Origin of the sequence: Ensifer oleiphilus (assembly GCF_013371465.1) — a bacterium.
GTDB classification, from domain to species: Bacteria; Pseudomonadota; Alphaproteobacteria; order Rhizobiales; family Rhizobiaceae; genus Ensifer; species Ensifer oleiphilus.
Genome location: NZ_JABWDU010000014.1, coordinates 1 through 57,671, shown reverse-complemented (window position 1 = coordinate 57,671; position 57,671 = coordinate 1). Strand labels below are relative to the sequence as shown.

General features: G+C 60.3%; 41 protein-coding genes and 4 pseudogenes (1 of these 45 running past the window's edge). 28 read left to right on the top strand and 17 right to left on the bottom strand.

Features of this window, described 5'->3' with window-relative positions:
• The 3 genes in view from HT585_RS30505 to HT585_RS30495 are tightly spaced (each overlapping or abutting the next) and all read right to left on the bottom strand, a layout consistent with a single transcriptional unit that may run on beyond the window.
• On the bottom strand, positions 1 to 264 hold the start of the coding sequence (locus HT585_RS30505; protein WP_176356526.1) for a hypothetical protein. Its footprint begins 318 nt before the window's first position; only the first 264 of its 582 coding nucleotides appear in the window; its start codon is at positions 262 to 264; its stop codon lies beyond the left edge, outside the window.
• Positions 255 to 554, bottom strand: a complete 300-nt coding sequence (locus HT585_RS30500; protein ID WP_176356525.1) for a hypothetical protein — start codon at positions 552 to 554, stop codon at positions 255 to 257. Before HT585_RS30500 ends, HT585_RS30505 begins: the two co-directional genes overlap by 10 nt.
• A complete protein-coding gene (locus HT585_RS30495) occupies positions 554 to 925 on the bottom strand; it encodes a dsDNA nuclease domain-containing protein (RefSeq protein WP_176356524.1) in 372 nt (123 codons plus the stop codon). The genes HT585_RS30500 and HT585_RS30495 overlap by 1 nt, the downstream gene beginning before the upstream one ends.
• A gap of 164 nt (positions 926 to 1,089) precedes the next feature.
• Here HT585_RS30495 and HT585_RS30490 point away from each other — a divergent pair, with 164 nt between their 5' ends.
• Entirely contained in the window at positions 1,090 to 2,025 is a 936-nt protein-coding gene (locus HT585_RS30490; RefSeq protein ID WP_176356523.1) for a PIN domain-containing protein, read from the top strand.
• Between the two features lie 957 nt (positions 2,026 to 2,982).
• Here the strand turns inward: HT585_RS30490 and HT585_RS30485 are convergent.
• Entirely contained in the window at positions 2,983 to 3,894 is a 912-nt protein-coding gene (locus HT585_RS30485; RefSeq protein ID WP_176356522.1) for an HNH endonuclease, read from the bottom strand.
• A gap of 143 nt (positions 3,895 to 4,037) precedes the next feature.
• Here HT585_RS30485 and HT585_RS30480 point away from each other — a divergent pair, with 143 nt between their 5' ends.
• The 5 genes and pseudogenes from HT585_RS30480 (at position 4,038) to HT585_RS30460 (ending at position 11,799) form a co-directional block, all read left to right on the top strand.
• Positions 4,038 to 6,389 carry a hypothetical protein gene (locus HT585_RS30480; RefSeq protein WP_176356521.1) on the top strand — a complete coding sequence of 784 codons (2,352 nt, stop codon included), beginning with the start codon at positions 4,038 to 4,040 and terminating at the stop codon, positions 6,387 to 6,389.
• Between the two features lie 59 nt (positions 6,390 to 6,448).
• Positions 6,449 to 6,809 (top strand): annotated as a pseudogene (locus HT585_RS30475) (type II toxin-antitoxin system RelE/ParE family toxin).
• The gene (locus HT585_RS30470) at positions 6,799 to 7,122 is read left to right on the top strand and encodes a helix-turn-helix domain-containing protein (RefSeq protein WP_176356519.1); all 324 of its coding nucleotides are present in this window, start codon (positions 6,799 to 6,801) and stop codon (positions 7,120 to 7,122) included. The pseudogene HT585_RS30475 and the gene HT585_RS30470 overlap by 11 nt, the downstream one beginning before the upstream one ends.
• A 323-nt stretch (positions 7,123 to 7,445) precedes the next feature.
• Positions 7,446 to 9,257 (top strand): hypothetical protein, encoded by a 1,812-nt coding sequence (locus HT585_RS30465; RefSeq protein WP_176356518.1) that lies wholly within the window; start codon positions 7,446 to 7,448, stop codon positions 9,255 to 9,257.
• A 523-nt stretch (positions 9,258 to 9,780) separates the two neighbouring features.
• The gene (locus HT585_RS30460) at positions 9,781 to 11,799 is read left to right on the top strand and encodes a phosphorylase family protein (RefSeq protein ID WP_176356517.1); all 2,019 of its coding nucleotides are present in this window, start codon (positions 9,781 to 9,783) and stop codon (positions 11,797 to 11,799) included.
• A gap of 280 nt (positions 11,800 to 12,079) precedes the next feature.
• Here HT585_RS30460 and HT585_RS32335 read toward each other — a convergent pair.
• Positions 12,080 to 12,409: pseudogene (locus HT585_RS32335) on the bottom strand (hypothetical protein); the annotation flags it as partial.
• A 272-nt stretch (positions 12,410 to 12,681) separates the two neighbouring features.
• Here HT585_RS32335 and HT585_RS30455 point away from each other — a divergent pair.
• Positions 12,682 to 13,503: a hypothetical protein gene (locus HT585_RS30455; protein ID WP_176356516.1), complete on the top strand. Its 822-nt coding sequence runs from the start codon at positions 12,682 to 12,684 to the stop codon at positions 13,501 to 13,503.
• A gap of 178 nt (positions 13,504 to 13,681) precedes the next feature.
• On the opposite strand, the gene HT585_RS30450 is transcribed toward HT585_RS30455, so the two are convergent.
• Both HT585_RS30450 and HT585_RS30445 read right to left on the bottom strand, forming a co-directional pair.
• Positions 13,682 to 15,124, bottom strand: coding sequence for a hypothetical protein (locus HT585_RS30450; protein WP_176356515.1), 1,443 nt, complete (start codon positions 15,122 to 15,124; stop codon positions 13,682 to 13,684).
• A complete protein-coding gene (locus tag HT585_RS30445) occupies positions 15,090 to 17,642 on the bottom strand; it encodes a hypothetical protein (protein ID WP_176356514.1) in 2,553 nt (850 codons plus the stop codon). The genes HT585_RS30450 and HT585_RS30445 overlap by 35 nt, the downstream gene beginning before the upstream one ends.
• A 561-nt stretch (positions 17,643 to 18,203) precedes the next feature.
• On the opposite strand from HT585_RS30445, the gene HT585_RS30440 reads away from it, so the two are divergent.
• Positions 18,204 to 20,339, top strand: coding sequence for an ATP-dependent nuclease (locus HT585_RS30440; RefSeq protein WP_176356513.1), 2,136 nt, complete (start codon positions 18,204 to 18,206; stop codon positions 20,337 to 20,339).
• The gene (locus tag HT585_RS30435) at positions 20,339 to 22,144 is read left to right on the top strand and encodes a UvrD-helicase domain-containing protein (protein WP_210270630.1); all 1,806 of its coding nucleotides are present in this window, start codon (positions 20,339 to 20,341) and stop codon (positions 22,142 to 22,144) included. The genes HT585_RS30440 and HT585_RS30435 overlap by 1 nt, the downstream gene beginning before the upstream one ends.
• Positions 22,145 to 22,180: 36 nt before the next feature.
• Here HT585_RS30435 and HT585_RS30430 read toward each other — a convergent pair whose 3' ends face one another.
• Complete coding sequence (locus HT585_RS30430; RefSeq protein ID WP_176356512.1) at positions 22,181 to 23,326, bottom strand: RHE_PE00001 family protein; 1,146 nt, start codon at positions 23,324 to 23,326, stop codon at positions 22,181 to 22,183.
• Positions 23,327 to 23,507: 181 nt separating this feature from the next.
• Between HT585_RS30430 and HT585_RS30425 the strand changes: the two genes are divergently transcribed.
• The 5 genes from HT585_RS30425 to HT585_RS30405 all read left to right on the top strand — a co-directional run bounded on the left by HT585_RS30425 (position 23,508) and on the right by HT585_RS30405 (position 25,985).
• The gene (locus HT585_RS30425) at positions 23,508 to 23,798 is read left to right on the top strand and encodes a type II toxin-antitoxin system Phd/YefM family antitoxin (RefSeq protein ID WP_176356511.1); all 291 of its coding nucleotides are present in this window, start codon (positions 23,508 to 23,510) and stop codon (positions 23,796 to 23,798) included.
• Positions 23,795 to 24,172 (top strand): type II toxin-antitoxin system VapC family toxin, encoded by a 378-nt coding sequence (locus HT585_RS30420; RefSeq protein ID WP_176356510.1) that lies wholly within the window; start codon positions 23,795 to 23,797, stop codon positions 24,170 to 24,172. Before HT585_RS30425 ends, HT585_RS30420 begins: the two co-directional genes overlap by 4 nt.
• 8 nt (positions 24,173 to 24,180) lie before the next feature.
• Positions 24,181 to 24,396 (top strand): hypothetical protein, encoded by a 216-nt coding sequence (locus HT585_RS30415; protein WP_246708015.1) that lies wholly within the window; start codon positions 24,181 to 24,183, stop codon positions 24,394 to 24,396.
• The gene (locus HT585_RS30410) at positions 24,393 to 25,550 is read left to right on the top strand and encodes a site-specific integrase (protein WP_176356509.1); all 1,158 of its coding nucleotides are present in this window, start codon (positions 24,393 to 24,395) and stop codon (positions 25,548 to 25,550) included. Before HT585_RS30415 ends, HT585_RS30410 begins: the two co-directional genes overlap by 4 nt.
• Positions 25,551 to 25,715: 165 nt before the next feature.
• The gene (locus tag HT585_RS30405; RefSeq protein ID WP_176356508.1) at positions 25,716 to 25,985 is read left to right on the top strand and encodes a hypothetical protein; all 270 of its coding nucleotides are present in this window, start codon (positions 25,716 to 25,718) and stop codon (positions 25,983 to 25,985) included.
• A gap of 87 nt (positions 25,986 to 26,072) precedes the next feature.
• On the opposite strand, the pseudogene mobQ reads toward HT585_RS30405, so the two are convergent.
• Positions 26,073 to 27,121: pseudogene (gene mobQ, locus HT585_RS30400) on the bottom strand (MobQ family relaxase); the annotation flags it as partial.
• 21 nt (positions 27,122 to 27,142) lie between these two features.
• On the opposite strand from mobQ, the pseudogene HT585_RS30395 reads away from it, so the two are divergent.
• A pseudogene (locus HT585_RS30395) lies at positions 27,143 to 27,247 on the top strand (1-aminocyclopropane-1-carboxylate deaminase); the annotation flags it as partial.
• A gap of 107 nt (positions 27,248 to 27,354) precedes the next feature.
• Here the strand turns inward: HT585_RS30395 and HT585_RS30390 are convergent.
• Both HT585_RS30390 and HT585_RS30385 read right to left on the bottom strand, forming a co-directional pair.
• Positions 27,355 to 28,047, bottom strand: coding sequence for an aspartate/glutamate racemase family protein (locus HT585_RS30390; RefSeq protein WP_210270629.1), 693 nt, complete (start codon positions 28,045 to 28,047; stop codon positions 27,355 to 27,357).
• An 82-nt stretch (positions 28,048 to 28,129) separates the two neighbouring features.
• Entirely contained in the window at positions 28,130 to 28,837 is a 708-nt protein-coding gene (locus tag HT585_RS30385; protein ID WP_176356506.1) for a YetF domain-containing protein, read from the bottom strand.
• A 206-nt stretch (positions 28,838 to 29,043) separates the two neighbouring features.
• Between HT585_RS30385 and HT585_RS30380 the strand changes: the two genes are divergently transcribed.
• The 5 genes from HT585_RS30380 (at position 29,044) to HT585_RS30360 (ending at position 34,470) form a co-directional block, all read left to right on the top strand.
• A complete protein-coding gene (locus HT585_RS30380) occupies positions 29,044 to 29,244 on the top strand; it encodes a CsbD family protein (protein WP_176356505.1) in 201 nt (66 codons plus the stop codon).
• A gap of 143 nt (positions 29,245 to 29,387) precedes the next feature.
• Positions 29,388 to 29,585 carry a hypothetical protein gene (locus HT585_RS30375; RefSeq protein ID WP_176356491.1) on the top strand — a complete coding sequence of 66 codons (198 nt, stop codon included), beginning with the start codon at positions 29,388 to 29,390 and terminating at the stop codon, positions 29,583 to 29,585.
• Between the two features lie 42 nt (positions 29,586 to 29,627).
• On the top strand, positions 29,628 to 30,695 hold the full coding sequence (locus tag HT585_RS30370) for a zinc-binding metallopeptidase family protein (protein ID WP_176356504.1): 1,068 nt from the start codon (positions 29,628 to 29,630) through the stop codon (positions 30,693 to 30,695).
• 119 nt (positions 30,696 to 30,814) lie between these two features.
• Complete coding sequence (locus HT585_RS30365) at positions 30,815 to 34,108, top strand: PAS domain S-box protein (RefSeq protein ID WP_176356503.1); 3,294 nt, start codon at positions 30,815 to 30,817, stop codon at positions 34,106 to 34,108.
• The gene (locus HT585_RS30360; RefSeq protein WP_176356502.1) at positions 34,105 to 34,470 is read left to right on the top strand and encodes a response regulator; all 366 of its coding nucleotides are present in this window, start codon (positions 34,105 to 34,107) and stop codon (positions 34,468 to 34,470) included. Before HT585_RS30365 ends, HT585_RS30360 begins: the two co-directional genes overlap by 4 nt.
• A gap of 8 nt (positions 34,471 to 34,478) precedes the next feature.
• Here HT585_RS30360 and HT585_RS30355 read toward each other — a convergent pair whose 3' ends face one another.
• Together HT585_RS30355 and HT585_RS30350 are read right to left on the bottom strand one after the other, a co-directional pair.
• The gene (locus tag HT585_RS30355; protein WP_176356545.1) at positions 34,479 to 35,513 is read right to left on the bottom strand and encodes a DNA topoisomerase IB; all 1,035 of its coding nucleotides are present in this window, start codon (positions 35,511 to 35,513) and stop codon (positions 34,479 to 34,481) included.
• 11 nt (positions 35,514 to 35,524) lie between these two features.
• A complete protein-coding gene (locus HT585_RS30350) occupies positions 35,525 to 35,680 on the bottom strand; it encodes a DUF3309 family protein (RefSeq protein WP_176356501.1) in 156 nt (51 codons plus the stop codon).
• Between the two features lie 242 nt (positions 35,681 to 35,922).
• Between HT585_RS30350 and HT585_RS30345 the strand changes: the two genes are divergently transcribed.
• Genes HT585_RS30345 through HT585_RS30335 form a run of 3 tightly spaced genes read left to right on the top strand, consistent with a single transcriptional unit; the run spans position 35,923 to position 39,718 of the window.
• Positions 35,923 to 36,747 (top strand): N-formylglutamate amidohydrolase, encoded by an 825-nt coding sequence (locus HT585_RS30345; RefSeq protein ID WP_246708014.1) that lies wholly within the window; start codon positions 35,923 to 35,925, stop codon positions 36,745 to 36,747.
• Positions 36,744 to 38,663, top strand: a complete 1,920-nt coding sequence (locus HT585_RS30340) for a flavohemoglobin expression-modulating QEGLA motif protein (RefSeq protein ID WP_176356499.1) — start codon at positions 36,744 to 36,746, stop codon at positions 38,661 to 38,663. The genes HT585_RS30345 and HT585_RS30340 overlap by 4 nt, the downstream gene beginning before the upstream one ends.
• 8 nt (positions 38,664 to 38,671) lie before the next feature.
• Positions 38,672 to 39,718, top strand: coding sequence for a glutathione synthase (locus tag HT585_RS30335; protein WP_176356498.1), 1,047 nt, complete (start codon positions 38,672 to 38,674; stop codon positions 39,716 to 39,718).
• Positions 39,719 to 39,769: 51 nt separating this feature from the next.
• Here the strand turns inward: HT585_RS30335 and HT585_RS30330 are convergent, their stop codons facing one another.
• Positions 39,770 to 41,086: a hemolysin family protein gene (locus tag HT585_RS30330; protein ID WP_176356497.1), complete on the bottom strand. Its 1,317-nt coding sequence runs from the start codon at positions 41,084 to 41,086 to the stop codon at positions 39,770 to 39,772.
• A gap of 234 nt (positions 41,087 to 41,320) precedes the next feature.
• Positions 41,321 to 41,812 carry a hypothetical protein gene (locus tag HT585_RS30325; RefSeq protein WP_246708016.1) on the bottom strand — a complete coding sequence of 164 codons (492 nt, stop codon included), beginning with the start codon at positions 41,810 to 41,812 and terminating at the stop codon, positions 41,321 to 41,323.
• A gap of 474 nt (positions 41,813 to 42,286) precedes the next feature.
• On the opposite strand from HT585_RS30325, the gene HT585_RS30320 reads away from it, so the two are divergent.
• The 4 genes from HT585_RS30320 (at position 42,287) to HT585_RS30305 (ending at position 48,015) form a co-directional block, all read left to right on the top strand.
• Positions 42,287 to 44,605, top strand: a complete 2,319-nt coding sequence (locus HT585_RS30320) for a TonB-dependent hemoglobin/transferrin/lactoferrin family receptor (protein WP_176356496.1) — start codon at positions 42,287 to 42,289, stop codon at positions 44,603 to 44,605.
• A 64-nt stretch (positions 44,606 to 44,669) separates the two neighbouring features.
• Positions 44,670 to 46,370, top strand: a complete 1,701-nt coding sequence (locus tag HT585_RS30315) for an ABC transporter ATP-binding protein/permease (RefSeq protein ID WP_176356495.1) — start codon at positions 44,670 to 44,672, stop codon at positions 46,368 to 46,370.
• Between the two features lie 44 nt (positions 46,371 to 46,414).
• Positions 46,415 to 47,149, top strand: a complete 735-nt coding sequence (locus HT585_RS30310) for a hypothetical protein (RefSeq protein ID WP_176356494.1) — start codon at positions 46,415 to 46,417, stop codon at positions 47,147 to 47,149.
• Between the two features lie 14 nt (positions 47,150 to 47,163).
• A complete protein-coding gene (locus tag HT585_RS30305) occupies positions 47,164 to 48,015 on the top strand; it encodes a ChaN family lipoprotein (RefSeq protein WP_246708013.1) in 852 nt (283 codons plus the stop codon).
• 224 nt (positions 48,016 to 48,239) lie between these two features.
• On the opposite strand, the gene HT585_RS30300 is transcribed toward HT585_RS30305, so the two are convergent.
• The gene (locus HT585_RS30300; protein ID WP_176356493.1) at positions 48,240 to 48,899 is read right to left on the bottom strand and encodes a response regulator; all 660 of its coding nucleotides are present in this window, start codon (positions 48,897 to 48,899) and stop codon (positions 48,240 to 48,242) included.
• The gene (locus HT585_RS30295; protein WP_176356492.1) at positions 48,892 to 50,364 is read right to left on the bottom strand and encodes a sensor histidine kinase; all 1,473 of its coding nucleotides are present in this window, start codon (positions 50,362 to 50,364) and stop codon (positions 48,892 to 48,894) included. Before HT585_RS30295 ends, HT585_RS30300 begins: the two co-directional genes overlap by 8 nt.
• A gap of 428 nt (positions 50,365 to 50,792) precedes the next feature.
• On the opposite strand from HT585_RS30295, the gene HT585_RS30290 reads away from it, so the two are divergent.
• A partial coding sequence (locus HT585_RS30290; RefSeq protein ID WP_281410712.1) for a peroxidase family protein occupies positions 50,793 to 57,671 on the top strand: 6,879 nt, incomplete at its 3' end.

Sequence of the window (57,671 nt, the reverse complement as noted above, 5' to 3'; positions counted from 1 at the left end):
CGCTCGCACCATAACTATGGTGCCGAGCCCATGATTGGAGCGACGAAGGCTTTCGGCGGAATCGACTAGATCGAGGCACCGCCAGAGCTGGCTCTGGCAATAGGCGCGTACCTTGTTCGCAAGCCGGAAACCTTTTGGCGGTTCGGGCATCTTGATCGTCTCGACACGCCGCGCACGAAGCGTGTCGATCACCGTATTCAAGCCGGCCACGCCCTCGGGCGAGGTAACATCCTCCGGCACCTCGGCTGGGTCAATCAGCGGCATCTCGCGGACTCCTTCCCCGTGAAACGGATCGAATCACGATTGTCATTTGCCGGCGCTCGCAGGAGACCGGGCGAAAATCGGACAATCGTATTCATGAACTCCTCATAGCGGCCGAGTCCCAGACGGCATTGCTCGTAGTGGAAGAACCCGAGGTGATCGGCCTCCTTGACCCCTTTGCACTCGAGCTTCATTGCCGTGACGAACTTCGTGACGTCGGCCGCCTCCAACGCTGCCAAGGGGACTTCCTCGTATCTTGGGCCAAGCTCGGAAAGCGGCTGGTTGCTGACCATCACGAGGCTGCCGACAACGGCGCCGAACCGCTTGTGTTGTCAAACACCTTTCCTGCGATCGACGACTTCAGCGTCTGCTTCTTCTTGTTCTTCCCGGCGACCGGCCGATCAAGGATTCGAGAAAGGGTCCAGTGTCCCGAGTCCAAGGATTTCATCTGGTAGAAGACGGCGGTCGTAGGCGCATCCGCGTCATCGAGCTCGACGAGGTCGACATGGAACTCGAAACCAACAGCGTAGTTCGCCCCGCCCTTGTGCAGATCGATGACTTTGGAGATACCCCACGCGGTTTGAAAATCGAATCTGTCGTAGGCCGTTCGGCCCCCGTTCTCTCGTTCGGGTACGTTCAACAGATCGTCGATGACTTCTGTCAAGGCTCCTCCCAGCCCGAAACGGAATCGAGCCCACATATTGCGGTTTCACTTTATTGGTGCGTTTCCTTCTTGAAAAGATTTACTGTCGCGTGATTCACAAACTTTAGGTCGACTTCATTGACGTCGCCCGCACTCGTCGTCTGCGAAAAACTAGCGAGCCAGCAATGCCATCCATATTCATCGATGCAAACATTTTCCTTGGTTTTTGGTGTCTTCGAGATGGGCGCCTCCCATCGGAGCTTCTCCTTCCCCTGGTGGAGCTTGGAGATCATCTGCTGGTTACGCAACAGGTCGCGAACGAAGTCGAACGGAACAAGCTTACGGTGTTCCTAAAGAATGTGGGTGAGATGACTTCTCGTATGCCTCCTAGCATTCCGGATCACCTCGTGAAGCACCGTCGATATGGCGAATTGAATACTGACCTTAAACAGATTGATGAGCGGGCCAAAGCCGCACGTAAGGAATGGGACTCAGTCACCGCGGAGCTTGCGTCAGCCATAAGTGAAGGCTCGGATTTAGCCTCTGGAATGCTCGCGCCGCTTTTCAAGAAGGCGGTGGCACCGACCGAAGATCAACTGGTGGCGGCGAGGCTGCGGCGAGAGCTAGGGAATCCTCCCGGCAAGAAAGGTGATCCGCTTGGCGATCAGCTTTCGTGGCAGCAATTTTTGGATGCTGTAGGCAAGCAAAAGACTGTCTGGGTTATCACCAAGGACAGCGATCTGGCGACAATGGTGGGCGGCACCCGTATTTTAGATCCCTTCCTATATCGAGAGCTGAAAGAGAGAGGTGTGGAAAAGATCCATGTCTTCGACAAACTGGCCGCCGCGATGAAATCCCTCAAAGAGGCGGGTGTCGGAGCTCAGAAACTTGAGGACAAAGAGCTTGCCGAACTGGAGAAGCAGGAGGCACAGGACGCTCGAATTCCGTTCCATGGATCGCTCTTTCCCTCTGAAGGTCCATGGACATGCCCTGCATGCCTCCAGCGAAACGCCAACACAAGGATGACCGCACACCCGTCGAGTTACGGCGGCTGGAGTTATTGGATTACCTGCTCTCAGTGCGGCGCCAGGTTCGACACCGGCGAGCCCTACGATGACTAACGCAGAGGTCGCTCGCAAAGATCTCAATGTCCGCTTTCGCGCCAGTTGCCTTGACAGCAGACGGTCGGCCGTCGGCCCCAGAGCCGACTTTCATCTTTCGCCTTGAAGGGATTTGAACCGGACGTCCACTGAACCCGATTGGTTCTTACGGGTGCTCATCCCACGCAACGAAAGAAAGGAACGCAGCCACAAGTCGCACTAGACTCTCCTCTAAGTTGAGGCCAAACTACCTCCGGGATGGGGGAATATTGAATGCGTACTAGGGTTATCTGTGCTGCGGCAGCCCTGCTGTTGACGTCGTGCGGCTCCATTACGCTGCCAGCAGCGGTAAGAATGAATAGCGGCGAAGTGCTAATGGGAACCACGACCGCAGCGCTGTCTGGGGGGACATTCAGCGTCAGCACGCCGACCGGGCACGTTGTCTGTACTGGCAACTACGATGCGTTGGACACAAGCCCCACCATTTCGGCTCCGGTACGGTGCAACGACGGCAGGTATGGTACAATTACCGTGACACGCGCGCCCAGTGGTCGCGCCGGAGCGGGCACTGTTTCTCTCGCCGACGGAACGAGTGGCACGGTTGCCTTTGGCACAGACTCCACAAGTGTCGTCGCCAACAATTCTCAGCCAGAACAAGGCGCCTACGCTGGCGCTTCGCCGTCGTATCTGGCTGGATCCTACCCTCCAGCTCCCTCGTACAGCTCCTATTCTTCATCGCAGGTCTATACTGGGAATTGTCCAACGCCAGAGAGCCTCGATGCAGCCGGCCGGCGCTGTGGAGGCAGAAGCGCAGCCTCGAGACCCGGTGGCTACGACGGCTATGGGACTTGGTCCGCGAGCAGCTATCGTCCCTCGGGAGGATCCACCTTTGTCGGCGGGTACTATCGCAAGAACGGCACGTATGTCCGCTCGCATTACCGAAGAAGGTAAATGTCCCGGAGAAAATAAACCTTCCAGTCAGTACTTGAAACAATTCTCGCGATGCCACCGAAGGAAATGTGGATGCGGCCTCTCGAATGCCCGCGTCGGCACGATCGCCCGCCCGGTCTTGTTGATCAGCCCTTGAATGCTGTCTGGATCGTTGGCGTGCCTGGAAACCAGGATGTCGAGGTCATCGGACAGACTGATCAGGCCACGATCGAACATCCAGTGCGCCGTGCCTGACAGCGCGATACCATTGGTCAGGATGTCGGGTCCATTCGCCTCGACGGGTCTTATGTGCGCGGCATCGACTTCGGCGCGTCCCCCGCCGTTGATGAGCTTCAGGCCTGTGATAGCGCAGCGCTTGTCATAGGCGTGGACGACAAGACGGCGGAACAGACGGTCGCGAACTATTCGTGACGATAGCTGCATGACGCGATTGCGCTCATGCTCGAACACGAACGGCGTTTGAGCGCCTTCCCCCAGTCCTTCAACCGAGCTCCTAGTTTCCAATGCCCCGGTCCGCGGCAACTCTGGCTCTTGCTCGTCAAGACCAATGCCCACTATCCGGTTGAAGTCCGCGTTCGAAATAGGCCTCACCGCAGACTGTGCCCTGCCAGATATCTTGCCCTTTTCGTTTAGAACGCCGCGCTCAATCACACCTTCTGTCCCGCTGAAAGGAACCGGATTGATGAAGTCGAGATAAGTGCCCGGTTCGATGAGCGCGAGATACATGCCCGGCGCCTTCGGGTCCGGGATGACCTCGGCCACCTTGGCGACAGCGAAATAGCCTCGCGTCGCCGCAACCTTCCGCGGCTCGTAGTAGATAATCCAATCGCCAAGGCAGGCCCGCACCCGTCCAAGATATTGGCTTGGAAACTGGTACTGTTCTGCCGGGCTGTCGTCGTAGATCGAATCTGAGCGATGAATGAAGACCCCGAATCCCATCATTGACGCTTAGCACAGCCTGAGCGTTTGCCGATACGATTTCACACGCATCTCTGGGTCGAATTTAGAGTTCGTTTACCACATGGCCTTAGCAGGCCACGCCCCGGCACCCGTGCCGATCAGCGATACGAATTCTGGATCTCATGAAAACCCAATCTGCTTCATCACTTCATTTTCAGCGCAAGATTTCCGACTTCTGCGATGTCCGCGTAGCGCCACTTGTTTCCGGGCAGACCCTTGAGAACATCAAGCCCTATCTCTCCAGCTTGATCCTTTACCGCAAGTATCCGCCGATGCGGATGGGCCGTATAGATTGGCGATCCGTTTCTGATGCCTGCGGCTTGGAAGACGAGATGACCCCCGCGCTCAAGAAGGGCCTGCAATCCGGGCTCGAAGCGATCATCCGCTGGATCGATCAGGAACGACCTGTCGAGCACGACCGGCCGACGCCCACGCCGCCGATCGAGAGCCCCCGCCGCGCGACCCGCGAACCTATTGTGAAGCAAAGCAATACGTCGAGCGCAGCACGACCAACACCGTCGACGCGGCCGAGGGCAGAGCCAGGTGTTCCACCAAGGGCGATCGAGGAGCATCCGGCGCCTCTCTTCGATTGGACTGAAAATCCGTCAGATTTCCAAGAAGCGCTGAACTACCACATGCGCCGACACGGTGACACGTACTGGCATCTTCACCGCGCAGTCGCCGGCGACCACTCGACCTTCGACAATAAGACGCTGCTCAGTTGGACGAACGGCACACGCGTCCCAAGATCGACGGACAGTTTCGAGATCCTCGCCCTCATTGAGAAACGCTACCGGCTCCCTGTGGGATACTTCAAAGAACGGCTGCCGCATCAGTCACGATCAGTGTCCGGGCTTGAGTTGGAGAGTGACGTCAGCCCTGCAGAGCGGCGGCGGCTCGCCTGGCACCTGCCGGATGACTTCAATAGCCTGCCTTTCAGCAAGCGCGAAGAGATCATCGATTGGGTACGCCGCGTGATCATCTCCGGCACCACCGACTATCGGCGCTTCCAGGCGGCAGCGATCCGGCAGCGATATGCCATTCGCTTTCCTGGTATCTCTTATGGAAGCACGCTTTCGCCGCGGCTTGCATCGAGCGATCTTGTATGGGGTGGAGAATCCGATCATGCGGCGATCGAAGATCCGGATCTGCTTGCTGGCGTTGTTGATGCCCCTCCCCGGCTCGCGATGGAGATGGCAAACCTCGTACGCTTCAAGACCGCGACCCTGACGACGCTCGGGTTCCAGCGTAATGGAGTCTGGGGAGAGGAGACGGCTGCCCAGAAGATCGAGCACCTTGGCCTCATGTTCGGTGCCTTGGCAGCTTCACCAAAGAGCGCTGTCAAAGGCTATGGTGTGCCGCTCAGCCAACTGACCTTCGGCCTTCTTGTCTTCCCCGGGATCTGGGATTGGTATTTGCAGTGGCGCGAGAAGCGCCGTGGCTTCTACACCAAATGGGAAGAAGACATGTTGAGCGTGCTTCTCGGCATGGTTCGGCCCGAGACGGGTTGGATGTGGCAACATCCGGAGCTCGTCCAGAATACGAGACCAATCCCCGGCCTGGTGACATCTGCGGAGATCGCTGTGGCTCAAAAGGATTGGCATGCGTCGTGTGACATCGTCTTCAAGCATGCATCGCAACGCTCGAGGGAGATTCAGCGTGTCGCGCGTGTGCACCGCGACCCCTTCGAGCCGATCATGTCCGTGCTCGAGGCCGATAGTCCGCTCGCCGAGTATCGCAAGATCACCGACGAAATCATCAGGCGAATGCCGGATCAGGATCGCTACCCGCGGTCGGCGGCCGAAGCGGTTCGATCCTTCCTCATGCTGCGCCTTGGCCTCCATCTCGGACTGCGCCAGAAGAACCTGAGGCAACTGCTTGTTTGTCCGCGGGGACATTTCCCGACGTCGGAGCGCCGTCTTGAAGACATGAAGCGTGGTGAGATCCGCTGGAGCGAGCGCGATGGCGGTTGGGAAGTTCTGATCCCCTCCAACGCCTTCAAAAATGCGAACTCGTCATTCTTCGGCTCGAAACCGTTCCGCTTGATCCTTCCGAACCTGCAGGACCTCTATCCCCATCTGAACGCGTATATCGAGCGTCATCGTGCCGTGCTGCTCGCTGGCGCCGAAGATCCCGGCACCCTTTTCGTCAAGACCGTCAAAACCAAGACCAAGGACGCGTCTTATGACCAAACGACCTTCTACGAGGCTTGGCGGACGGCGATCCAACGCTATGGCATCTACAACCCGTACACCGGTCGCGGCGCCATCAAGGGCTTGCTTCCGCATGGTCCCCACAACGTCCGAGATGTCCTTGCCACTCATATCCTGAAACAAACCGGTTCCTACGAGCAGGCAAGCTACGCCATCCAGGACACACCGGAGATGGTTGCCAATCATTACGGCCGCTTCTTGCCGCAGGACAAGGCGGCGCTTGCTGCCAGGATTTTGAATCAGGTATGGGAAGCAGCATAGTCTTCTCCGCAATTTTCCCGACAACTTGATAGGTGTAGCACCTAGTGCTATATGAAGCGATGTCAGAACGGACTTTCAAAAACGGCGTGGTTTTCCAAGGCAGCGAAGAAAGCGCGGGTCTCCGACAAGGCCCTCTGCAAGGCGATCGAGCAAGTCGCACGCGGACAGGCTGATGATCTCGGTGGCGGCGTGTTCAAGAAGCGGCTCAACGATAACATGCACCGTTCGATCGTTCTGGCAAAAGCTGGTGGGTACTGGGTGTTCACCTATCTGTTCACGAAGAGGGACCGCGCCAACATCGATGACGACGAGCTCTTGGCTTTCCGGAAGCTCGCCGAACTCTATCGGCGCAAGACACAGGCCGAGCTTGATGCCGAAATCGGGGCCGGCGCCCTACTGGAGATTTGCAATGACGACTAAGCGCAAGTTCAAGAGCGATGCCTTTGAGGCGATCCATAGCGCCGTCGAAGACATGTACGCGGCAGGCACCATCGACAAAGAAACGATGAAAACCTTCAATGAGACTTGCCTGTCTATCCCGCAGGAGTTGACGCCGGGCGAGATCAAGGCGCTGCGCGAGGACAATCATGTCAGTCAGCCAGTCTTCGCGCGTTACCTGAACACCAGTGCATCGACGGTGCAAAAGTGGGAAACCGGCGCGAAGCGGCCGAGCGGGCCCGCACTGAAGTTGCTCTCGATCGTGCAAAAGCATGGTCTCGATATGCTGTCTTAGAAGGACGCTGCCACCTTCGACCCCAAGCGGGCATCAGTGGTGCAGAGACGACAGGTTTGCGCCTTGATTGCGGTCATTCGGGCCGCGCAGCTTCCTCGTCAGACTTGATGGCTTTACGGTGACTTGGTCCCTAGCCTCCGCCGCACCACGTCGATTACTCGTTCGCCGACAAGCCCCAGGTAAACAAGGGGGATCTCGTTAATTGCGTCTCGTCACGCGCCAGAAAATCCGAGCGCGTATTCGGCCTTGACACTCAACTACAGCGCGATTACGGGCTTTGCAGTAAGACGATGCAAAAAGCGTCGCCCAGACGGAATATGGCCGTGGCAAAAGCAACGTTAGACACCAAAAAACTGACCCCCTTTCTTGCGCCGGCCTTGTTGGACAGCTCCGACAAATCCGCCGACGCGGTCCTGCGTGATAGGCTCGGAAAGGCGGCGAGGGCGAAGATTAAAGGGTCTGACGGCGTCGCTCGTCGTGTGATCAGCGACGGCGATGATCAGGTGCGCGACTTCTATCTTCGGACTATTATCTATGAAGAAGTGCGTTCGCCAGCATGGGCCCCGGCGAATACTCTAACTGATAAAACTCATCAATTCATCATCATCGCCGTTCAAGGCGCGCGGGCGGCCTTGAATGCTTCGGACGGCGCGATGCGTGACCGCATTTTGAAGGGCTTGAAACTCGCCCGGCCCGTACCGCGCGCTATCATCGAATCCTTTGTCGGCGACGAGGCGTCGGTCCTGCATCTTAGCGGCGTCCACACCCCAACCGCGGTCAAGCCTAACAGCAAGTCACTGACCGGATCGGCTCTGGAACATGCCCTAGATCCCCTCGGCGACCAGACCTTCGTCCTCTCGGCTGTAAGGAGTCGGCCGAGCGTACCGGGGCTAACGGACGCCAAAAATCGCCCGGTCTCGATTGGCGCCGCTCCCAGCAGCGGACGAATCTGGATTGGACGCCAGAAGTCTCTAGACGAGTTCGTGGAAACGATGGAGCGCGTCTTCCTCCACGCGCAAACGGCACCAGCCTCGCCGCGCTTTGCAATGCTGGCTCAGCAGATCACCGATGTATCGGCTGTACAGGACGCCTACGAGATCAGCGTGACACCCAAGGATCTTCTCTCTGAAGACGTAGTCGACCCGGCCGACTACGCCTTCGCTCGTAAATGGGCCTATGACGCGACCTTCGAAGTAATTCCCCCTGCCAAAGGAGCGGCTTCGGGGCTTTCGTTCACGGTCGAATGCACCCTTCTGGGCGTGGCTCTGGGGCAGGCGGAAATCGCGGTGACCTTTACCGACGGCGTTGTGGGGCTGGCATTGACCTGGAAGAACCCCGCGGCGTCCAGCACGGTAGACCACCAAGAGTGCCGACGAGCGCTGACCGATGTGGACATGGTCAAGATCCACTACGAAAGCGGTCACGCGATTGCGCAGGGTCGTTGCTATTCTAGCCAGTACACGGATCAGCCGTTTGATTGGACATTCCAGTCTTTCCAAGGCTTCGATGTGGAGAAGGAGAAGCCGGCCCTCGTTAAAGGGCAGTCGCTGGCGAGCGCGATCGGCGTGAACGGTGACAACTCGCTGTTCGCATTCGTCTTGGAAAAAGTGTTCGTTGACGCCGCTGGACGGCCGGCAGGTTGGCTCGCGTGCGACGATGGATCGATGGAACTGGCCGACTTTATCCACCTTGATCCCACGAAGAAGGTCGTCACACTGGTTCATGTGAAGGCCTCCGGCAGCGCCAAGGTCAATCGCCAGGCCTCGGTCTCTGATTTCGAGATTGTCGTTTCGCAAGCCGTCAAAAACCTGCGCCACCTCGAGCGCCGCCCCTTGGGGACGGAGTTGACCAAGGGTAAGGGCAAGAAGATCGGCTCGGCGGTCTGGAAAGATGGCGTCCGGCAGAAGAACCGCGACGACTTCATCAAGGCCATTGAGCAGCTTCCTGATCGTTACAAGAAAGTCGCTATGGTAGTTCAGCCTCGGCTGACGCAGTCCGAAGTCACAGCCTGTGAAGCCCTCACGAACGGCAGTAACAGGCTGCTTCGGATGAAGCAGCTGAGCACCCTGCTCTTGGCATCTCGCCTCTCAGCCATGGCCTGTGGCGCCGAGTTGTACGCTGTCGTGGACATTTAGTTGGCAAAGTCACCATTACTAACCGGCTGAGATCCCAGCGGCCACAGCGCGTGCGCCGGAGAACTCTCTCGGGTGCTGAGACGGTTCTATGCCGGAATCTCGAGCAAAAAGGCCGAGGTCTTGAAAGGATTCGAACCATCGACCCGCGCGTTGGTTCGCTGAGCGATTGAAAACCCGATCGCTTGATTTAATCGAAGCGTTGGCTGCGACGCTTGAGTCGCGAGGGGAAGAAAACGAGCCCGCCGTTGCGGGAGGACGATCGAGGCGAGCCCGTGAGGCGTTTTCCGGTCAGACATGCCACTTCGAGACCGCGCTGGCCGGCAGCGTAGGAAGAGGTTCGATTGGCTGGCTGAGTGTCCACTCCCACCAGGCTACGTAGCTTGGAAGCAGCTTGCGTTTCGAACAGACTATCGAGAGGCCGACCGCTCAAAGTGACGAATTATGTTGCCGCACAATAGCTTACCCGCCATGATGCACCAAAATGTTTGCTTGCAGCGCAATCGCGACGGGGTCTGCTACGAATATGCGGGATAATCAAGAAAGTAGTAGCACTGAGCAAACCATAGACATCCTGCTGTACGTGGCACTCGCAGAAGAGCTCGACACGGTAATCGCTTTTCTAGGCGACGGATTCACTGCTCAAGAGCTCGAGGACGTCGCACTCACTTGGTTTTCGGGGAGCATCCAATCTACCGAAGCCGGAAAGCGGTATAGCGTAGCCGTCGTGGCGGCCGGCAAGATGGGAAACACACGATCGGCCAATATCGCATCTGTGGCTATTGAGAAACTCAAGCCTTCCGACATCGTTGTGATCGGCATCGCCGGTTCTTTGTCCAATGATCTTGAGCCGGGCGATGTGTTCGTGCCGGATAGTGTGAACGAGTATCTCGCGAATTCCGCCTCCGTGGGAGAGAAAAGGACCTGGAGCCTCGATACATCCGGGAACCATTTCCAATCATCACAGCGCTTGCTCGACCGCCTGCAGAAGTTCCGACACACGCGGAGAAAACAGTTCGAAGCGTGGAGGAACCAGACGCGACAACGGCGATCTGAGACTATCGCAAAAAGTATCGATGACGCTCTGGTCGAGGCCGGCGTGCAACTGCGCGGCGAATGCAACCTTTTAGTCGGTGATGATAGGAAGCTTGCAAGCGGACCAGTAGTTGGTAAGGGCAAGGCGTTCTTGACTTGGCTGAAGAAACAGGTCGATCGCAAAATCGCGGCGATGGAAATGGAAAGTGCTGGAATTTTCGACGCTGGCAGCATTCGTACGCCGGCGCCAAGAGTCGTGGCCATAAGAGGCATTTCCGACTTTGCAGATGAGCGGAAGGACAAAATTGAAAAAATCGCCAAAAATGCGTTCAGGGCGTTATCAATGGAGAACGCGCTTTCGCTGTTTATCGCAAGCGTGGAGGCCGGGCTTTTCGAACCTGACGTGGGCCGCCAACTCGAATCAGCGAAGCTGACCCAACTCGCCGTTCTTCAATCTGCCGTAAAGTCTGTTCTTGTTATCGGTGGCGTGACCGGAGAAACCGACGACACCGACGCCGAGGCCCCTCGGTTGCACCGGGCATCCATGAAGCTTGGAAAAACGCTTGCTGAAGCCGGTGCTCACTTGGTCGTCTGCAGTCCCTTTCCAGATTCCGCGGACTACTACGCGGCAATGGGATATGCGGACGCGAAAGTCCGAGGCGTTATTCACTTTCATAGTCCGTCGCATCCTGAAGTGGAGAAGAAAAAAGGCCTGCTGAAGAAGATGCTCGGACATCCCGATCTCATCGTTCAAGAGTGGAACTACCCAGGGCCGGAAGTTAATGACGGCTCGTCGTGGTCTCAAGCGTGGCTGCTCGCCCAACTGCAAGCGCTGGAAAAGGTCGATGCTGTTGTCGCGCTCGGCGGAAAGGTTTCAAAGACCGCCAATACGCTGCTGCATCTGGCGGAGGCAAAGAGCCTCCCAATCATCCCATTTTCATTCCTCGGGGGCGCAGGGCAAAGGGCAAACCAACGCCGAGACTGGGCGCGGCTGAACCCGGACATTGACGTCTCATTCTTTGCAGAGGACATAGGCGTCGAGCAGACGATCCGTATCGCTAATATGATGCAGGCGAGGCGTGTCAGCCGTGCATTTTCTACCAAGGGAACACCTCGGACAATCTTCATAAGTCGTGCAAGCCAAGATGCTGGCGTGGCACAAGATTTTGCGAACGCCCTACGTCTGCGGGGCATTGAGGCCCTCATTGGCGACGACGAAGTCCGACCAGATCAAATGGTCCCTGCGTCAATCGAAAACGCGATGCTCAGAAGCAGTATTTGCGCCGTATTGTGGAGCAAACACTATGCACTAAGCCCTTGGTGTTTTGACGAACTGAGCATGGCGCTGAGCCAACATGCATATGGCAATATCGGTCTGTGGCTATTTAATCTCGACGATTCATTGATTGTCCCGGTTCAGGCACGCAAAATGCCGACAATATCTTTACGTGATAGAGAACTGCTCTCGCCGATTGTGGACCAACTGTTGGCTGAGCCTCAACTCAGGTAGAAGCGAGCCGAAGCGCAAGGCCGAACCGGTCGCGGTCCGTCACGTCGGTCGATCAGTGCGTAGGCGGAAACAGCGCACCCAGTCCGCATCGATCAGTCCAGTCAAGAATTATGCCGCTTGCCCCAACGACAGTGGAGGATCGCTTGCCGTTGCGCCGGACCAATTCTGCTTTCGCACTAGACCACGATCCGGGACGGATCGCGATCGGAGAAAGTGCCGCGCGACACCAGAAAGGCCGGCGTGGCGCCGGCCTTCAAGTTCAAGGTGCCTTCCACCGCCTTCAATCGAAGTCGGACATCTGCATCGAGGCTGGCTTTCGGTCGATGGAGGCCAACGGTGCTGCCGCGCCTACGCGCTGTACGGCTTCCAAATCTCGCCGGTGATCTCTTCAAGGGCAGAAACCGCACCTTCGTCGGCCATCCGAAGGACGTGGGCCTGCAGGCCCACGTCGGCGGCAAACTCACGCTTGCGCTGCGCACGGCTGTCGAGGCCGACCGGACCGTCGAGGTCTTCGTCGCGGAAGTCGTTGGCAAGCTTGGTGGTGATCGCTGGCCTCGGTCACGGAGCGGCTGTAGGATTGACCGGCACCATATGCCGAGCCGATGGAGGAGACGACCATGCACTGCATGTGGAAGCCCGTCGCCCGCGGATGAAGGGCACTGCAACGGTGTTTCTCGATAACCATCGTCTTGATGCCGCGCCAGGCTAGGAACACCGGCTGCGGAAAGGCAGCGGTGGTTAACGGTTGATGGAGGGATCCGAGATCGGGCCGCGGCGCACGTCGGGTCTGCAATTTCAGCATGGCGATTGCGGTGCTACCCAATGTTATATCAGTTGAAACAACAGACTGCCGTCCGGCAGCTCGATCGCGGAGATTTATCGGTGGCGAATCCCTACCTTCAGGACGACGGTGCAGCGGTTCTGCAGGACTCGTGGCTCTGTTTCCTGGACATTCTGGGCTTTAAGGAAATCCTTAAAGCCAACGATCATTCTCGCATCCAGGAATTCCATCGGCTGTTGCGCGACGGTAGGCAGATCCTCGAAGGCCCCGCCGATGAGGCCGGCTGGTTCGATCGCGACTTCCATGCGTTGACGTCCTTCACGGACAACATCGCCCTGGGTTTTCCGATCCAGGACGACGGCGAGATGGAGTCGGGCATGGTGTTCGAGCGTGTCGCCCGGTTTCAGTTGCAGATGGTTCTCAGGGGGTTTTTCATCCGGGGCGGGGTCGCCGTCGGTGAAGCCTACGTCGATGACCTCGCGGTTTACGGGCCGGCGCTGCTGGAGGCCTATACGGGTGAATCGGAGTTGGCGCGTGACCCGCGGATGGTGCTGACCGAAAGCGCCAAGACACTCGTCGTCGAGCACCTCGCCTACTACGGAAATGCCGGCCACGCGCCGCAAAACCGTGTGCTGAAGAGGGATCGCGACGGGCAATGGTTCATCGATTACCTGCGCTCGACGATCATCGATGAGAGTTATGACTCACCCCTCGTCGACGACGAAGCTGTTCGAACGCACCGCGACGTTGTCACCGAAGAACTTCAGCGCTTCCGGCATAGCCCGCGCATCTGGAGCAAATACGAATGGGTCGCGCTCTATCACAATGACTTCTGTCGTCAGTATCCGGAACTTTTCGACGAGACATTCATCATCGAGATCGACACGGTACGCGGACAGATCGGCAGCATTGTCGAGGCTTGAGCGAGCGTGTCGGCATTGCCGGATTTGCGCCTGCACCTGGCAAGAGGAACGAGATCGATCTCGTCCGATCGAGCCTGCATAGGCCGTGACCACCTGTGTCACGGGACCAAATCACCTGGCTATGGCGACGGATCTCGCTTCCGACTTTTGAGCTCGGACGAATTGACGCCACTGTCGCTCATCGCGACAGGTCACTGGGTTTTGCCAGCCCCCCCTGAAGCAAGCAACTCACAACATATACAGGGCTCGTGCCCGTATCGACCGGAATGATCGTCAACCCGTCGGCTACAGGAAATGGTGGTTGCGACTTCGGGCTCGAATCGAGCACACATAAGAGGGCAACACGACGGCCGCTCCCTACAGCATAACTTGCTGCCTGCGGGGCGAATTTTTGGCAATCGTCTGGCAAAAGGCGGCGGGTCCGCTCGGACTTCAGTTCGATCCTTATTCCGCGGAATGTCAGATCAACCCTGCCTCCAGTCACGTGGCCTTGGACCTCCAGCTCACTCCCGATCGCAGCGTTCGATCGTAAAAATTGTTGGAAGTCGGCTTGAAACGCGGCCTCGTCGATTGGATCGGGATACCGTTTGTCCTGTACCGCCTGTCCCATAAGATTGCCGACCGGAGTGAGCAAAGCGAGAAGGTCGCGAATATCCGTCTCTGAAATCAGAGGCTCCAATCTTAGACGCTCGCGCAGCTTGATAATTTTCGCGTCAACTTCTCCGTAGCCTGTAAGGGGGTGACGCGACGTGTCAGTCCCATCAAGACGTAGAGTCCGTTGCCCGGCAACGACAACCGATTCCTCGCGGTTCGGCCGCGGCTGAAACTCGGCGGCGTAACGGAATTCAAGTGGTCGGGCATTGAACCCTTGGGAAGCGTGCAGCGCCATCCTGCCTTGCCGCTGGAATACGAATGGTGGTTGTCCGCCAGGACGGAGAAATTCAAAAGTCGGAAAATCCCAGGTGCTTGGCGGCTCGATTGAGACTGGCGCAATCACCAGGCGCTCAGCGTCGTCGGGCCACCGCGACACCCGAATGGTCAGATCGAGATCGTGCACCTCTCCCCCACGGAGACTGTGAAACGTCTCGGCGGCTTTTCCATCGATCGCAAACTCCAGAAATGCAACGGCGATGTCTTCCGGTTTGACGGGCGTGTCCTCGGCGACACGCGATCCATAATAACTTCTGTCCTCGATGCCAATTATTCCCACCGGCATCTCCAACCCCGCTATCGCATCACGCAGTGACGGCATCGCATCGACGTCGAGATCGCCGTCCAAAGGTGCAAGCGCGGCGGCAAGCGCCAAACCATAGTCCGTGTGAGCAGAATCGACCGCGAATTTGCGGTAGCGAAGTCGAGCGGCACGCAAGAAGCGATCGGCGTCAATCGCCGCCGTGTGCACCGCTTCACTCCAGTCGGCGAGCAAACTCAAGATTTCCAGGGCGCTGGCGAAGGACCGCCAATCTTTCGCGATTGCAGCTTTCCCAAACAGCTGAGATGCGGAGGCGACTTCCTGGGCCCGTGCGCGCAATTCCGTCCCACCGGCATAGGTCGGATGGGCGATGATCGACTCGATAGCGGCGATCCTAGAAGGGTAGGCTTGAGCGAGCACGACGTTCATGCTCATCCTCCTCATCTTGTGCATCCGTTGCGGCTGCGTTTCTCCAGGCACCGCTCGCCGCTGAGATCGCCTCTGCGTCTCGCGCCGTGACTGCCGCCTCAAACCGAAGGGCAAATTGCGGCCATTGCAACAAAGTGCGGCGACGGCGTACCCGCACGGTATTGCCGTTGCGATCCAACAGTGCAGTGACAAGGTCGTCGGCCTCCTTCGACATTCCGGCGAGCGAGAAAGCCTCGACGATCCCCAACGACGTTTGCAGATCGGCGTCTACGACTTGGACAGCGGTGTCGTGCAAGGTCTGGGCGTGGGCCTTCACCCCCTGAGGCGCAATCCGCCGAATGAGATCAAGCGCCCTGTCGGATTGATTGTAGCGGTCCACCAGATGCGGGATCATGCGGGCGGCAAGCTTGGCGAATTCCGGATCCGTTCCGAGGCTGTGCGACAAAGACAGGATGCCCGACCTCAGGAAGATCGGGTCGATGCCCATTGCGACCTCAATGAGGTAACACCTTATCGTACCGTTGGACTGGCCAAAAAGGTCGGCCATACCGGCTAGAATGCTCACGCATTCCGTCAGAAAATGGTCCTCGCTCGACTGCATGCGGTAATAGCGAATGAGGTTCAGAATAGCCTGCGCTGCATTGATCCGATACGGTTCTGGAATGATCGAGCGATGAAATGCTGCAACGGTCGATTTGTGGACCACCACATATTGATCCCACAACAGAGCCCCGAACGCTTCGAATAGGAGATCGGGAATGTTCTCCCGGCTTCGATAAGACAGCTCGCCGACCGCTGTCGCAGCGTACGATCGAACGATGGCAGATGGTCCGACGAGGGCTGAGTAAAGGTGGGGCAGCAATTGCTTCAGCCCGTTCAAATCATGCGACAATTCTTTTGTCGCCCCGAGGAGCACGCCGCGAAGATTGTCTCTTCCGTCGGGAATGGTGTCGAAGGTTCCGATGATCTTAGCCACCGCTGGCTCATTCCCGGCAGCCGCCTCGCTCGCCCATTCCACAAACTGTACCATGAGGCCGCGGACCACCATCCGTCGGCTGTTTCGCTCCATCGCCGCGATAGTGTTCTCGGCCGGTTCATTCATGACGGCATCGAGTTCGGTGAGCCGATCGTCAAGCAGGAACAAGGCGCCGATGAACGCATCGAGTTGGTCACGGATGATATTTTCCAGCCCTTTCGGGCCAGAGCGAAAGGCCGAAGTCACCTCGTCCAGGACCCTGTCGTCGCGCTCGACAGTGGGGATCCATACGAGCCGCCGCAGTGCCAAGGAATGTCGCAACGATGTCGCGGCAATTGGTGGATCATTATATCCGACGTCCACGGCGTGCGCATATGCCTTCGCGATACGAACGCGTTGGGGCGCAGGGGCGCCCATCTGCAACGACTGCAGCAGAGCGTCCACTTCTTGGGGCGCGGCATCAAAGGCGCTGTTCAATGCAGCAGCGAGATCTGGTAGCCGATCTTCGCCTTCTCTCAGATCTGACACAAGACTTGGCGCACGCACATAAACCGACACCAGAGTGCGCAGGATTGGTTTTGCGGCGTTCGGATCGGATGCCTGCAATACGTGGAGACCTCGACCCGCACGCTCGAGGGCGGACCGTTTGCCGCCGAGCAGCATTTTTTCGATGACGGCGATGACCTCGTCGGGAAATTGGAGCCACAAGGCTTCCAGAAAAGCGGCATTGCCGGCGAGCCGCCGCTCGCCGTCGCCATAAATAAAGTCCCGGTCATCAGGGCTCGCGAGATCGATGGCGGCACTCAGAATATTAGCGACCGAACCAGCGGGGATGGCGTTGAGCCGCGCCAGCAGCTTTTCAATTGCGACTTGCGACGGATAGCCGGGCTGTAGAATCGAGATCGCCAGTTTGACAATCAACGTGTCGTCGGCTCCCACCGCGGCGAGTATGGTGAGCGCGGGCTCGGCAAACCATCGTTGAGCGCTCGCAAGCGCAAACACATACTCGACGAGTTCCGGAGAAAAGTACTCCGGTGCGAGGCGCGCGCTCTGCGTCACACGCTCGCAATTATCAGATGAGCGGTCTGCGTCGAACGCGCCGATGTCTTCGAGCAAGGTGCGCCCAACCGGTCCGAGCCTCGGTAACAACGCTGCACGCACTGCATCGCGCTCAGCAAGGGCCGTCGCCGACGCCTGCTCATCGGCCTTTACCTCGGCTTCGCGCCTTGTCCTTTCGCGATCACGCTCGGCAATGATTTCGAGAAGATTGGGCAGTCCGATGGGTTTGCGATGGGCACAGTTTTCGCAGTTGCGGTCGTAGAAATCGATAACGGCGTCTCTCAAATCCCAGCTCGACATGCCGCCTTCGGGCGCGAAATCACAGCGCATACCATGGTGGCCTATGGGAAGGCCGGTAACCTGCACAAGCATCCCGATCCCGCCGAACCTCTCGACGCGCGCATGGGCGCAATAATTGCGAACAAGCATCATCGTATCGCGATTGCGCTCTCCAACCTTCACTGCATCGGCGATGTCACGCATTGCGCCTATCCTCGCGTCCAGATTACTTGGTGGAGCCGTCAATCCGGGTAGTGGATGTCACCGATTTGAAGGATTCGAACGCGCCGCATCAAGGCCCCTCTCGTACCCCAACGACTACAACGGCCCGTTGAAGTTTGCGAGACGTCACCGACGATTTCAACGAGATAAGTAGCACGCTGGAATGCCCGAAAACGCGCGCTCCTGCATGCCTTGGGTGGTCGCTCTCCCGACGGTGCCCTCACTGCCGCTATTGTCAGCCGTTAGCTGATGCCGGACGAGACCGTCCGCAAGCAGGGCTTTGATGCAATCTGCAACGCCATGAAGGCCGGACAGGAGCCTCATGGTGGAGGCAGCGTCCTGAGTACGCTGCCTCCACCAGTTGCGGTCAGAGATACCCCGCCGAAGCACCGGCGAAGTCTCGGGGCAACCTAACCTTTTGAAAAACTTATATGGGCTTGAACATGTTTTCCGCGGCCTCCAACCGGAGGCGGGCCCAAAGTCGATGCAACAGTCCAGCTTTACGTGTACATTTCCTTATCTGCGATTCACGAACGGTGCCTCATGCATATTTCCCGCGTTCAGCTTGTAAATTATCGAAATTTCGAGCGCGCAAGTTTTCGTTTCAACAAGGGCATTAACACCGTCATCGGTGAAAACGGATCGGGCAAGACCAATCTCTTCCGCGCGATGCGTCTGATGCTGGACGACGATTTCCTTCGCTGGGCGTATCGCATGGAGGAAAGCGATTTTCATCGCGGGATTGGCAACTGGCGCGGTCATTGGATCATCATCAGCATAGAATTTGCGGAGGTGTCTCAGGACGAAGCCGTACAAGCACTTTTCCTACATGGGACCGGAGTGATCGAAGACGAAGCGATTGCTCGGGCAACCTACAATCTCATTTTCCGACCGAATGCCGCGATCCGGACGCGTTTGGCGCAACTCGATGAAGACGATCACGCGGGTTTGGCTGCGATCTTGAATGCGGTCACGTTGAACGACTACGAAACCGTTTTCACCGGCAAAAGCACCGCGGACTTTTCTGATCCCACCGTGTACCAGGAACTCGTCGGAAATTTCGAGACCGTGCAGTTTCCGGCAGAGCTTCATCCAGCGGCCCTAGGAGCACGGGTTCCAGGCATAATGTCGGTCAGCAAGGAGGTTTGCTTCACCTTCATTCAAGCCCTTCGTGACGTAGTCAGTGAGTTCCAGGGACAGAGAACAAATCCCCTTTTGACGCTCCTCCGCAGCAAAAGTGGGGATCTGGATCCGGCAGTGCTTGCCCCGATCACTGACCGGGTGAACGAACTGAACAGCGAGATCGAAGCAATTCCCGACGTCGGAGAAATCCGGGCCGACATTCGCCAAACGATCCGGGATGCTGCCGGCGAAACTTATTCGCCAGCGAGCCTCGCAGTGCGATCGGCTGTCCCGGGTGAAGCTGATCGGCTTTTCCAATCCCTAAAATTGTTTGTTGGCGAGACGGATGATCAATACGAGGGAGCCATCAACGAGCTGAGTCTCGGCGGCGCCAACCTCATATTTCTCACCCTCAAGCTTCTCGAGTTCAAGTATCAGAAAGCAAAGCAGGCCTGCGCTAACTTCCTAGTCATTGAGGAACCCGAGGCGCACATTCACACACATATTCAGAAGACCCTTTTCGACCGATTGAGCTACCCCGACACCCAGGTGATATACTCCACGCACTCAACCCAAATTTCCGAAGTTAGCAACATTGAGAATGTCAACATCTTGGGCCGGAGCGGTCCGCGCTGCGAAGCGTTCCAGCCGAGTGCTGGCCTGGAAGAACCAAAAATCCGTAGCATTCAGCGCTATCTCGACGCCGTCCGCAGCAATCTACTGTTCGCGAAAAGCGTGATTCTAGTTGAGGGCGACGCCGAAGAAATCCTCGTGCCGGTGCTGGTTAAAGAGGTGCTGGGTGTGAGCCTCGACGAACTGGGCATCAGTCTGATCAACATCCGCAGCACTGGCTTCGAAAACGTCGCAGTCTTGTTTCACGATGATCGCATTCGTCGACGTTGCGCAATCGTGACCGATTTGGACGCCACCTTTTTCAACACTGACCCGCATCCGGACGATCCTGATGCGTTGAAAAAAGCCAAAGAGAAGGCGCTCGGCTCGCAGGAAGCTGGCGTCGCACGACGCACTCGATTGACGGCCTTCAAGGATGGAAACGACTGGATTTCGGTTCACTACGCGCCGCGTACGTTCGAAGTTGACTTCGTTGCGGCCGGGAATGTCGAGCTGACAGTTTCGGTGCTCAACTCCGTCTACAGCGACGCCGCAACCATTGTTGCTGCGACCGCGGAGCTGCGGTCCGGCGATGTGGCAACCTACGGAAAGCGGATCCTCGCAATGGCGAGCTACGCCAAGAAGGGTTGGCTGGCAATTCAGGTTGCCAAGCTGGTGACAGGAACAACGCGAATCCCCAGCTACCTGATTGAAGCGATTTTTACCGCACACAAACCCCTGAGCCGGCGAGTACTGGCGAACATGATTGATCACCGGCTAAAATTTCACACGGATCCGGCCGTTATTTCAGAGGCGCAGGTTCTGGCGTTGCGTGCCCAGGTGGAAGCATTCCGCGCTGGCGATTTGCAGATAGAACCACTTCGAGAAGCGATTATCGGCGCGATGGCGGGTGACGTCATCATCGATGTTCTGGGACACGCTTGATGGTGTTTGTCTGGGAAGACGGCGACCTCAACGAAGAGCAGGTTGACGCAATCGAGCACGACGGAAGCCTATACCTTGCCGCCTGCCCCGGGAGCGGCAAGACCAGAGCATTGACCTATAAAATCGCATTAGAGTTATCCAAGCTCGAGAGCGAACGCCATTGGGTCATTGCCATCACCTACACGCACCGCGCCGCCGAGGAAATCTCCGAGCGGATCGCGCGGTTGGGCGTGGCAACGGACCGGCTCTGGATCGGTACAATCCACTCGTTTTGCCTTGACTGGATCTTGCGGCCTTACTCCGTCTATCACGAGAAACTGCAGAACGGGTTTCGCGTGGTGGACCAGCATGAAACCGAAGCAATTCTGGACCAACTTTGCCATCAGTCACCGTATCAAGTTCGGGCATTCGATTGCAGATATTATTACTCGACAGCCGGGTGCCAGCTGGAGAATGCAAACCCGAACAGGCGCTTGGCTGCCCTTTCCGTGTTGAACGGATACTGGCAACATCTGGAAGAGAACCGGCTGATTGATTTTGAGATGATTTTGGGTTGCGCTTACGACCTCATCATCGCCCAACCCTCTATTTCCCTCCTGCTCGGCAAGCTGTTCAAATACATCTTGATTGACGAGTATCAGGATACAAAGGAGATCCAGTACGCGATCGTCGCTGCGATACTCAACGCGTCAGCTGGGAATACAAACACGTTCATCGTTGGCGATCCCAATCAGGCCATCTACGGATCTCTAGGCGGCTTCGCCATGAGCCGCGTGGACTTCGCCGCTCTGGCAGGCATTGCACTTGCCGATAAAAGCCTTTCGAGCAACTACCGCTCCTCGGACAGGATCGTCGACTACTTTTCAAATTATTGCGTCGTCCCAGCGGTCATCGAAGCGGTCGGTCCAGACAAAGAATATCCGAGCGTGGTCTCGTTCAATCAGGAGACCAATCAGCAGGAGCTGGACGACGAAATCGTCCGGCTCATCCGTTACAATATCGAGACGCTTGGCATTCCCCCTCACGAAATCTGCGTGGTTGGACCGCAGTGGATCCAGCTGGCTGCCGTCACGAGGCGCCTTGTTGCAGCACTTCCTGAGTATAGCTTCGATGGCCCTGGCATGGCGCCGTTCTCTCGTGACCAGGACAACATCTGGTTCAAGGTCTCGCGTCTCGCCCTGACTCGTCCAGATCCACAGCTCTTCGTCCGGCGCACGCGATGGGCTAGGGAGATTTTGGATCACTTCAGGACCGCGGGTGTCGACGTCTCAAAGATCTCGCCGCGTGACCTGCTGCGCCATTGCAATAGCATCGATATCGCTGTGGACGACGGGCTGGAGTATTTGGAGTTGTTCTTCGCGGAACTGCTGTTGGCTATCGACATTGAGATCGATCTTTTCCCACCGCTCCAGGAGCACCACGTCGCGTTTTTTGAACGGTCCCGGGTTCAAATCCAGCGACTGGAGGATGCCGGCGTTCAAGGCGTATCGAGCGTTGCCATGTTCAGACGTGTGTTCGCAACCCGAGCCGGCATAACAGTTTCGACAATTCATGGCGTGAAGGGAGCAGAGTTCGATACAGTGATTGCTTTTGCTCTGCTTGAGGGAATGGTTCCGCACTTCTCAGATCCGAACGCGGCAGAGAGCGCCAGCAAACTGCTCTATGTTGTTGCCTCTCGCCCCCGAAAAAACCTGCATCTGATCGCTGAAACCGGTCGGATCAGCGGGATTGGCGTGCCTTACGAAACCACTCAGGTGCTAGCGGAGCACGGCTTTGCTTATGATCTTATAGCTGGTCCCGGCTAGCCAAAGGTAGTCTGGCTTGAAAAGGTCGCGCCTCCATCACAACACGCTCCACGCCCGAAACCTCCCCCTGCCCGTCATCTCCCTGAGCCCTAGCTCCGTCACGATCCGCCGCGCCGCCTGCGGCGTGACCCCGAGCGTTTTCGTGACCGTGCCGGCATGAACGAGCGGCATCGCCATGACGAGATCGACGAGCTCCGGCAGCTTTGAAGATGTCCGTCTCCCCGACAATTTGCGCTCCATCATTTTTCGTGCGAGCGCCAGCCGGTCATATTCCCTGAGCCCGATCTCGGCGGCCGCGATCAGCCCGTCGGCAATGGCCAGCAACCGGACTTCGCGGCTGCGGTGCCGGCGCCGATCGACGGGGATGGTTTTCAGGCCGAGATTGATGGCGGCGAAATGCGCGCCGGTGGTAACGCCGGCCTGTCGCAGGATCGAGGCGGCGAGATGCCGGCCGAGCCAGGGCGCGTGCTGCAGCACGTCGAGCGTGTTCCAGGCATCGAGGGCAACAACGGCCTGCAGCACCGGCGGCAGAAAATCCGCCTGGCGCAGGACGGTGCGCCATTCCTCCAGCCGCGCGTCCTCGTCCCAGTCGAGATCGTAGACCATGGGGTCACGGTCCCGCGACCGACTTGTTGGTGCGGCCGCCCTCTTCAGCACGGCTTCCGAACGCGCCAGCACCGCATCGATGGCGGCAAACTCGGCGTCGAGTAAGCTGGCACGGTCATCCTCTCCCTCCCCTCCTCCGGCCGCATCGAGAGGCACCCCGATCCTTTCACGTTCAATGACACCGTCCTCGTCACCTGAGAGTGCAGGCGCGTCGGCAACGACGTTGTGCCCGCGCAGGCTGCGGAGGCCGTCGGGGGTGAGCGCCCAGCCGGGCGGGTGCGCGGCGATCCGCCGGCGGCTGCGCAACACGTCACGTGCGATCGTCAGCTCGTGCGTCGGGGTGCGGATGTCGTGACCGGCGTCGTGCAGCACCAGGTCCTCGAGATGCACGAGCTCGCCGTCGATCCACAACGAGGCACAGGCATCGGCAAAATGGGCGCGTTCGAGAAAGCCTTCACCGACGGTGGAGCGGGCGATGCGCTCGTCGAGACGGGCGAGCGCGACACCGGCCTCCGAGATGGGGCGCAGCAGGGTCTGGATGGGCAATCTGGCGAGATCGTAAGGCATTGAAATCATGGTAAATGATTTGCTAAGAGAACTCTATCTCGAAATTAGAGTTCTTCACTTGGTATGCACGCCAGTTGAGGCTGTCACTATCGATAGGTTTCAAGTATCAATAGTGATATGTACAATAAACTTGTACGCATTCGGACTCAATGATATTCTCTCTCAGCGCTCAAAACAGCCGGAGATCGCGATGCCCCAGACCCTGTACAAGATCAGCGAAGCCCGCAAACATTTCGCCGAGGTACTCGACCGCGCCAACCACGGCGAGGAAATCATCATTATGCGCGGCAACGAAGTCTACGCCCGTATCGGCCCGGCCGACGGCGGCAAGCGCCCGTTCGGGCTCTTGCGCCAGCGTGGCCTGCCTGACGACCTTTTCGACGACGTCGACGCCGAACAAACCGCGATCGACGCCGGTGACTGGAACGACGATGTCGGCGTCTGGCAGGGCAAATCCAGCAACCGCGACACCTCCAAATGAAGGTTCTACTCGATAGCCACGCCGTCTACTGGTGGACGATCGGCAGCGACCGCCTCTCCCTGAGAGCGCGATCGCTGATCGAGGACAAGGCCAACACCATCCTCGTCAGCGCTGTCTCCTTCTACGAACTCGACAACAAGATGCGGCTGAAAAAGCTTGATCTGAAGCCACAGGAGTTGCGCGCCGCAGTCACAGCCAGCGGCTTGCAGACCCTCGCCATCACTGATCTGCATGCCGAGCTGGCCGCAAGCTTCGACTGGGACCACCGCGACCCGTGGGACCGACTTCTTGCCGCCCAGACGCGGCTGGAACATAGCACGTTTGTTTCCGTCGACGGCGCTTTCGATGCAGTGCTGCATGAGCGGGTTTGGTAGGCAAGCGCATGAAGATTTTGATCGAGGTCGAGGAGGCGGCAGAACGGCTGGAGGAGCTGATCGATTTGGCGCTCCAGCAGGACGAAATCTATGTGTGCCGGGGCGGACGGCTCGTAGCTCAGCTCACCTCCTTCCCGGGGGCGAACGATGATACTCCCTCAGACGAATTCGCAGAGACACTTACTGATGCAGGGCTAACCGCCGCAAGCGAGCTGCCGCGATGACTGTCGTGTCATCGACATCCATTGACGGCCGCGCCGAAGAACTCGACGCGCTCGACGCCATCCTGTCCTTCGATAGGCGCGATCAGCTCGCTGCGCTCCTCACCGACGACGACGTCGCGACGCTCAAGCATCTGGCCAGCGAAGGCATGGGCGGCAATACGCTACGCGCGCTTGCCTCCGATCTCGGCTACCTCGAGACCTGGTGCCAGCTCGCGACCGGCAGTCCCCTCCCCTGGCCCGCACCCGAAAGCCTGCTGCTGAAATTCGTCGCCCACCACCTTTGGGACCCGGTCAAACGCGCCGACGATCCCAGCCACGGCATGCCGGCGGAAGTGGAAGAGGGCCTGCGCGCCCGTCGGCTGCTTCGGGCCAAGGGCCCGCACGCCCCCGACACGGTGCGGCGCCGGTTGACGAGCTGGTCGATCCTGACCCGTTGGCGCGGCCTCACTGGGACCTTTGATGGCCCTTCGCTCAAGTCCGCTCTGCGCCTTGCCGTTCGCGCCAGCGCTCGTCCGCGGCAACGAAAGAGCAAAAAGGCCGTGACCGGCGATGTCCTGGCCAAGCTGCTGCAGGCCTGTGCCGGCGAACGCTCGATCGACCTGCGCGATCGGGCGCTGCTTCTGATCGCTTTTGCCTCCGGCGGCCGTCGCCGATCAGAAGTGGCGGCTTTGCGTGTCGAGGATCTGACCGACGAGGACCCTGTGCAGGCCGATCCGTTGGATCCTGGCTCCCCTCTCCTCCCGTGCCTTTCGATCCGTCTCGGCCGCACCAAGACGACGACGAGTGACGACGACGAACATGTGCTGCTCATCGGACGGCCGGTAATTGCGCTGAAGGGCTGGCTTGGTGAGGCCAGCGTCAACGAAGGACCGGTATTTCGGCGCATCGACCAATGGGGAAACATCGATCGGCGCGCGCTCACGCCGCAGTCGGTCAACCTCATCCTGAAAAGCCGTTGCAAGCAGGCCGGGCTCGATCCGGCCCTGTTTTCCGCGCATGGGTTGCGATCAGGCTACCTGACCGAAGCAGCCAACCGTGGCATCCCCCTACCCGAAGCAATGCAGCAGTCGCTGCATAAATCCGTGACACAGGCGGCTCGCTACTACAATGATGCGGAGCGCAAACACGGACGGGCAGCGCGGTTGATCGTATAGCCTAATCGTTGCGCGGTTCTAAACTTTAGCCTCGCGCCGACTTTAAACGTTGCAGACAGACCTTCGTTGCTTGCGAAGAGCTCCCTATTACCCTTGGGAAGCCGATCCTTGTTTCGACGACGTCGTCGCAATACATGGAACTCAGAAGGTCATTGGTTCAGCGAGATGTCGATCGTTGCAGTAAAGGTTCTATCGACTGTCAACGCACCTTATGGGACGACCCTTTCGGCTGAGCAGTTGGCATCCAAGATTTCCGATCCCGCGAGCGCCCTCTCTTTTGCCCTCTCGGCATTTTCCTTCTTTTCCGAAGTAGACGAGAAGCCTCAGATCTCGTTCCTTGGCGAGATGCACGTTGATCCGACGATGGCCTCTGACCTGGCGCGGAAATTCTCGGCCCTTGCTGGCTACCCGCTGCCTTTGGCTCGGGTGGCATAATTGGTCGAACGATCAGACAGCAGATGGGACCACCTGTTTGATTAGGCCTGCCACATTATAGACCAAGCCAACTCTGAACTCACCCCGATCGACGTGCTGGCGATGAACACCGTGGCGCAATGACTGGCTCATGCGCTCCGCGCTCGCGGCCATGGCACGCTCGATCTCCACCATCTCGCGCGTCGAATACCGCGCCAATTCTTGATCGGTTTCAGGCTTCAACTCGACCGGTGCCGGCGACGCCATGACAGCGGCAAAGGCATTGCTAAACCCGTCGACATCGTCGATGTAACGATGCAGCGCACGAACGACATCATGGCGATCGAACACACTCGTCTCGCCGGTGATGATCGACAGAACCTGCTCGGGTTTCTCGCGGATCAGGTCAGCATTGGATCGCGCCGCCTTTCGGTCAATCCGTTCACGCGACACGTCCAAGCCGCGCCGATCCATCTGCGATGCATCGACACCCATATGCTCGGTCGGCTCGATCTCGAGCCCACGCTCCAGGTGCGAGCGGTGGTCGACCCGAACATCAAGTCCAAGCCGTACGAGATGCCGGTTTGTGTGATGCTCCCACAGTTGCCGAATGTCGCGAAGCTGCATGTGCGAAGTCGGCTGGTCGTTGTTCAACAGCCACTTGTTTTCACGCTCGATCAGCGTCTTTTCGCCAAGCCCTGCTCGCTCACTACCCGCGTCGTCATCACCACATGCGCGTGAAAATTCCGGATATCACTTTCGCCTTGCGGCTGGTGAATGTAGAAATCCACCGCGGCGCCATAGCGGTTTGCCAGATCCCGCGCAAAGTCGCGGGTGAGTGCCAAACGATCGGCCACGCTCATCTCATGCGGAAGCGCTATCTCGAACTCGCGCGCAACCCGCGCATCCTTACGAACCTCGGCGCGCTCCACTGCATTCCAGAGCGTCGATCAGTCTAATGCCCAAAAGGCTTCCACACCATCGGGAAGAACGATCTTGGAATGCTCGACGCCTCGCTTCTGCGTGAAGTCATGCACGATGCCATCGCGCTCGTTGACGATCTTCGTCGCGGTGCGATAGGCGATGGCGGCAACCGCGCTGCGGCCACCACTTCTTGCGATTTCCGCAACACTGGCACTGCTGATCGACGGCGACAACGCTTCGGCAAAGACTGTCGTCTCGTTCGCAAGGGGTATTTCCCCGAGGAATCAAAGGTACGTTACGCCCATCTCGGCGGCGCCCCGGCACTCAACGGCTATGGCTACACCTTCCGCAACGGTTGACGTTACCGGCCATTGAACCTTTCGACGGGCTACGGCCGGATGACCGGTCGTGGCAAGCCGACCCTGCCTCCCCGGGCAATGCCCATGGCCGATGGTTCCGTCCGGTCTCAGGCAAGCGCGAGATCGACGGCCGCAAGTGCGTGAAGCTCGGTCGTATCGAAGACCGGAACCGGGCTGTCGGCTTGAGAGATCAACAGCATGATCTCGGTGCAGCCCATGATGATCGCTTGCGCACCGCGGTCCACAAGCCGTTGAATGACCTGCCTGTAGGCGTCGCGCGACGCGTCCTCGACACGGCCGACGACCAGCTCCTTGTAGATGATGTCGTGCACGGTCTTCCGATCGGTCTCGTCGGGGACGATTACGTCCAGCCCATGCCGTTCGATCAGCCGCCCTTTGTAGAAATCCTGCTCCATGGTGAAGGCCGTGCCCAGGAGGCCGACGCGGCTGAGGCGGAGCGCCTTGATCTTCTCGGCCGTCGGGTCGGCGATGTGCAACAGCGGAATGGCGACAGCCGCAGACACCGCATCGGCCATACGGTGCATGGTGTTGGTGCAGATCACCAGAAAGTCCGCGCCGCCGGCCTCTAGGCGGCGGGCCGCATCGATCATTTCCCCTGTCAGGGCCGACCAATCGCCAATATGCTGCAGCCGCTCGATCTCGCCGAAATCCATCGACCACATCAGACTTTTGGCCGAGTGCACGCCGCCAAGGCGCACCCGAACTTCCTGATTGACGATGCGATAGTATTGGGCCGAGCTCTCCCAGCTCATGCCGCCGATCAGTCCCATTACCTTCAACGCTATTCCCCCCGATTGCCAACAGATCTCAAGCTCGGCGTGCCCGCGGTTCTGCCACATCCCGCGAGGCGCAAGCAACAGACTAACGGATCTCGTGCCAGACTTCCGCGCCGCAACGGGGACATGTCGGCACGGCCTCTCCAGCCGAAAACGCAAGCACCTCGGCGCACTGCACACAGGCAAGACGGCGTTTCTCCCGAACAGTGGCGCCCGACCGAAACTCGGTCGGCTTGCTGACGTCCCAGGGCGGCTCGATCACCAGCCCCGGCCTCGCCGGCGGATCGTCGAACGTGAAGACCGAAAGCAGCCCGTTGGTTTCGAAATAGGCGGCCCGCACCTGCCCGAGATGCCGCACCTGCTTGAGGCGGAGTTGTTCGAACAGTTCATCGTGACCGACGTTCATCTGCTTCAGCGCCTTCCACAGGATGCCGCCATCGCGCACCACCTCGACGCTGATGCCCTCGATCACGTCCTCAAGCTTGCGGTTGCGAGCGACGATGTAACTCAACGATTTGTCGAGCAGCACGACCACGGTGATGACGGCCATGCAATGGATAAGCGGAACGTCCGGATAGAACATGGCATCGCCGACGGCCGAACCGAGCGCGATCACCAGCAGAAATTCCACCAAGGACAGTTGGCCGATCGACCGGCTGCCGATCCAGCGGATCAGGAACAGTGTGTAGGCGTAGATGATCACCGTCCTCAGCGCGATTTCGAGCAGGAAAAGCGGCGGCTCGTCTCCGATCAGCATCCGGCCGAGATCGAAAGCCACGACGGGCTCATTCATGGGTAACTCTCCTTCAGGACGTGCCGCGAGGGGCGCGCGGCTGCAGCTTGTTTATCTGTGGCGATCGGACGGAAAGACGAGAGGCGAACATCGTTTGGACGGCCGCAACGCATTTAGCTTGGCGATTTTTTTACCGCTGCCAATGAACCAAATCCGATACGAGACGTTTGTCTCTCGGTACAACCACAACGTCAGGAGATCCGCAGATGGATTGGAATCGTGTTGAAGGCAACTGGAAGCAGTTCAAGGGCAAGGTCAAGGAACAGTGGGGCAAGCTCACCGACGACGACCTCGACCAGATCGCCGGCAAGCGGGATCAGCTCGAAGGCAAGATCCAGGAACGCTACGGTATCGAAAAGGACCGCGCTCGCCGCGATATCGACGATTGGTATGGCCGCCAGCCCTAACGGTCAGTGATTTCAAAAACCCCGCCTCGGCGGGGTTTTTCGCGTTTAGTGGCACGGAGAATGGGAACTTTGTCCTGCCCTGAGAGTTTTTGGCAGGGTCGCCAACGCGGCCATGTCGAAACCTCAGGGAGACATCGATCACGATGGCGAGATCAGCGCAAGAGAACAGGCCGACGGTTCAAAGAGATGTCGTCTATGGCTGGAGCAACATCTACGACCTGACCGAGTTTATTCGTGCCTATGATCTGCCGCCGCTGGAAGCGCGGCCGTTGTTTCAGCAATATGGCCCATCGCGGCAGGCCCTCGACGCCGCCATGAAAGCACGCAAAAGTTGCGGTTGACGGCGCTTTTCGCAGACCGGGAAATCCCTTCAAGGAGAAGATATGCGGCTCTTCCAGTGCGGCGCCTGCGGCCAGACGATCCACTTTGAAAACCGCAGTTGCATGCGCTGCGGATCCACCTTGGGGTTCGACCCCGGCGATATCGCGATGCACGCCCTCGTGCCGCTGGACAACGGGTTCTGGCAGACCCACGGCAGATCGTCGACCTATCGGTTCTGCGACAACGCCGCCATCGATGTCTGCCATTGGCTGGTGCCGGCCGACCGACCCGATCGCTACTGCGTCGCCTGCCGCCACAACACCATCGTGCCAATGACAAACAGCGTCGGCCTTGAGCGTTGGCGCAGGATAGGCCTGGCACAGCGCCATCTGTTCTATTCACTTCTGCGCTGGCGGCTGCCGCACCCGACCCGAGAGCAGGATCCAGACGGCGGGTTGGCGTTCGAGTTCCTGGCCGACACCGTCGATGCCTATGGCAACACCGTGCCGGCCCGTACCGGCCACGAGAACGGCCTGATCAGCCTGCGTGCGTCGGAGGCGGAGGATGTGGTGCGCGAAAGTGTGAGGGTTTCCATGAACGAACCCTACCGCTCACTGCTCGGGCATTTTCGCCATGAGATCGGGCACTTCTATTTTGAGCTGCTCATCAAAGAGGAAACGATCCGGGCCGAGGCGCGCAGATTGTTCGGCGATGAATCGCAAGATTATGCGGCGGCACTGGAACGTCACTACCAGCAGGGTCCTCCCGACGACTGGCAGGAGCGGTTCATCAGCCCCTATGCGAGTGCCCATCCCCTGGAGGATTTCGCGGAGTGCTGGGCGCATCTCTTTCACATCGTCGATACGCTGGAGACCGGGCGTGCCTTCGGTATGAACCTCGACCCGACCGGCCATGACGCACTTGAAACGGAGATCAACTTCGATCCGTACCGGGCAGCGAGCGCGCAAGCGCTCGTCGACGCATGGGTCCCACTCAGCGTCGCCCTCAACGCCCTCCAGCGGTCGATGGGCCAGCCCGACAGCTATCCCTTTGTCCTGTCCCAGCCCGTCGTCGAAAAGCTTGATTTCATCAACCAACTGATCCTGCATGCGGCGATGCCAAGCCGATGAGAAGACACGGACCGACGAGGCAGCGCACGGGAGTGACGCCCACGCCAACAGGAGGCAAGCGGAACAAAATCGCATCGTGCCGCGTTGCCCTGCGTTAGCAAGCGCTTGCGGAGGGAATCATGAGCGGCGCAGAAGCATTGGCGGCAGCGCTGGCGGGAGCGGTGGGGTCGCAGACAATTGGATCCAAGGCGATTCTCGATAACCTTCCGATCGCGATCTACACCACGGATGCAGCCGGGTTGGTCACCTATTTCAATCGCGCCGCGGCGGAACTGGCCGGACGCGAGCCGCAGCTCAACACGGACCGCTGGTGCATCTGCTGGCGCCTCCATCGCCCCGATGGCACAGCACTCCCTCTCGATCATTGCCCGATGGCCGAGGCGCTGCGCAGCAAGCGGGCCATGCATGGCGAGGAGCTGATCGTCGCACGGCCCGACGGGGCGATGGTGTCGGTGCTGGCGTATCCGACACCGATCTTCGACGCCGAAGGCGAGATGATCGGTGCTGTCAACGTTCTTATCGACATCGGCAAGCGCAAGGCAGCGGAACTGGAACTGCGCTTGAAGACAGACCGCATTCAGGCGCTCGATCGCATTTCCCGTCTTCTGGCCAGCGACCTCGATGTCGAGCACATCGTGCAGACGGTCACCGACAGCGCCACTGAACTGAGCGGCGCGAAATTCGGCGCCTTTTTCTACAACGTGGTCGACGAGAGCGGCGAGCATTTTGAGCTTTTCACATTGTCTGGCGCACCGCGGGAAGCGTTCGAAAAATTCGGTCTGCCGCGCAAGACGGCAGTGTTCGCCCCGACCTTCAACGGTGAGCGGGTCGTGCGCAGCGACGACATCCGCAAGGATCCGCGCTACGGATTGAGCGAGCCGCATTTCGGCATGCCGAACGGGCATCTGCCGGTGGTTAGCTACCTCGCGGTTCCTGTGATCGCCCGCTCCGGCGCAGTCCTCGGCGGACTGTTCTTTGGCCATGACGCCCCGGGTGTCTTTACCGATGATTCCGAGGATATCGTCGTTGCCATCGCCGCCCATGCGGCGATCGCGATCGACAATGCCCGGCTGTTGGCCGACAGCCAGCGTCAGGTCGAGAGCCGTCGGATCGCCGAGCTTTCCGCCCGCCATCTCGCATCGATCGTCGAATCCTCCGACGACGCCATCGTCAGCAAGGATCTGAACGGCATCGTCACGAGCTGGAACCGAGGCGCCGAGGCACTGTTCGGCTATAGCGTGCAGGAGATGGTAGGAACGCCGATCATGCGGCTCATTCCGAAAGGGCACGAGGACGAGGAACTGCAGATCCTCGACCGGATTCGCAGAGGCGAACGCGTCGATCATTATGAAACCCGGAGGCAACGCAAGGACGGGACCCTCGTCGACATTTCGCTGACGATATCCCCGATCCTTGATAACGATGGACGCATTGTCGGCGCGTCGAAGATCGCCCGCGATATCAGCGAGCGCAAGGCTTCCGAAGTGGCACTCGCCGAGCGCATGCGCGAGCAGGCCTCGCTTTACCAATTTACCGAACGTGTACACCGCGCCCGGTCGATCACCGCCGTCTATGAAGCCGCGCTGGACGCCATTCAAGCGGCGTTGCGCTGCAGCCGGGCATCGATCCTGCTTGTCGATGCAAGCGGCACCATGCGGTTTGTCGCCTCCCGCGGACTTTCGGAGAGCTACCGCGTCGCCGTCGATGGCCACACGCCATGGAGCGCGGAGGCGCTGGACCCCAATCCCATCTTTATCGAAGACGTCGAATTGGCCGAGCTCGACGGCGACCTGCGCAAGGCTGTTCAGACCGAAGGCATCGGGTCGCTCGGCTTCATTCCGCTGGTTTCGGTCGGCCGACTGATCGGCAAGTTCATGACGTATTACGACACGGCACATCACTTCGCCGGTTCGGAAATCGATCTCGCCTTGACCATCGCCCGCCAGCTGAGCTTCAGCGTGCAGCGCATCCGTTCCGAAGAGGCAAGACGGCGGGCGGAAGACCTGCTGCGCCACAACGAGGCGAAGGAACGCGCCAGGGCGACGGAGGTGATGGCGTTGATGGAAGCAGTACCCGCGCCGATCTGGATTGCAAGGACGCCGGATTGCCGGGTCATCAGCGGCAACAGAAGTTCGTTCGAACTGCTCAGGCTCCCGCCGGACAGCAACCCTTCGCTCTCGGCGCCGCTCGACGAACGGCCTTTACACTTCAAGGTCTATTCGCAGGACAAGCTGCTTTCGCCGGACGAACTGCCGGTCCAGCGCGCCGCACGCGGCGAAGACGTACGCAGTTTCGAGCAGGAGATCCGCTTCGACGACGGCACATCCCGGCATCTGTTGGGAAATGCCACACCGCTGATCGATGCCTTGGGGATTCCGCAAGGCGCGGTCGCTGCCTTCGTCGATATCACCGAGCGCAAGGAAAGCGAGCAGGCGATGCGCGATGGCGAGCGGCGGCTGCAAATGGCGCTCGAAGCCGGGCGGATGGGCGCGTGGGAATGGAACTTCGACACCGGCAAGGTGATCTGGTCGCCGGGTCTTGAGGTGCTTCACGGCCTGGAACCGGGCAGCTTCGGCGGCACGCTCGACGACTTCAAGGCGGACATCCACCCCGACGACCTTGCCATGGTCGAACTGGAGATCCAGGCCGCGATAGACAAACGCGAGGACTACCACACATCCTACCGCATCCGCCGTCCCGACGGTTCCATTCGCTGGCTGGAAGCGTTCGGGCGCTTTTTGCAAGGCGCTGGCTCGTCATCGCTCCGCCTTACAGGCGTCTGCATGGACATTACCGAACGCAAGGACGCCGAGGCGCAGCGCAACCTGCTGGTCGCCGAACTCAGCCACCGCGTCAAGAATACGCTTGCGACAGTCACCTCGATCGCACGGCAGTCCTTCGCCATGACCCCCGATCGCAAGGACGCCGAGCAATCCTTCCATGCGCGCATCCGGGCTCTTGCGCAAACCCATACCCGCCTGGCGGAGACCACCTGGAGCGGCGTTTCGCTGGAAACGATCCTTTGCGACGAACTGGCGCCCTACCGGAACGAAAACGCCGGCAACGTCTCCGTCGGCGGGCCGGCGATCAGGCTGTCGCCACGGCACGCACTGGCGCTCGGCATGGCGGCTCACGAGCTTGCAACCAACGCTGCCAAACACGGCGCGCTTTCCGTGGAGAGCGGCCATGTGGACGTCAGCTGGAGCCTCGACGCCGCCAACAAGGCGCTTCACATCGATTGGTGTGAAACCGGCGGCCCCCCAGTGGCACCGCCTTCAAGAAATGGTTTTGGCAGGCTGCTGTTGGAACGCGTCGTCGGCTCCGACCTCGGCGGCGACGTCGACCTGGATTTCGCAAGAACCGGGCTCAGATACACTATCAACATGCCATATTCTGCAGGTGCCGAACAATGAATGGTGGCCAGCGCAGCGTCTTTGTTGTCGAGGATGAGTTTCTGTTGGCGATCCAGATCCAGGACGATCTGCTGGCCGCCGGCTTTTCCGTCATCGGCCCCTTCACCAGCCTGCGCAGTTCGATCGCCGCAGCCAAGCGCGAGACCCCGGAGGCTGCAACGCTCGACGTCAACCTCAACGGCGAGTTCGTCTATCCCGTGGCCGACGAGCTGCTTGCCCGTGGCGTTCCCGTGCTGTTGCTGACGGGTTACGCCGCCTCCGACCTTCCCGAGCAATATCGCAGCCTTCCCCGCCTTTCCAAGCCGTTCAACAGCCGCGACCTCATCCGCACCGTCGAGGCATTGCTCACCGGCAAGGGATGACGACCGGCTCAGGCCGAACGTTTCTTCGCGCGTGCAGCATCTCTGAGGAAGCGCAGTAAACGTTCCTCCTCGGCGCGCAGCAAGGCACTTTGCCGTGGCTGCGCTTCGAGCCGGCGCAGGTTGATTTTGGCCTCCTTGTCAGCCAAGGCGATGATATCAGGATGGACGTAGCTCTTGCGGCAGACAGCAGGCGTGTTGTGCAGTACGTCGGCTGCAGCTTCGCACATACGCTTGACCGAGGGGCGCCGTCCCTCGCCAAGCGCCAGGCGCGCCTCGGCGAAGGCGGCGACGCTTCCCGCCCAGGTGCGAAACGTCTTGGCCGAGATCGGTGCGCCTGCTATTTCGGCGAGATAGCGATTGAGCCGGCCGGAATCGATCGGACGCAAATGACCGTTCGCATCCCGGCTGACGAACAGCTGGCGTCCGGGAAGGTCCGCAATATCCTCGAGCAGTCGCTGCAGCCGCGGGCTGCGCAGCTTGCGAACGACACGCTTGCCACCCTTGCCCAGGAAACGCAGCTCGATGCCCTCGTCGCACAGCTTGAGGTGCCGCTTCAGCAGCGTCGTTGCGCCATAGGTGCCATTTTCCTCCCGATAGGAGACGTTGCCGACGCGCAAGCACGCTTGATCAAGCAGGGCAGCGAGTGCTGCCAGGACCGTGCGGGCATCGTCAAGCGACCCATCCATGTGGCGACGCAGGGCCCGGCGAAGTCTCGGCAGAACCTTGGCGAAGTCGACCAACTGGTCGAACTTGGCGTGGTTGCGCAGTTCCTGCCACGCATCGTGGTAGCGATACTGCTTCCGGCCGCGCGCGTCGAAGCCCGTGGCCTGCAAGTGGCCGTTCTGCTCGGGACAGATCCAGACCCGCTCATAGGCTGGCGGCAGGCCGAGCGCTGCGATACGCGCCCTTGCATCCGGGTCCTTGAGGACGGAGCCGTCCGGAAGGCGATAGCTGAAGCGCTTCCCCTTCCGGTAGCGCTTTATGCCCGGATCAGCGTCGGTCACGTAAATGAGGTCGGGCTCTGGCGACACAGCAGACACGATTCACCTCAAGATCAGATCCGCCCCATGAGCACCAGGATGAGGAGAACGACGACCAAGACACCGAGTATCCCGGACGGACCATAGCCCCAATTCGTCGAGTGCGGCCAACTCGGAAACGCACCGATCAACAGCAGAATCAAAACGATAAGCAGCACAGTTCCCAGCATGATGTCCACCTTTCCTATCGTGTTGTTGCGTGCTCAGGAAATGCGGCTCAGGCACATTGGTTCCACCACCCATCCGGCTGAAGACACACAACTACCGACAGTGGTCCGGCGTGCCCACTCCGGCTACCTATCTGACTGTTTTGTTTCATCAGCGGAAATTCACTGCATTTGGAACCGAACCCTTCCCTCGCGAATTGTAACGGGACAACAAGCCTATGAACGAGGAGGAACGGGACCTGAATATGCTGAACCGGACAGGCGAAACGCTGACGGACGCTGGCAACGACAGTTGGTGGACGGTGCATCGCGGCGACAGTCCCATTGTCGCCACGGCGATACACGACGGGCATGGCTTGCGTGGCGATCTACGGGCACTGATGGCTCTTGCCGATGACGAGCGGCTGCGGGAAGAGGATCCTTACACCGCCCATATCATTCGCGATCTGGCAAACCGGGTAATCGTGCACCGCTCGCGCTTCGAGGTTGACCTCAACCGCGCCCGCGAAAGCGCCGTCTATGTCGACCCATCGCAGGCCTGGGGGCTTAACGTCTGGCGGGAACGGCTTCCGCGCGATCTGCACGAAGGTTCGCTCGTGCTGCATGACGAATATTACCGCATGCTGCGGTCCATGCTGCTGTCGATCGAGCGGCGGCATGGCAGCCTCGTCGTGCTTGACGTGCACAGCTACAACCACCGCCGCGACGGCGCCGGTTCAGTCCCCACCGACCCGGCGGCCGCGCCGGAAATCAACATCGGCACCCATTCAATGGACCGCAGCCGCTGGGCCGATGTGCTTGAAACACTGCTCGATGGCTTCCGTCGTTTCGAATTTCGCGGCACGCGCTTCGACGTTCGCGAGAACGTCGCGTTTCAGGGGCGCGGCGAACAAACCCGTTTCATCCACGAACACTTTCCGCAGACCGGCTGCGCCATCGCCATCGAGTTCAAGAAATTCTTCATGGACGAATGGACCGGCGAGCCGGATTTCGTGGTCCTGGACGCATTGCGTGCGCTGATCGCGTCAACCGTGCCCGACCTCGTCAAGGCGCTGAAGGCGCGCCGATGAAAAGCGCAGCCACGCCCAGGGACCGCGACACGCAGCATCTGCAGCAGGCCGACCTGCCGGCACCCGACGACGCGTGGCTCGACGAAGTGATCGCCTGTCTTGCTGCCGGCAAGGCGGTGCGGCGCGATCTTGCCGAGGGCGGGCGGCTGCACATCGATCGACCGCTGCCCTTTCTCTGCGTGTTCATAGCCGAGGCGAAGCAAGCCGTCGTGGCACGCGAGATCACCCAATCCAATGCATCCTATCTGATCGCACCCGACGCCGCGACAGCCGCACTTGTCGTCGCCGCGGTGGGGCGCGCACTCCGGGATCGGCTCGGCGCTTTCTTCGTGCTGGAGTACGGCGAACTCGACCATGACGATCCTCCCGCCAAGGATGCGCCCTATCTGCCACCGTTCACCATCGAAGTCACCGCCGGCGATAACCCGGCGGCGCAGGCCGCAGCGAAAGCCTTCCTCGGCTCCGTCGGCACGATCGAAGGCAAGTTTCGCACCGCCCACATGAACCTGCTGGAGCCGCATCCGGAAGAGCGCGCCGACAGCAAACCGCTAACGCCGTTTCCGGGTATCAGTGTGCGCTTCGCGCCGATCTATCGCGAACCGGGTACGGGACGGGCCTACCCGGAGCTGCGCGAACGCCTGATCGCCAACATCTTCGATGCCGGTCTGAAAGCGCTCGCGGCGGCCACCGCGATCACGACGGACATAAGCCTTTCGACGCACCGGGCGCTTGGGCGAAAGACGTTCGTGGACACGGTGACCCGCACCGATCGCGCCGTAGACGAGATTGCCTCCAGTTTCGATTTTCTCCTGGCCGTCACGCCGATCAACTCCGATGCCGCCTGGGCAGAATTTGTTTCAAGCCGGCATCAGGTCGCGCCGCGACTGCTTTACAGGCCGCTGACGCTTGAAGTCGAAACGGCGAAGAGGAAGCTCTTCTCCATCGGCTTCGAGCACCTCGAAGACCCGCTGCTCTACGCGCTCTATCGCGAAAAGCAGCAGGAGCTCGACTTGCAGCTTTCGATGATTTCCGCCCGCGAAGGCCGCACCTTCGTCGAGTTCGGCCGCGCGCTTTATGGCCCGGTCGAGGCGAAGCTGCTGGATGTCGCGACAGACATCCTGATGCAGACGCAAAACCGGGTGAGCAAGCCTGGACAGAAGCCGGCGGCTGGCGATGTGGATTGCCACTACGTGCGCAACCGGGCGCAAGTGATGGTCTCGGCCTACAAGCGCCAATACGCCGATTTCAGTGCGTCCGTGGAGCTGCGTGATGACATTCCCGCCGGATTGCTGGTGTCTCGCAGCCAGCTCCTGATCGCGCGCAGCACGGCCATGAGCCGCAACCGTGTCGAGGCTTTGCTCAATCACGAAATCGGCGTGCACCTGCTCACCTACTTCAACGGCACCGCACAGGGGCTCAGACTCTTTCGCTCCGGTCTTGCCGGCTATGAGGGCATGCAGGAAGGGCTTGCCGTCTTTGCCGAATACTTGAGCGGTGGCATGACGCTTTCGCGTCTGCGCCTCATCGCGGCGCGCGTGGTTGCCTGCGCCGCGATGCTGAATGGCGCGGTCTTTCCGGAGACCTACCGGCTGCTCGTCGACCAGCACCGGTTCCAGCCAAATGAAGCCTTCAACATCGCGCTGCGGATCTATCGCGGCGGCGGGCTGGCGAAGGACGCGATCTATCTGCGCGGCTTGCTTCAGCTGCTTGCCCATCTGGCCGCAGGCGGCAGCCTCGAACCCTTCTGGATGGGCAAGATCGCCGCCTCGCATTTTACCGCCATGCAGGAATTGAGCTTGCGCGGCCTGCTGGGTGCGCCGGCGGTGCGCCCGATTTTTCTCGATGACGCCCACGCACGCGTCCGGCTCGACCGGGCACGTGCGGGCATAACCCCGCTCGACATGGTCGCAGAATAGGAGACCTGATGCGCATTGCCTTCTTCGTCAATTCGATAGAACTCGAAACCGCGTCCTACACGACGACATCTCTGGCGCTCGCCGCGCTCTCCCGAGGGCACGAGATCTGCTACGTCACACCCGCGGATTTCATCCTGCGGCCCGACGACAGGCTGATGATCCGGGCTCGCAGTCTCAACGGCACCAAGCCGAAAAAGCCGGAAACGTTCATTTCAGCGCTCAAGGCCGACGATGCGAAGATGAGCGTGGTCGATGTCAGCGAGATCGATGTGCTATTCCTGCGCAATGACCCCTCCGAAGATGCCGAGGGCCGCCCCTGGGCCGCCAATGTCGGTGCGAATTTCGGCCGTCTCGCCTCGGAACGCGGCGCGATCGTCGTCAACGATCCCTCCGGTCTTTCGCTGGCCCAGAACAAGCTCTACTTCCAGGACTTTCCCCAGGCGGTGCGCCCGACGACGCTGATCTCGAAGAACATCGAGGAAATCCGCGCCTTCATCGACGACCACCGAGGCGGCGTCATACTGAAGCCCCTGCAGGGGTCGGGCGGCAAGAACGTCTTCAAGATCAAGTCCAGCGATGAGGCCAATCTCAACCAGATCTTCGAAGCCGTCAGCGAGGTCGGCTATCTCATCGCCCAGAGTTATCTGCCGGAAGCCACCGCCGGCGACATCCGGCTGTTCCTGATGAACGGCCGCCCGCTAGTCCGTGGCGACGTCTACGCCGCCTTCCGCCGTGTGCCTGCGAAGGGCGAAGTGCGCTCCAACATCCACGCAAGCGGCACCGCGGAGGCGGCAGCCATCACGCCCGCCATCTTGGCGATTGCCGAAAAACTCCGCCCGAAACTGATCGACGACGGCATGTTCCTGGTCGGCCTCGACATCGTCGGCGACAAGGTGCTGGAGATCAACGTCTTCACCCCCGGCGGGCTGCCGCATATTCAGGCGCTGCACAAGATCGATTTCGCCGAGGAGATCGTGATCGCGCTTGAAAACAAGCTTGCCATTCGCGAGGCCTATGGTGGCACCCTGTCGAACCGGGCGCTGGCAACGCTTTGATCAGCCGCTTCGCCTGGCCGGTCGGGCCAGGCGAACTCCAAGGCGCTGGCGTCACTCCTGGCGCGATGCCAAAAGCTTGTCGATGCGCATGCCGTCCATGTCGACGATCTCGAAGCGCCAGTCCTGAAAATCGAAGGTTTCGCCCACATGCGGAAGATGGCCGAGGATCTGCAGCGCGAAGCCGGCAATGGTGTGGAAATCGCCTTCGGGACGATCGTGAATACCAAGCCGCTCGAAGGCGTCGTGCGCCGACATCAGCCCTTCGATCAGTAGCGAGCCGTCCGAGCGGGTGACGATATCAGGATCGTTCGCCTCCGTATCCGGCAGGTCGCCGGCAATCGCTTCGAGCAGATCGGTCTGGGTGATGATGCCTTCGAGACTGCCATATTCGTCAACGATGATCGCCAGCCGTACCGGTGCCGTCTTGAACGTTTCGAGGACGCGGAAGACGCGTGCCGATTCGTGCAGCACCAGCGGTTCTCGCATCGCCTTTATCGGATCGAGCGTCTGGCCGTCCAGCAACTGGTCGAGCAGATCCTTCTTCAGCACCATGCCCAGCGGATAGTCGATGCCGCCGCGGCCGATCAGCAACTGCTCATGGTGGCAATCCCGGATGGTGCGAAGGATCTCGTCGCGCGTGTCGTCGGCATCGATCCAGTCGACCTCCATGCGCGGCGTCATGAAATCGGATATCCGGCGGTCGCCGATGTTGAAGATCCGCTCGACCAGTTCCTGCTGGGCAACATCCAGAAGTCCGGCTTCCTGGCTTTCGGCGACGAGCAGTTTCAATTCGGTCGGCGAATGCATCGACGCCTCGCCGGTGCCCGGCCGCAGCCCGACCAGGCGAAGCACGAGATTGCCGAGGCCGTTGAGCGTGAGGATTGCCGGGCGCAACAGAAACAGAAAGAGCCCGAGCGGTCGCACGACCGCAAGGGCCGTGCCCTCGCTGCGCTGCAGCGCCAGGCTTTTCGGTGCCAGCTCCCCGAGCACGATGTGAAGGGCGGTGATGATGATGAAGGAAATCGCCACCGCGATCGCATGCGAACCGAACGATGCCCACGCCATCGGGAGCGCTTTCAACAGCGGCTCGATCAGGTGCGCCAGAGCCGGCTCGCCCACCCAGCCTAGTGCCAGGGACGAAATGGTGATGCCGAGCTGCGTGGCGGCTAGGTTGGAATCGAGATTGTCGACGGCATGCTGGAGCGCGCCCGCATTCATGCGCCTTTGGGCTACCAGTTCCGTCACCCGGCTACGCCGGACGGACACCAGGGAAAACTCGGCCGCAACGAAAAAGCCGTTGGCGGCGACGAGCAGAAACACGGCCAGTATTCCGAGATAATCGAAAATACTGCCATCCGAGCCGGACATAGTCTCCCTTCGGGCGCGGGGCGCCTCGTACTGTTGATACCGCGGTCAGCCTAACATGCTCTTGCCGCACACGTCAGACGGGATGCAGGCATTCTTCATCATGCTGCCTGCATCCGGAAATGCGCTTGCCTCTGGAACATTCCGCTTTCAAGCGGAACCATAGAAGGCAGAAAAGGTGCTTCGGAATCAAAGCACGACAGCATTCTTGGGGCGTTGCTCCGAACGCACGGCGCTCTAGTTGCCGCCTTCAAGGCCCTTGAGCGCTTCCCGATCCACATGCGATACGAACTCGCATGCAAGCAAGGTCTTGCCCGGAATGGCATCACTTTCACGCGCGATGACCGAAACGATACCCATGTCCGCCGTCGGCTGCTCGGCATCGGGCAGAACCCGCGCATAGCCCTTGGTGGACGTGCCGAGAATGCTGCTTTTTTCAGGCTCGAGCTGGTAGCGAGCCGCCAGTTCATCTGCACGCGCGCCTTCGATCAGGACGCCGACGGAGCTCCCGGCAAAGACAACCTCATGGGTCTTGAAACCGTCCTGCCCGATGTCGGACGGCAGTTTGTAGACATAGGCCGTCAGCAACGATGTGTCGGGTTTCGCCAGCTTCTCGGCGGCGTCATAGAGTTCGGTTGCCGATTGCATCGTGTAGGGTGGCTTGCAAAGGGCGCCATCATAAAAGGCCGGAGCGTTTCCGGATGCGAAGGCTGCAGCCGGGCTCAGCAGGGTGACGACGGCGGCTGCCGGCAGGAAAATTCTTGAAAACAAACTGACAACTCCAATTGGCCGGTGATGGGAGGGCCTCCGCGTACGGGGCGCTCCTCGATCGGGAGTTGCAGGCATGATCCAACGCCGCCAAGGATTCAACCGGCCGTCCTGCAAGATCACAACATTCCTAAGCCTTGCTGCCCTCGTTCCCACGGGTCAAACCGTCGCAGCTGATGAGGACGCTGCCTTTGACGGCTTCGTTCGCGAGCCATCCGAATCTGCCCGCACGAACAGGCGTGCGCCCTTAGTTTGCCACCATTTCGAACTCGCCGGCCGACGTTATGTCGATGCCTGCTGGCGCCGGTTGCCGTTGGTCGAAATGCGACGTGAGGTGCGACAAAACGGGACATGCAATATTTTAACTTGATTCTTTTACTCATGTTTCAATACAAGGCCTCGCATTGATTTTATTCAATTCTCGAGGGGTCGGGCATGGGGACTGCAGCAACATTCGAACTTCACACGCTGGCGAGCAAGCACCGCCGGGCGCTGTTGACCGGCGTCACCGCCCTGGCATTGGCGCTGCCGGTGCACACCCAGGCGCAGGACAAAACCGCCCGGCGCGTGCAGGAAGAAACGCCGCTGGAGCGCATCGTCGTCACCTCGACGCGCGGCGCAAAAAAGGTCCTCGACGTGCCGCAATCGATTTTGGTCATCACCCGCGAGGAGATCACCGATCATAACGTCCGCGACATCCAGGACCTGGTTCGCCATGAGCCTGGTATCAGCGTCAACCGCACCACCTCGATCACCAATCCATGGGGCCAGCTCAACAGCTTCACCATCCGCGGCATGGGCGGGAACCGGGTGTTATTGACGGTCGATGGCTCCCGCGTGCAGGAGGGAATCATCGACGGCAGCCGCGATTTCTTCGACATGAGCAATTTCAAATCCGTGGAGATCGTCCGCGGACCGAACTCGGTGCTGTGGGGCGCCGATGCGCTTGGCGGTGCCGTCATGTTCCAGACGCTCGATCCGTCGGATCTTTTGACCGACCCGACCAAGCCCTGGGCCGTGGAGGTCAGGACCGGCTATGACAGCCTCGACAACAGTTGGCGCAAGCAGGTCACCGCTGCCTACGACTTCGGCGACGTAGAAGTTCTTGGCAGCTACGGCCAGGTGTCTTCGAGCGAAGCAGAACTCAGAAAGGCGCGCGCCGACGGCGGCATCTGGGGTTGCTCGCGCCTCACCATCGGTTGCGACCGCCTGTTCCCTGCCGACACCGACGTGGACAACGCGCTTGCCAAGGTTGTCTGGACACCGGACGCCCAGCATACGTTCAAGCTGACCGGTGAGCTTTTCGGCCGCGACACGCGAGTGCTGCAACTCTATGACATGTCGGCCTCCACCACGGGCATTCCGTCTACGACGGCCTATGTGAACGATCCCTACGTTCGCGATCTGGAAATGAGCCGCAAGCGCATTTCGCTCGAACATGATTGGCAGGTCGGGGCAGCGTGGCTCGACAGCATCAACTGGAACCTCACATGGTCGCCGCAGAAGCGCGAGACCGACAGCCGACAGCGCCGGGTCTACTCCAATCGCGTCCAGCTGCATGACCAGTACCGCAACTACAGCGAGGACTTCCTCGAAGCGGATATCCAGCTGCAGTCGTCCTTCGATCTGGGATCCACGCACCACACGTTGACCTACGGCTTTGACGGCGACCGAACCAAGGGTGACTACGCCGGTATCAACAGTACCTACAACTCGCTGACCGGCACAACGACCACGGCGATCAACCAGGGCTTCAGCTTCCCTCGCGTCGACACCGAGCGTGCCGACTTCTATCTCGAAGACAATATCGAGTTCCTGGATGGCCGCCTGACGGTCAATCCCGGCGTGCGCCTTGCCTACTACTCGATCGATCCGACGGGTGATGCCAGCTATCCGGGGCTGCCGGGTTTCCGCCCGCAAAAGCAGGAAAATACCGAGCTGCTGAAACGCGTCGGCGCCGTCTACAAGTTCGACGACACCTATTCCGCCTATGCCTCCTATGGCGAGGGCTTCAAGATGCCGACGTCGGCGCAGCTCTTCCAGTCGAGCACCGACCCATTCACCGGCAGTTCGCTCGTGCCGAACCCCAACCTGAAGCCGGAATCGGTCGACAGTTATGAAATCGGCTTCCGCGGCGAACTGGATCGCGGCTATTTCACCGTGGCAACCTTCTACGCCGACTACACGAACTTCATCCGCAGCCTGCAACCGGTCACGCTGGTTGGCCCTGGAGGCGTCCCGGTCGTGGGCTACACCTCCAACAACGTCGAAGACGTGGCGTTGTGGGGGATCGAATTCGGCGGCGAATACGAAGTTCTCGACTACACGACAGCATCGGCGAACATCACGTGGACGAAGGGGCGCCAGCGCACTTCCGCCGGGGCGGCAGCCACCGCCTTCGATGGGGCCACGCCGCTCACCGCCGTCCTCGGCCTCAAGCATGAACTGCCGGACTACGGCCTTCAGTTCGAGGTCTTCGGTACGTTCGCGGCGGGACGCACGCAGAACAGCGATCCTGCCGATTACCTGGTTCCAGGCTACGCCGTCTTCGATGCCTATGCGAAATGGACGCCAAGGGAAAATGTCGAGTTGACCGCCGGTATCGAGAACATCTTCGATCGCCGCTACTTCCCCAACACGCTCACCGGCTACGATCGTATCGCCCCATCCGTCGCCACAGCCAATGTCAATCCGCTCGAGCTGCAGACCGCTCCGGGGCGCGTTTTCAAGCTCGGCGCGACGGTGCGCTTCTGATCGATGAGCCCGGCATGCGCGGCAACCGCCGCGCATGCCTCCATTCCCAAGGCAGGAGCGCAGAATGTTCAAGATCGCCGGTCAATTCCAGCGCCTCATCGGCCTCTGTGTCCGCTCACCGGGCGGAAGGGCCAATCTTTTGCTGTTCCTGCTGATTACCGCGCTGACGCTCGGTAGCGTCTATGCCAGCGTGCGCCTGGTCGAATGGACCGGCGCCTTTTATTCCGCGCTCGAAAAGGTCAACGGACCCGAAGTCCTCAGACAGATCGGCATCTTTGCCGTCATCATCGCCTTGAATTCGGCCCGGCATCTGTTGGCAGAATATCTGCGCAAGGTTCTCGAGATCCGCTGGCGCCGGACATTGACGGATATCGCCATCGACCGTTGGACAGCCAACAAGGCCTTCTGGCATCTTGCCCAGGCCAAGACCGACAGAATAGACAACCCTGATCAGCGTATCGCCGAGGATTGCCGACTGTTCGTCAGCGGCATGCTCAGCGAGACCCTCGACCTTATCTCCCGCGTCGTCGGCCTTGTTTCCTTCGTCGCCATTCTCTGGAGCCTCTCCAACTTTCCGCTGTCGCTTGCATTCGTCGGTATCGACCTCGAAATACCGCATTACATGGTCTGGGCCGCGTTTCTCTATGTCGCTGTTTGCAGCGGGTTGACGCACCTGCTCGGCCGGCCGCTCAAGCGCCTTTTCTCCGAGCAGCAACACCGCGAGGCCGACTTCCGCTATGCGATGGCCAGGTGGCGCACAAGTTTTGACGAGGTCGCGCTCTCGAACGGAGAAGACGCCGAGAAGCGGATATTCCGTTCGCGCTTCGACGCACTTGCCGCGAACTGGAGAAAGCTGATTACCCGCGAATTGATCCTCGGCGGCTTCACCTATCCGTTCAACCACTCCGTCCTGAGGATACCGCTCTTCATCGCCTTGCCGGGCTATCTCGCAGGCCATGTCGCCTTCGGCGGCCTCATGCAGTTGAGCACGGCCTTCTCCCAGGTGGTCACGACACTTTCCTGGTTTATCTTCTCCTATCGCGACCTTGCCGATCTCGTCGCCACCGCCTCGCGCCTGGATGCTTTCATGCAGTCGGCAACCGCAAGCACCGGCCCTGACGCCAGCATTCAGCGCCTGGAACGAAGCGATGTCTTCCGTCTGAACGCCCTTCTTCTGGATACGCCCGATGGCCGCAGCCTTCTGGCAATCGAGAACCTGACTGTGAGTCCCGGCGAGTCCGTCTGGCTGCGCGGTCCGTCCGGCATCGGAAAGACCACCTTGATGAAAGCCGTTGCCGGTCTCTGGCCACACGGCACCGGTGAGATCAGGCGTCCGCGGGAAGGCTGGATGTTCCTGCCGCAGAAGCCTTACCTGCCACTCGGCACGCTGGTCGAAGCGACCGCCTATCCATCGACGGTCGAACGTTTCGGCGAGGAGCAGATCCGCGCTGCGCTTTGCGATGTCGGACTGGAGCAGCGTGTGGTCGATAACGGGGCTGCCGGTCTCGAAGCGACCGAAGGGCTGTCCGGCGGAGAGCTGCAGCGGCTGGCGATCGCCCGCCTGCTGTTACACGCGCCGCGCTGGGCGATCCTTGACGAAGCGACCAGCGCCCTCGATCCTGCGGCCGAGGCGAAACTCCTGTCACTCGTCCGGCACCGTCTGCCTCAAACCGCACTGATCCTGATCGCCCATCGCGCGCCGCAGACACTTTTCGACATCCGAGCCGTCGATGTGACGACGACACAAGCCTTGGCAGCCGCCTAGCGGCACCACCTATCCTGTTCCCTTCTGCAACCGCGAGACAACACATGACAGAGCCTGCTTCCGCAACCCGCCGCCGCTTCGTTCTCGAAACACCTGATACGGTCGTGCGAAGACTGCCCGATATCGGCAAGCTGATGATCATCGGCAAGCGCAATGGCGTCACCCACGAACGCATCGGCCCGGTCGAGCATGTCGAAGAGGACGGCGCCTTCCTTGTCTGTCGCGGCAAGGACCATGACAGCCGCCTCGATCCGCGGCTCGTTTCGGCTGTCGTCATCGACACGTCGAGCGTCATGCAGGATCAGGTCTATCCGCGTATCGATTTCAACGGTGCCGATGGCGTGCCCGTTTTCAGCGTCGTCGGCTTCGGCGGTCTCGAACCGTTCGAGGCAGCACTTGCGGGTCTTTCGACCGAGGTCGACCCGGTCGAGCGGCCAAAAGCGGAAAGAAACGAGCGGGCCGAGGTCTCAACGGATGATCCGGGCCTGACACCGCTCAATGCAGCCCTCGCCTCGGCCGCGACCATCATCATTGCCTTCGATCAACTGGGCTTCTCGCAGCGCTGGAGCGGCGTCGTCGAGAAGGTCAGCCCCGCCATGGGCTTTATCAACGTGATGACCTCTGACTTCCATCTTCATCTGCTCGGCGGCACCGTCTCGCGTTGGCAGGAAGAGGCGACAGAAGACGAGGCGGTGCTTGTCGCATACAGCAAGGACGAGCGCCCCACCGGGCTCACCCTTCGCGCCAAGACCGCTGCGGCGTTTCGCCCGGCCAACTGATCGAGGATACGGCGTTGACTGCAATCGAACACAAGCCGGGCACATGGATCGTGTCCTCGACTGGCAAGGAAATCTGCCACGACGACCTGATGAACCGTTTGTCCAGCAAACAGGCGGTGCTTCTCGGCGAAACGCACGACCGTTACGACATCCATCGCTGGCAGCTTCACGTCACGGCCGGCCTCTACGCCCACAATACCAACCTCGTCGTCGGTTTCGAGATGTTTCCGCGTGCCACCCAGCCCGTCCTTGACGCCTGGGGCGCGGGAGATCTCGACAATGAGGCATTTCTTGAAAAGGTTGGCTGGCAAACCGTCTGGGGATTTCCGGCTGATCTCTACATGCCGATCTTCGATTTCTGCCGGCAATTCAAGATTCCGATGAAGGCATTGAACTGCCGGCGGCCGCTGGTGACAGAGGTGGGCAAGCTCGGGTGGGAGGCGATCGCGCCGGAAGACCGTGACGGCGTTACGCCGGCAAAGCCTGCGACATCAGCCTACCGGCAATATCTGTTCGATATCACCGGCGGCGGATCGCCGGCGAGAAAAGCCACCTCGGCTGAGGACCCGGCCTTCGACCGCTTCGTGCGGGCGCAGCAGACCTGGGACCGCGCCTTTGCCTGCAATATTGCCGAGGCGCATGGTGAAGGCGGGCCGCTCGTCGTCGGCATCATCGGCCGCGGCCACCTGGAGTATGGTCATGGCACGCCCTATCAACTGGCCGATCTCGGTATCACCGACGTTGCCGTGCTTCTGCCCAGCGATCACGAGCAGATAGTGGCCGCGCAGCGCGACATAGCGGCGGCCATGTACCGGCTGCCGCCAATCGAGCACGCGGTGGCAAAGCGCAATCGCGACGAGGTGTAACGCTTCCACCTTGCCGTCGGGTTTCCCTGTCGTCCAACAGTTGCACCCGGGTGTCGCTCGAAGTCGCTAAGGCTGTCGGCGCGGTTCACTATGTCCTGCATTGCGGTTTGACCCATGAAACCCAGGCAGCGAAATCGAACCGGTACGCTGCAGCCGCTGGGCCGCAGCATGTGCCACAGTTCGAACGTGGCAAAAGGCCGAACAGACAACCCGCTCGAACGCCGTCACTGCTTTGCCGGATTGCTCAAATGCCGCTGCGCCATCAGGGCGGCTTCGACCCGGTTCTTCGTTCCGAGCTTTACCAGCAGCCGGCTGACATGGAACTTGACCGTCTTGATCTGGACACCCATTTCTTCGGCAATCGCGCGATTGGTATAGCCGCGACCGAGCAGACGGAAGACGATCTCCTCCTTGGGCGAAAGCGCATCGATCAGCTTGCCGGCCTTGTGCTCCTCGGTTCTGTTGCGAATAACACCGAAAAGCCGCATGCCGAGATTGGGGGACATATAGGACCGTCCCTCGGCAACCGCGACGATGGCCGCGACCAGTTCCGGTGCCGGCGTGCCCTTCAAGACATAGCCGGCGGCTCCGGCGTCCAGCGCCTCGAGCACGTCGTCGTCCTCCTCCGAGACGGTCAACATCACGACCTTGGTGTCGGGCCACCGGCTGGTAATATCGCGCGCGGCCTCGATGCCGTTGCCCGGCATGGAGATGTCGAGCAAGGCCACATCGGGCGACAAGCTTTCGACAAGACCGAGCGCTTCCGCCTTCGAGCCCCCTTCGCCGATTACCGAAAGACCTTCCTCCAGCTGGAGCGCCTGCAGCACGCCCATACGAAACAGCGAATGGTCGTCGACAACGATGACCGAGGTCGTTTCACTCATCAAGCATGCCCCCTCCAAGATCGAGCGTCATCGTCAATACCGCTCCCGCCGGCCCTGGCTCGAACTCGAGCGTGCCGCCGAGGCTTTCGACCCGCTGGCGCAGACCGTGAATGCCAAGCCCGCCGTCGCTTGTGCCTTGTGGGGCAGGGTCGCCCGGGCGCCTTCCGCCGTCACGCACGCTAAGCGTCAAGATCGCGTCATCGATGCGACAGGTCACCTGTTGATCGTTGCCGGAGGCATGACGGTGGGCGTTGTTGAGCCCCTCCTGGACGAAGCGATAGGCGCAGGTCTTGATGACGGTTGGAAGGGCGATGCGCGCGCCAGCCGTCTCGACGAGCACGGTCGTGGCCGTGCGCGCTTCGTGCAGCTTGACGGCGCGCGCGACCACCTGCTCCAGGTTGAGCCTGTCGATGTCGGGCAAAAGCAGCGAACGGGCGATCATGCGGATTTCGCGAAGTGCCTCCTCCAGGGTCCGGCCGATCGCTTCCAGCGATTGCTCCCGCTCTCCCTTGGTTTTGGCGCGGCGCGCCGGTTCGATCTGCAGGACGGCAAAGCCGATGAGCTGTGCCGGTCCGTCGTGAAGATCGGCGCCGATGCCGCGGGTCAGCTTCTCGTTGAAATCTGTCAGTCGCAGAGAAGCCAGGCGCGCCCGGTCTCGCAGCATACGGATTTCTTCCGACACCCGCTCTGCCTCGTCGGCGCGCTGTTGAAGTTTCTGGCGTTGCCGCTCGATCGTTGCACTGCCGCGATGCACGATGCCGAACAGTCCAAGCATGATCAGGGCGGAGGCACCAGCGACGATGATCCAGCTGCTGAGCCGCACCTCGAAGATTTCCTGGTGCAGAAGCTCGGTATCCTCATGCACCTCGGCAACCGCGACGATCGCCGCACTGTCGGCTCGACGCACCGGGCTGTAGATTTCCAGGTAGCGCGTGCTGAAATGGCGAAGCGTGTGCTCGCCGGCGCTCAGGTCGGCATAATCGGCGGCAACCTCGCCGCTCAAGGCCCGCACGAGCCCCGCCGGCGGGTTGAACCGGCGACCGATCAGCTGCCTGGATGTGGAATAGGCCACCGTCCCGTCCGGGCGCCAGAGCTCGAAATAGGGAAAGCGGCTGCGGAATTGCTCATCAGCAAAAAGATGGTCGAGTTTCACGAGCGTCGCCGGCGACAGTTCCTTCGCCTGATCCAGCTCCTGGGCCATCGGCTCCAGGATGCTCTGCATGAAAAGTGCTGTCGAGGCCGCCCGATCATGGGCTGTGCTCTTTGAGACCTCTTCGGAAATCAGATAGCCGGCGACCGCCGCGGCAAGAAGGATAAGCACGCTGCTTGCCAGCAGAAACTGTACAGACAAGGTCTGGCGGTGAAACCAGACGCCTGGCGACGACCACCGTCCGCTCTCCACCGGATCAAGGTGCCGCTCCTGCGCCGGAGTATTGCCTGCTATGCCGCCCAGAAGATCGGTCAAACTGCGTCGGTCCTTCCTCCGGGTCATGCGCGAAGTCGAAATTGTCCGCGCACAAAACTCAATATGCTGCCTTGCTGCATGATGATCGCAGTATTTTCATAAATTGAAAGAGCGCCAGCGAACAACATCTTTGGGTCGGACTATATCTGGACCTAAGTCCAGTATCCCTTGCGGTCCTATTCTACCTGCCGCGCCGACAGTGGTCTGACTGCCGGTGCGACATTCGTCGGCAATTTCGCCCGACTTTGCGACGTTTCTTTCTGCGCCGTTTCCTCCGAACATCTGAGCATCAACAGGAAGGTCCTGATCGAGGGATCGGACAATCAGACGATGTTGCAGCCGACAGCTGCAGGCGATGCCTGCCGTCGGACGGTGGAACTTTGGCAAAACCGGCGGACGCGGCTGCGTTACGGCCGACGGAGGGTAAAATGGTACAGCTTAACCGAAACGACCTCGACTTCATCCTGAAACAGATCAAGATTGCCGAGGCCCACACGGCGGCTATCGAGAACGGCGCCGACCCCCGGGCAGCGCTCGAACAGCTCGTATCAAGCCCGTTGCTTCCCTACGGCCTGCGCACGGTTGATGGCTCGTACAACAACTTCCAGCCGAACATGACGCATTTCGGTTCTTCGGACCAGGTGATGGCGCGGCTGCTGACACCAAACTATGCGGCCGCAGAAACCAACATCCGCAACGGCCTGCCGACCAGCTACGCAGACCTTAGCGGTTCCGTCTACGACAGTCAGCCGCGCATGATCTCCAACATCGTGGCCGATCAATCCCTGAACAACCCGGCGGCCATTGCTGGCGCGCTTGCCTCCGTCGGTATCACCGGCTCGCAGGCGTTGCAGATCATTGGCGAAGTCATGCAGTTGCAGGCCGTGGCGCGGGCTGCGCATGCAGCCGTCGCCGACGCTGCAGCCGATGCAGACGCCGCTGTCGCCGCTGCCAATATTGTCGTCTCGAACGCCGAAGCCGTGCAGGCGACGGCGCAGTCGGCCTTCGATACGGCCGCCGCCGGACAGGTTGGCGCGGCGCAAGTTCTCGATGCCGCCAACGCAACATTGGCGTCAGCCGTTTCGGCTCGCGATGCACAAGCGCCCGTCGTCACCGCGGCGCAATCCGCTGTTGCAGCCGCGCTCGTCGTCAGCCAATCCGCCGCAGCGGCGGCGGCCGCCGCCGAAGCAGCAAAGAACATCGCCTTTGCCAATCTGGGCCTTGCTCAGCAGGCGGAATCCAATGCGCTCGCAGCCTTCCAGAATGACCCGAGCCCTGCCAATGCCGCAGCCTATGCGGCGGCTGTCGATGCCCGTGAAGATGCACAGATCGCTCATGCCCAGGCGGTCGAAGACCATGAAGACGCGGTCGCTGTCCTCGGGTCAGCCCAGTCTGCCCATGCTGCGACGATTTCCGCCCTGCAGGACGCTATTGCCGAACAGCAGGTGCTGTCGAGCGCGGTCAGCGTTGCCCAGGGTGAGGCTGCAGATGCCGCCACCGCTCTTGCCAATGCCGACGCAGCCTTGAGCACCGCAAGCAGCGACCTTGCACAGGCAAACGACACCCTTGCCGATGCGATCGAGGCGCGCGATGCCATTCCGACTGGGGGCGCCGCAACGGCGGCCGCCGTCGCTGCCGCAGCGGCCGCCGACGCAGCCGTGATTACCGAGGTCACCTCGCACGGCGTGACGATGGACGGCGACAACGTCTTCATCAAGAACATCGCCGCTGACCTTGGCGACACCGCCTCCTTCAACGGGTTCATGACGATCTTCGGCCAGTTCTTCGATCACGGTCTCGACCTCACCTCCAAGGGCGGCAGCGGCAACGTCATCATTCCGCTGCAGCCGGATGACCCGCTCTACGTGCCGGGCAGCCCGACCAACTTCATGGTGCTCACCCGTGCGACCAACGACGCCGTGCACGCCGGCGCCGACGGCCAGGTTGGCACCTCAGATGACATCCGCGATCATCGCAACGAAACCACGCCCTGGATCGACCTCAACCAGGTCTATACCTCCAACCCCTCGCACCAGGTGTTCCTGCGCGAATACGTGCTCGTCGGCGGAAAGCCGATGGCGACCGGCCAGATGCTCGAGGGCGCCAACGGCGGACCGCCGACATGGGCCGACATCAAGGCGCAGGCAAGAGAGCTGCTCGGCATCGAACTCAGCGATCTCAACGTCCACAGCGTTCCACTTCTCGTTACCGACCTCTATGGCGAGTTCGTACGCGGGGCCAACGGCCTACCGCTGATGGTAACGACGGCAGGGCCGGTCGAAGGCAATCTTGTCGTGCCGCTCGATGCCCTGACCAGCCTGAGCGCAGGCCGCGCCTTCCTCAACGACATCGCCCACAATGCCGTGCCGAGCGCACCGATCGACCACGACCGCAACCCGGCCACCGCGCCGGTGGCTGTGCTGCCGGATGCCGACAATGTGGCCGGAAATCCCATCATTCCCAACCAGTTCGGATTCAACCTCACTTATGACGACGAGCTGCTCAACGCCCACTTCATCGTCGGCGACGGCCGCGGCAACGAAAACATTGCGCTGACGGCGACCCACTCGATCTTCCACAGCGAGCACAACCGCCAGGTGGACGAGATCAAGGCCACGCTTTTGGCCGAAGGCGATCTGGCGCTGCTCAACGAATGGCTGCTGGTCGATGTTACAAGCCTGCCGACTGATCTTTCTGGCTTGATCTGGGATGGCGAACGCCTTTTCCAGGCGGCCCGCTTCTCGACCGAAATGGTCTACCAGCACCTGGTCTTCGAAGAATTCGTCCGTGCTGTTGCGCCGCAGATCGATCCGTTCGTGTTCTCGCACTCGGTTGAGATCGACGCGGTGATCTACGAGGAATTTGCCCAGGTGGTCTATCGCTTCGGCCATTCGATGCTCGCCGAGAACGTCGAGATGCTGAAGCTCAGCAACAATGCGGCAACCCCTGAAGAAGTCGGCCTGATCGATGCATTCCTGAACCCGGTGATCTTCAACAGCGCCGGCGTCGACGCTCACGCAGCCTCGGGCGCGATCCTGCGCGGCATGACGCGACAGGTCGGCAACGAAATCGACGAGTTCATGACCAGCGCGCTGCGCAACAACCTCGTCGGCCTCCCGCTGGACCTAGCCGCGCTCAACATGGCGCGCGCCCGGGAAACCGGCGTGCCCTCGCTCAACGAGGCCCGCCGCCAGATCTACGAGCAGACGAACGACACCTATCTCAAGCCGTACAGCAGTTGGGCGGACTTCGCCCAGCACATCAAGAACCCGCTCTCGATCGTCAACTTCATTGCCGCCTATGGCACCCATGACGCAATCATCGCTGCGACGACCGCGGAAGCCAAGCGCGACGCCGCCTGGGATCTGGTCTTCGGCGTTGCTGGGGAAACGGCCGGGGAGCGTCAGGCGAGGCTCGACTACCTGAACTCGACCGGAAGCTGGGCTGCCCGGGAAACCGGCCTCAACAAGGTCGACTTCTGGATCGGCGGCCTTGCCGAAGCGCTGATGCCGTTCGGCGGCATGCTCGGCTCGACCTTCACCTACGTGTTCGAGCTGCAGATCCAGAACCTGCAGAATGGCGACCGCTTCTACTACCTGAGCCGCACCCAGGGCCAGAACCTGCTGAACGAACTGGAAAGCGACAGTTTCGCCGATCTCATCCGGCGCAACACCGACACCGAAGATTCGGGCATGCACACCAATGGCGCCGCGTTCCAGACGGCCGATTACATCATCGAGATGAACCAGTCCCGGCAATACAACGACGGGATCGGCAATGCCGACCCGACGGGTGACGCCGACGTCATCTCCGCCATCACCGGCACGACCTCGCTGGTCGTGCGCGCAGCGAACTACCTCCGGTTTACCGGCGGCGAGCATGTCGTCCTCGGCGGCACCAATACCGGCGAGACGCTGATCGGCGGTGCCGGCGACGACACGATCTGGGGAGACGGCGGCGACGACCGCATCGAGGGCGGCTTCGGTGTCGACCATCTGCATGGTGGCGACGGCGACGACATCATCACCGACAGCGGCACTGATATCGGGGCCGCCGACGTGATCAAGGGCGAGGCCGGCGACGACATCATCAACGGCGGCATGGGCCTTGACCTCATCTTCGGTGGCGACGGCAAAGACGTCCTGACCGGCGGCGAGGATCAGAAGACGATTTCCGGTGGCGAGGGCAATGACTTCATCCGGGCGCCCACGGGCGGCGGGGTCCTTCTCGGCAACGAGGGCGACGACTGGATGGAAGCCCAGGGCAACATGACGACGCTGACCGGCGACAACTCCGAACTGTTCTTCAACTCGCGCATCATCGGCCATGACGTGATGATCGCCGGCGAAAACGACACCGACTTCGACGGTGAATCCGGCGACGACATCATGGTGCAGGGCATCGGCATCAACCGCTCGAACGGCATGGCCGGCTTCGACTGGACGTCGTTCCAGAACAACGACTATGGCGCCGATGCCAACATGAACATCAGCATCTTCGTCAACCAGCAGAACAACATCGTCCGGGACCGCTACGACCTGGTCGAAGGTCTGTCGGGGTGGGATCATGACGACCGGCTCACCGGCCGCGACGTGGTGATCGGCGGCTATGATCCGAACGGCAACGCCTCGCAGGTCGAACCCGATGCGCCGATCGAGAGCTTCTCCAATGCTCTTCTCGAAAAGAACGTCGACCGGATCGCCGGCTTGCGCGACCTCGTCGCCCACCTGCAACGGTTCGAGATCTACAATCCGCACAATCTCGATGCCAACGGCAACCCGATCAACCCCGCAGGCGAGATGCTGCTTGGCGTCATGGATACGTCGGACGGCTCGGACATCATCCTGGGCGGCGGCGGATCCGATATCATCCGCGGCATGGGCGGAAACGACATCATCGACGGCGACAAGTGGCTGAATGTCCGCATCCTCGTCTCCCCCGATCTTTCCCGCGGCCAGATCTGGACGCCGTTCAGCATCGACTCGATCGCCGACATTCAGTCACGGCTGTTCTCGGGCGAGATCAAGCCGAAGCAGTTGCAGGTCGTCCGGGAAATTCTCGACGGCGGCAATGAAGGCGACGTCGACACCGCCGTCTACTACGACGACTTCGAGAACTACGAAATCACCTATAACAGCGACGGCAGCGTCACCGTCTCGCATCTCAACCCGACCGTCGGCATCGTCGACCCCGAAACCGGCAGAAACCTCGAAGCCGAGGGCACGGACCGGCTTTTCAACATCGAGCGCATCCAGTTCGCCGACCGGGTGCTCGATCTGCGCGGGCCCACCGTGGACCTGCACGCCTTCGAGACACAGAACTACCGGGATGCCTTCGCAACGGCGAGCTATGCCAATTCCAACGGATCCATCCCCTGGACCACGGGCTGGGCCGAAGCGACCGACCGCGTCGGAAATGAAGCAACGACGGGCGAGATCAGGATCAACGCCGGGCAACTCGAATTCCGACAGGATGCGGCCCAGGGTGCCACCCCTCCCGGCGCATCGATCACCCGCGGTATCGACCTGTCGACGGTCGGCAACGGCACGGCGACGCTCAGCTTCAGCTACGAGGAGGCCAACCTCGACAACGGCGAAACCCTGCAGGTGCAGTATTCGACTGACGGCACGAACTTCACCACGCTGCAGACGCTCAACAACGCCTCGAACAACGGCACGGCCAGCCTGACACTGACGGGGCCATTTACCGCCACTGCCGCGATCCGCTTCTTGTTCAGCGGCGTCAACGCCGGCAACGAGACGGTGCGCATCGACAACGTCAACGTCCAGTTCACTCGGCCGATCGACGATGGATCGACGGGCTGGACGAGCACCTTCGTCGAGGACCAAGCGGCTGTTGGCATATCGAGCCTCGCCGGAATTGCGAGCAACGAGCAGATCGTCTCGGCACGGGTGGTCCTGACGAACGCTGCAGCCGGCGACGTCCTGACGGCCACGACCGCCAACGGCCGCCCGGCAGGCGTTTCGGTGCAGCAGACGGCGGCCAATGGCCAAATCGTCCTGCAGTTTTCAGGCACCGGCACGGCAGCGGACTACCAGAGGGCGCTGGATGCGGTCCGCTTCGAAAACACCTCCGACAATCCCAACACGACACCGCGGTCTATCGCAGTGACGGTCAACGACGGCATTCGCAACAGCGCGGTCGCGACCGCTACGGTCAACGTCACCCCGGTTCAGGATCCGACGGCCGCCAACGACGACAGCATCGTCACGAACCTGGCGCGCGGCGTGTCGATCATCATTCCGGAATGGGCATTTCTCTACAACGACAGCGATCCGGACAGCGCGCTGGACGTGACGGCAGTGTCCAACGCGAATGGCCTCACGGGCGTCAGCCTCGCCACCAACCCGGGTTCCGTGACGCTCACCGATCCGACCACCGGCACTTCCGGAGGGCAGTTCACCTACACGGCGACGGGAAGCAACGCGGACAACGCCAACGTCTCGCTTAGCTATGACACGGCGGGACCGATCACCAGCGGCAACGGCAGCCAAATCCTGGTGGGCAGCGACACCGCCAACACCTTCAATGCCGGTGTCGGCAACGACGTCATCCTCGCAATGGGCGGAGACGACATCATCGACCAGACCAGCAACGAGGGCCGAGACATCGTCGACGGTGGAACCGGCAGCGACACCTATCGCCTGTCGGGCGTCCAGGGCGCAGAGCAGTTCCGCATCTATGCCGTCACCAACGGCCAGAATGGCGGGCTTGCAGCAAGCCTCAACACCGCGTTCCTCGCTTCGACCGAAATCGTCATCACCCGCACGGTGGCGGGCGTCGAGACGGTTGTGGCCGAACTCGACAACATCGAAGAAATCGTCGTCGGCAATCTGAACGTGACCGCGAACAACGGCAATGGTTCGCCCGATGGCGGCAACAACGGCACGGACACCATCCAGGTCATCGGCAATTTCGACAGCACGAGCCTCAACTACTCGACGATCACTATCGAAGGTTCGACGGGGGATGATATCGTCGACATTTCCAGCCTCACCTCGGCTCACCGCATCGTCTTCCGCTCGAATGGCGGGCGCGACACCATCGTCGGCACACTTCGTGCCCAGGACGTGGTGGAGATTCCGGCGGGTACCGATCCGGCAAGCTATCAAGCGACCGACAACGGCAATGGCACGACCACGCTGGCGAGCGGTCAGCACACGATCACCTTCCACGGTGCAGCTCCTACCCTGGTTCCAGCGAACGACCACGATGATGACGACGATGATACGGCCGGCGGCGGTGACGACGATGGCGACGACGACGGTGACGGTTCGGGCGATGGG

Excerpts from the sequence above, each read along its gene's own strand:
- HT585_RS30500 (WP_176356525.1), bottom strand. The coding sequence starts at position 554 with ATGGTCAGCAACCAGCCGCTTTCCGAGCTTGGCCCAAGATACGAGGAA.
- HT585_RS30490 (WP_176356523.1), top strand. The coding sequence starts at position 1,090 with ATGCCATCCATATTCATCGATGCAAACATTTTCCTTGGTTTTTGGTGT.
- HT585_RS30485 (WP_176356522.1), bottom strand. The coding sequence starts at position 3,894 with ATGGGATTCGGGGTCTTCATTCATCGCTCAGATTCGATCTACGACGAC.
- HT585_RS30480 (WP_176356521.1), top strand. The coding sequence starts at position 4,038 with ATGAAAACCCAATCTGCTTCATCACTTCATTTTCAGCGCAAGATTTCC.
- HT585_RS30470 (WP_176356519.1), top strand. The coding sequence starts at position 6,799 with ATGACGACTAAGCGCAAGTTCAAGAGCGATGCCTTTGAGGCGATCCAT.
- HT585_RS30460 (WP_176356517.1), top strand. The coding sequence starts at position 9,781 with ATGCGGGATAATCAAGAAAGTAGTAGCACTGAGCAAACCATAGACATC.
- HT585_RS30450 (WP_176356515.1), bottom strand. The coding sequence starts at position 15,124 with ATGAACGTCGTGCTCGCTCAAGCCTACCCTTCTAGGATCGCCGCTATC.
- HT585_RS30445 (WP_176356514.1), bottom strand. The coding sequence starts at position 17,642 with ATGCGTGACATCGCCGATGCAGTGAAGGTTGGAGAGCGCAATCGCGAT.
- HT585_RS30440 (WP_176356513.1), top strand. The coding sequence starts at position 18,204 with ATGCATATTTCCCGCGTTCAGCTTGTAAATTATCGAAATTTCGAGCGC.
- HT585_RS30435 (WP_210270630.1), top strand. The coding sequence starts at position 20,339 with ATGGTGTTTGTCTGGGAAGACGGCGACCTCAACGAAGAGCAGGTTGAC.
- HT585_RS30430 (WP_176356512.1), bottom strand. The coding sequence starts at position 23,326 with ATGATTTCAATGCCTTACGATCTCGCCAGATTGCCCATCCAGACCCTG.
- HT585_RS30425 (WP_176356511.1), top strand. The coding sequence starts at position 23,508 with ATGCCCCAGACCCTGTACAAGATCAGCGAAGCCCGCAAACATTTCGCC.
- HT585_RS30420 (WP_176356510.1), top strand. The coding sequence starts at position 23,795 with ATGAAGGTTCTACTCGATAGCCACGCCGTCTACTGGTGGACGATCGGC.
- HT585_RS30415 (WP_246708015.1), top strand. The coding sequence starts at position 24,181 with ATGAAGATTTTGATCGAGGTCGAGGAGGCGGCAGAACGGCTGGAGGAG.
- HT585_RS30410 (WP_176356509.1), top strand. The coding sequence starts at position 24,393 with ATGACTGTCGTGTCATCGACATCCATTGACGGCCGCGCCGAAGAACTC.
- HT585_RS30405 (WP_176356508.1), top strand. The coding sequence starts at position 25,716 with ATGTCGATCGTTGCAGTAAAGGTTCTATCGACTGTCAACGCACCTTAT.
- HT585_RS30385 (WP_176356506.1), bottom strand. The coding sequence starts at position 28,837 with ATGAATGAGCCCGTCGTGGCTTTCGATCTCGGCCGGATGCTGATCGGA.
- HT585_RS30380 (WP_176356505.1), top strand. The coding sequence starts at position 29,044 with ATGGATTGGAATCGTGTTGAAGGCAACTGGAAGCAGTTCAAGGGCAAG.
- HT585_RS30375 (WP_176356491.1), top strand. The coding sequence starts at position 29,388 with ATGGCGAGATCAGCGCAAGAGAACAGGCCGACGGTTCAAAGAGATGTC.
- HT585_RS30370 (WP_176356504.1), top strand. The coding sequence starts at position 29,628 with ATGCGGCTCTTCCAGTGCGGCGCCTGCGGCCAGACGATCCACTTTGAA.
- HT585_RS30365 (WP_176356503.1), top strand. The coding sequence starts at position 30,815 with ATGAGCGGCGCAGAAGCATTGGCGGCAGCGCTGGCGGGAGCGGTGGGG.
- HT585_RS30360 (WP_176356502.1), top strand. The coding sequence starts at position 34,105 with ATGAATGGTGGCCAGCGCAGCGTCTTTGTTGTCGAGGATGAGTTTCTG.
- HT585_RS30350 (WP_176356501.1), bottom strand. The coding sequence starts at position 35,680 with ATGCTGGGAACTGTGCTGCTTATCGTTTTGATTCTGCTGTTGATCGGT.
- HT585_RS30345 (WP_246708014.1), top strand. The coding sequence starts at position 35,923 with ATGCTGAACCGGACAGGCGAAACGCTGACGGACGCTGGCAACGACAGT.
- HT585_RS30340 (WP_176356499.1), top strand. The coding sequence starts at position 36,744 with ATGAAAAGCGCAGCCACGCCCAGGGACCGCGACACGCAGCATCTGCAG.
- HT585_RS30335 (WP_176356498.1), top strand. The coding sequence starts at position 38,672 with ATGCGCATTGCCTTCTTCGTCAATTCGATAGAACTCGAAACCGCGTCC.
- HT585_RS30330 (WP_176356497.1), bottom strand. The coding sequence starts at position 41,086 with ATGTCCGGCTCGGATGGCAGTATTTTCGATTATCTCGGAATACTGGCC.
- HT585_RS30320 (WP_176356496.1), top strand. The coding sequence starts at position 42,287 with ATGGGGACTGCAGCAACATTCGAACTTCACACGCTGGCGAGCAAGCAC.
- HT585_RS30315 (WP_176356495.1), top strand. The coding sequence starts at position 44,670 with ATGTTCAAGATCGCCGGTCAATTCCAGCGCCTCATCGGCCTCTGTGTC.
- HT585_RS30310 (WP_176356494.1), top strand. The coding sequence starts at position 46,415 with ATGACAGAGCCTGCTTCCGCAACCCGCCGCCGCTTCGTTCTCGAAACA.
- HT585_RS30300 (WP_176356493.1), bottom strand. The coding sequence starts at position 48,899 with ATGAGTGAAACGACCTCGGTCATCGTTGTCGACGACCATTCGCTGTTT.